This window comes from Bartonella sp. TP, from assembly GCF_030406085.1.
Taxonomy (GTDB): Bacteria; Pseudomonadota; Alphaproteobacteria; order Rhizobiales; family Rhizobiaceae; genus CALTWN01.
The window spans coordinates 1,039,990-1,097,660 of the sequence record NZ_CP129002.1 but is presented as its reverse complement, the minus strand read 5'-3'; the positions used below and the strand labels follow the sequence as shown (position 1 = coordinate 1,097,660).

Sequence of the window (57,671 nt, the reverse complement as noted above, 5' to 3'; positions counted from 1 at the left end):
CAAAAGATAATAAACGCTCCTATAAGTGGAAAAAAGATAAGGGTAGAAAGAACAGGCCAATCGGTCATTAAAAAAAACTCCCAACCATCATTAAAGTAAGCAAAGCAGCCATACCTATAATAATCATAAACGCATAGTGATAAATAAATCCGCTTTGCAAGCGAACAGCCTTATTAGTAATATCCAAAACTTTTGAGGCTATACCGTTTGGGCCAAAACGGTCAATAAAATTAATATCTCCGCTTTTCCAAAATAAGTTGCCCAATCTAAAAGCAGGATTTACGAAAATTACCTGATATAATTCATCTATATACCATTTATTCAATAAAAAGTCATAAATTTTTGGAAAACGAAAAGCGAGCTTTTTCGGTAAATTCGGAGCAATTATATAAAAAATAAAAGCTGTAAAAAAACCTATTAGCATAGCAATAAAGGCGGCTGATTTTACCCAAAAATCTACATGATGCATAGCATGTAGTACATGATTCGAAGAATTCGTAAACAAAGCACCCTTCCAAAAAGCATTATAGAACTCGCCGATAAAATAATCTTTAAATACTATACCTCCAAACAAAGCACCTAGCGACAAAACCAATAAAGGGATAAGCATAACGCTACCAGATTCATGGACATGATGCATAACATCCGTTGTAGCTCTAGGTTTGCCATGAAAAGTCATGAACACCACGCGCCAAGAATAAAAACTTGTAAATAAAGCAGCTATAACTAGCAACCAAAAAGCCAACATTGAAGCAATATTAGACGATGCATAAGCGGCTTCTATAATTGCGTCTTTTGAAAAAAAGCCAGCTGTACCGATTAATGTTTCTGGTACACCAAAGCCAGTAAGAGCAAGAGTGCCTATTAGCATAGTAACGTAAGTAACAGGTATATATTTATACAATCCACCCATTTTTCTCATATCCTGTTCATCCGATACCGCATGAATAACAGAACCAGCACCCAAAAACAGTAAAGCCTTAAAAAAAGCATGTGTAAATAAATGAAAAACCCCAGCACTATAAGCTCCTACACCTAAAGCAGTGAACATATAACCTAGCTGAGAGCATGTGGAATACGCTATAACACGCTTTATATCATTTTGAACTAAAGCAACTGTAGCAGCAAAAAATGCTGTCATCGAGCCTATTATTACTATAAAAATTGATATTAAAGGTGCTTGCTCGAACAAAGGCGAAAATCTGGCAACCATAAACACACCAGCCGTGACCATAGTTGCGGCATGTATTAATGCTGAAACTGGTGTAGGCCCTTCCATCGCGTCTGGCAACCAAACATGCAATAAAAACTGCGCAGATTTTCCCATAGCACCAATAAATAGCAATAAACAAATCACTGAAATAATACCATTAGCAGCAAAATTAAATCCTAAAAATTGCCAATTTTGTACAAAATTATGCGACGCTAATTTAACAAAAATAGTATCAAAATTCAGCGCATTAAAAATCATAAAAATGCTAAAGATACCCAAAAGAAAAGCAAAATCCCCTACACGATTTGTAACAAATGCTTTGATAGCAGCCTTATTTGCGGAGTGTTTTTCATACCAAAAGCCTATTAATAAATATGATGCGAGCCCCACGCCCTCCCATCCGAAAAACATTTGAACCAAATTATTAGATGTCACCAGCATTAACATCATAAAAGTAAATAAAGATAAATAGGCAAAAAATCTTGTACGGCTTTTATCATGATGCATATATCCTATAGAGTAAATATGAACCAAAGAAGAAACCGTATTTACTACAATAAGCATTACCGCAGTTAAGGAATCTATACGCAAAGCCCAATCAAAGCTAAAGTCGCCAATAGTTAACCAGGGCAAAATATGAATATAAACACTATGCCCATTTTTTATAGCCAACATAAAGAAAACTAACCAGGATAGACATGCCGCCAGCACCATAAATGCACTTGTTATAACTTCACAGGCTCTATCTCCTAAATCCTTGCCAAACAAACCAGCTATCAAAAATCCAGCTAAGGGAAGCGCGATTATTAATTCATATACCATTGGGCTAACCTTTCATAGAGTTAATATCGTCTACGGCTATAGACCCACGGTTGCGATAAAACACAACTAAAATAGCCAACCCAATGGCAGCTTCGGCTGCCGCCACCGTTAAAATAAACAATGCAAAAACCTGTCCTAATAAATCATGCAGCGCAGCAGAGAAAGCCACAAAATTTAAATTAACAGCCAGTAAAATAAGCTCTATAGACATCAACAGGATTATAACATTCTTACGGTTCAAAAAAATTCCTAAAACACCTATTGTAAATAAAAAAGCGGAAACCACTAAATAATGACTTACATCTACTAACATTTAAATTCCTTTGCCCGACTGAACTTTTTTGATTTCTATAGCATTTTCCCTAGAACGGGCTACTTGCTCTGCTATATTTTGCCTTTTAACGTTTGGCCTATGGTGCAATGTCAATACTATAGAGGCTATCATAGCTATTAACAATACCAAACCCGAAAGCTCAAAATAAAAAGCATATTTAGTATAAAGAATATCACCCAATAGCTGGGTATTTGATACGTTAGCATGGGAAATAGGATTAAAGCTATTAGGTCCAATATGCTTAGCAAAATTATAGCCTGTAAAACTTGCTAATAACTCAGCCAACATTATAGCCGTTACGACTAATCCTAAAGAAGAATAACGAGTTATTCTCGCACGCATTTCTGCAAAATCTATGTTCAACATCATCACAACAAATAAAAACAGCACTGCTACTGCGCCAACATACACTATCAGTAAAATGAAAGCCAAAAATTCTGCACCTGTTAGCAAAAACAAAGCAGCTGCATTAAAAAAAGCTAAAATAAGGAAAAGCACAGAATGAACAGGATTGCGTGCTAAAATTACTAAAAGCGCACTCAAGAGTAAAATTGAGGAAAATACCCAAAACAATATATTCACTATATTTACCAACATAAGCTTTTTCCTATCATAACTATTATTTTTACTCTATTATCGATAAGGCGCGTCTAAAGAAATATTACGGGCAATCTCTCTTTCCCACCTATCGCCATTAGCCAAGAGTTTTTCCTTATCATAATATAACTCCTGACGCGTCTCAGTAGAAAACTCAAAATTTGGCCCCTCTACAATTGCTTCTACAGGACAAGCTTCTTGACATAATCCGCAATAAATACATTTAACCATATCAATATCATAACGTGTAGTTTTACGAGTGCCATCAGCCAGTGCGGGGCCAGCTTCTATAGTTATTGCTTGCGCAGGGCAAATAGCCTCACATAATTTACATGCTATACAACGTTCTTCACCATTTGGATAGCGGCGCAATGCATGCTCACCACGAAAGCGTGGACTAACATAACCTTTTTCATAAGGATAATTTATCGTTGGTTTAGGAGCTACAAATTGCTTCATAGCTAGGCCAAAAGCACTTATAAACTCTAAGAGAAAAAAAGACTTAATCGTTTTCATTATTTTGGACATTAAAAACTCCTACAAGCCTCAGTTAAAGCGTAAGCTCAATAAAAATAGATGTAAGCACAAGCATAGCTAGTGATAATGGTAAAAAAACCTTCCACCCAAGCCGCATAAGCTGATCATAGCGATAGCGTGGAACAAAAGCTTTGACCATAGCAAACATAAAAAACAGCAAACAAACTTTTAGAATAAACCAAAAAACACCAGGAAGCCAATTTAGCCAAAAAACATCTAAAGGCGGCAACCAGCCCCCTAGGAATAAAACAGTCATCAAAGCGCATAATAAAACTATAGCTACATATTCACCTAGAAAAAATAACATATATGGCGTTGAAGAATACTCAACCATATGCCCAGCAACTAACTCTGACTCTGCCTCGACTAAATCAAATGGAGGTCTATTAGTTTCTGCTAAAGAAGAAATAAAAAATATTATAAATAGCGGAAATAAAGAAAGCCAATTCCAATCCAGAAATGAAGAAAGAGGCAAACCTAATTTAGCACCAAGGCCATGCGCTTGAGCCAACACAATAGTTGTAAGATTTAAGGAGTTAGAGAGAAGCAAAACAGTAACTATAACAAAACCTATAGCGACCTCATAAGAAATCATTTGCGCCGCTGAACGCACGGCACCTAAAAATGGATATTTAGAATTAGATGCCCATCCTCCCATTAAAACCCCATATACTTCTAACGAGGACATAGCAAAAATATACAATATACCAACATTTATATCAGCTATTGCCCATCCAGCGTTAACCGGAATTACTGCCCAACCAGCTAAAGCTAAGACAGCAGAAATGAACGGAGCCAGCAAAAACACACCTTTATTTGCGCCAGATGGAATTATAGGTTCCTTTAAAATAAATTTAAGAAGATCGGCAAAAGATTGCAACAAACCCCAAGGACCAACAACATTTGGACCACGCCGCAATTGAACAGCCGCCCAAATTTTACGATCGGCATATAATAAATATGCTATCAAAAATAATAAAATTAATATCAATAGCAAGGACTTACCTAGCAAAGTTAATAAAACAATTAAAGCAGAAAAAAAAGTTGAAAACATCGATCCCTATCCTATTTCTGCGTATATAAAATGCTAGCTAGTTGCTCTGTTTGACTATTAAAAAAAGCAGAACATTCTGACAATATTTTAGATGATCTTGCAATAGCATTGGTTAAATAAAAATCCTCAATAACGGTTGAAAAGTCACCTACCTCCAGCTTTTTGTATCGCAAAGCCAGGGCTTTCAATTCCTCTACATCGCTAGTTATAATTTTATTTGTCTTGGACAAATGCGGGTGTTTTTTATATAACAATGCACGCAATTGCTGTAGCGAATCAAAAGGTAATGGTACTTCAAGCTGCGCCGACAAAGCACGAATTATCGACCAATCTTCTTTTGCCTGTCCAGGAGCAAAAAGAGCTTTATTTGTAAGCTGCGGACGGCCCTCAGTATTTACAAAAATCGCCGATTTTTCTAAATACGTAGCGGCTGGCAAAATAACATCAGCGTTATTAGCTCCATAATCACCGTGAGTACCTATATATATAGTAAAAGCTTGTTTATCAGATAAATCAAATTCATCTGCTCCAAGTAAAAACAAAACTTTACTATTATGTATAATATCAGAAGCTGTTACATCAACAGAGGGCACAAATCCTATATCTAACCCCCCTACTGTAGATGCAGCCGTATGCAATACGCAAAAACCATTCCAGTCTGGTGTTAAAGCACCAACCATATCACTAAGTTTCAATGCAGCAAAAAGGTTAGCGACCCCATTTTTACCCGATAAAGCAGCTTGACCTATTATTATCAGCGGACGCTTCGCGTTTTTCAACTTTTCGACAAAATTGTTATCGCTGTTAAGCAAATCCTCTAAGCTATTAGTGCCCTCACCTAAAAATTCATACGGATAGCGTAGATTTACAGCTTTACCAACAACACCTATTGGAATATCGCCGTTACGCTGCCTTTTAAGTATCCGAGCATTTAAAACAGAAGCTTCAATGCGAGGATTTGCACCAACCAATAATATAGCATCAGCATTTTCTATGGCTTCAATTGAACTGTTAAATAAATAAGAACCGCGTCCATAAGAAGGATGTATTGCAGAATTATGCTGACGAGAATCGATATTGCTAGACCCTAAAGAAGCCAATAACTCTTTGAGAGCAAACATTTCTTCTACACCAGACAAAGGCCCGGCTATAGCACCGATAGCCTCCCTATTATTAGCCTTCACCGCATTAGCAATAGCTGCAAACGCTTCATCCCATGAAGTCTCAATGAATTTATTATTTGAATCCTTAATATATGGCCTATCTATACGATTCGAACGCAAACCATCAACAACAAATCTTGTTTTATCTGAAATCCATTCCTCATTTATTTCCTCATTAACACGAGGCAAAATACGCATAACTGCGTTCTCACGAATATCCACACGAATAGAGCTTCCCAAAGCGTCCATAACATCCAATGTCTCTACCTTATGCATTTCCCAAGGCCTAGCCTTAAATTCATATGGCTTAGCTGTTAAAGCCCCAACCGGGCAAAGATCAATAATATTTCCTTGTAGCTCGGAAGTTAAGGCGTGCTCTAAATAAGAGGTAATCTCTGCATCCTCACCACGCCCAACCAGACCGAGTTCTGAAATACCCGCTACCTCCGTAGTAAATCTTACGCAACGTGTACAATGAATACAACGTGTCATTACTGTTTTTACTAAAGGGCCAAGATATTTTTCCTCTACTGCCCTTTTTGCCTCATGATAACGGGAGGTGGCGCGACCAAAAGCCATAGCCTGATCCTGCAAATCGCATTCTCCACCCTGATCGCATATCGGACAATCGAGAGGATGATTTATTAATAAAAACTCTAAGACCCCTGCTCGGCCTTTTTTTACCATGGGCGAAGCAGTCAAAATTTCCGGCAACTCGCCATTCGGACCAGCACGTAAATCCTTCACACCAAGTGCACAGGAAGCCTGCGGTTTCGGAGGCCCGCCTTTTACTTCAACCAAACACATACGGCAATTACCAGCAATGGACAATCGCTCATGAAAGCAAAATCTAGGGACCTCTACGCCAGCAGCTTCTGCTGCTTGCAGCAAAGTAAAATGCTCTGGGACATCTAGCTCTTTTCCATCAACTTTGATTTTTATCATTGTTTTTCCAGATCTACGGCGTAACCGCTGTTACTTCTATTAATTAACAAATATTATATAATTGATTCAACTGCTTCATTATTCGTATAAATATCTATACGTTCTTCAATTGTTGATCTAAAATGACGAATTAGCCCTTGCACAGGCCAAGCAGCAGCATCTCCTAAAGCGCATATTGTGTGACCTTCTATTTGCTTTGAAATATCAAACAATAAATCAATCTCCTTTTTTTGTGCTTTGCCAGCCACCATGCGTTCTAATAAACGCATCATCCAACCCGTCCCTTCACGACAAGGAGTGCATTGCCCGCAGGATTCATGTTTAAAAAAGGCAGATATACGCCAAATAGCTTTAACAATATCTGTGGATTTATCCATTACTATTAAACCACCAGTACCAAAAGAAGACCCCACCGCGCGCATACCATCAAAGTCCAAAATAGCGTCCATCATATCCGCAGCTGGAACCACTGGGCAAGAAACACCACCAGGAATAACAGCTAAGAGATTTGCCCAACCACCGCGCACTCCACCTGCATGTTTTTCTATCAACTCTCTAAAGCTAATGCTCATAGATTCTTCTACAACACAAGGCGTATTTACATGCCCAGAAATCATAAATAGCTTTGTACCAGCATTATTTGGCCTACCAATAGAGGCAAACCACTCTGCTCCGCGCCGTAAAATAGTTGGCACTACCGCTATAGATTCAACATTATTTACTATGGTTGGACAGCCATATAAGCCTACATTGGCTGGAAAAGGCGGCTTTAAACGAGGCTGACCTTTTTTGCCCTCAAGACTTTCTAATAAAGCCGTTTCTTCGCCACAAATATATGCCCCAGCACCATGATGCACAATTATATCGCAATCATGGCCATGCTTAGTATTTTTTCCCAACAAACCAGCTTCGTAACATTCATCTACCGCATTTTGTAATGCTTCGCGCTCACGTATATACTCACCACGCAAATAGATATAAACAACATGAGCTCCGATGGCGAAACTAGCTAAAACACACCCCTCAATAAGACTATGAGGCTCATGACGTAAAATTTCTCTATCCTTACAAGTGCCTGGCTCAGATTCATCAGCGTTTATGACTAAATAATGAGCGCGCTCAGCTGCCTGCTTTGGCATAAATGACCATTTTAAACCAGTAGAAAAACCAGCCCCCCCACGACCACGCAGACCAGACTTCTTGACTTCTTCAACTATAAAATCCTTACCTTTTTCAAGCAATGATTTAGTGTTATCCCACCAACCTAGTTCACGCGCCTGACTTAAGGATGTACTATAAAAACCATAAATATTAGTGAATATACGATCTTTATCTTCTAGCATTTTACTTCTTCTTATTTCACTCGCTGTCAAGCTAACACTTTATTAAGCATTAGTCTAGTTATAGATATCAGCTTTAACAAAAAAATTAATCCACGGTTTTATTATTTAAGGAAGTCAATCCTGTTATAGGCTCAGAACATTTTCTATCGCTTTGCGGCCCCGGTAAAATCTTGTCGCCTTTACCTGCCTCAAAAGCATCTATAATTTTCTCTAACCGCTCTGGAGTTAAATCCTCATAAGTGTCTTTAAAAATCATAACCATTGGAGCATTTACACATGCCCCCAAGCACTCCACCTCTTCCCATGAAAGAGTACCAGTTGCATTTGTCTTAAACGGTTCGCTATTAATTTTATTTTTACACAACTTTATTAACTCTTCTGACCCACGCAGCATGCACGGAGTAGTACCACAAATCTGTATATGAGCTTTTGTACCAACAGGCTGCAGCTGAAATTGAGTATAAAAGGTAGCAATTTCTAAAACTCGAATATAAGGCATTTTTAGCATATCAGCGACGTATTCGATAGAAGCTTTACTAATCCAACCTTGCTGTTCTTGCGCGCGCATCAACAAGGGAATCACCGCTGATTGTTGGCGCCCAGAGGGATATTTTGAAATGGTTTTAACTGCCCATGCTTGATTGGCTACATTAAAAGAAAAACTATCTGGCTGCAAACTATCAGCCGCTAAACGACGCACAGACATTATCGGTCTATCTCCCCAAACACAATATCAAGCGAGCCCAAGATAGCTGTAGCATCGGCCAACATATGTCCTTTTGTTAAAAAATCCATAGCTTGTAAATGCGCAAAACCTGGAGCTCGAAGCTTAACCCGATATGGCTTGTTGGTGCCATCAGCTACTAAATACACACCAAACTCCCCTTTAGGAGCTTCTACAGCCGCATACACTTCACCAGAAGGCACATGAAAACCCTCCGAAAATAATTTAAAATGCTCTATTAAAGCCTCCATAGACTGCTTCATCTGCGCACGATTAGGAGGTGTAATTTTATGATTCGAGTTTAAAATCTCACCAAGTTTATCGCTACCCAATAACCGGTCAACGCATTGCCGCATTAAATAAGCAGACTGCCGCATTTCTTCCATTCGCAATAAATATCTATCATAACAATCACTATTTTTACCGACTGGGATATCAAATTCTAATTCATCATAACATTCATATGGCTGACTCTTGCGCAAATCCCAAGCAACACCAGTGCCGCGCAACATCACACCCGAAAAACCTCGCCCCCAAGCCTCGGCCTCACTAATCACACCTATATCAACATTACGCTGTTTAAAAATTCTGTTAGGCGTAACAAGAGCGTCTAACTTTGCCAAAGCATCTAAAAATGGATCTAAGAAATCGCCAATATCCTGCACAAGTTTCTCTGGTAGGTCTTGATGCACACCTCCTGGCCTAAAATAATTTGCATGCAAACGAGCCCCACATGCACGCTCATAAAAAATCATCAATTTTTCGCGTTGCTCAAAGCCCCACAAAGGAGGCGTCAAAGCGCCAACATCCATAGCTTGCGTAGTAACATTAAGCAAATGACTTAAAATACGCCCAATTTCTGAAAACAATACACGAATTAATTGCGCACGCTTTGGAACTTCCAGCTGCAGTAATTTTTCTACAGCTAACACAAAAGCATGCTCTTGATTCATTGGCGCAACATAATCAAGCCTATCTAAATAAGGCGCAGCCTGTAGATATGTTTTAGTTTCCATCAATTTTTCTGTACCGCGATGCAGCAAGCCGATATGCGGATCTACTCTTTCTACAACTTCACCATCTAGCTCTAATACGAGACGAAGAACCCCATGAGCAGCTGGATGTTGCGGGCCAAAATTAATATTAAAATTTCGCACATCAACTTCTGCCATTTTATGCCTCCGAATTTTTCTTTTCTTCTATAGGATAACCAGCCCAAGGCGAAATAAAATCAAAATCACGCATTTGTTGTTTAAGCAAAACAGGCTCATACACTATCTTTTTCAAATCACTGTCGTAGCGACATTCAGTAAACCCTGTAACCGGAAAATCCTTACGCAAGGGATGCCCCTCAAATCCATAATCCGTAAGGATTCTACGTAAATCAGGATTTCCTCGAAACAATACCCCGTACATATCATAAGCTTCCCGTTCATACCACTGAGCCCCTGGGTATACAGCACATATAGAGGGTACAGCGATAATTTTATCCGTAACCACTTTAACGCGGAGACGAAAATTTAATCTAGGAGATAAAAGATGATACACTAGATGAAAGCGCTTTTCTTGCTCTGGATAATCAACACCACTTAAATCAATAAAGCTGATAAATTGACATTTAGCATCATCACGCAAAAATAACATAACTTCTAATAATTGTTCAAGCTTAACCACAATGGCTAACTCGCCATAAGACAGAGAAGTATTTTCTAGCTTATCAGATAAAGCTTGTTCAAGATAAGATTGAAGATCAGCTAACATAGCGTATTATCTTTCTATAGTACCAGTTTTACGTATTTTTTTTTGCAATAGCAAAACGCCATATAATAATGCTTCTGCGGTAGGCGGACAACCCGGCACATAGATATCTACTGGCACAATACGGTCACATCCACGCACCACTGAATAAGAATAATGGTAATAACCGCCACCATTCGCACAGGATCCCATGGAAATAACATATCTTGGCTCAGGCATTTGATCATAAACTTTACGCAAGGCGGGAGCCATTTTATTAGTCAAAGTGCCAGCAACCATCATTACATCTGATTGGCGCGGCGAAGCTCTTGGCGCATAGCCAAATCTTTCATTATCATAATGCGGCATAGAACACTGCATCATCTCTACAGCACAGCAAGCCAAACCAAAGCTCATCCACATAAGTGAACCAGTGCGAGCCCAGGTTATTAGCGCATCAGTCGAAGTAACTAAAAAGCCTTTATCGGAAATCTCGTTGTTTATAGATTCTAAAAAAGCATCTGTCTTTGACATTGCAAGAGGAGCCAGCGGCTCTAACTGAGGAGCCTTCGCGATTAATCCCATTCTAAAGCTCCTTTTTGCCATTCATATATAAAACCGATGGTTAACACAGCCAGAAAAAGCATCATCGAAGAAAACCCTAAAACGCCAATTCTTCTAAACGAAACCGCCCATGGAAATAAATAAGCCACCTCTAAATCGAATATTATAAAAAGAATGGAAACTAGATAAAAGCGCACATTAAACTTCATCCTAGCATCACCAAAAGAATTAAAACCACATTCATAGGCAGAAAGTTTTTCGGCATCGGGAGATCGAAACGCAACTATATAAGGCGTAATAAGCAACACGCCTACTAACCCTAAGCAAACTATCATAAACACTAACACTGGAAGGTATGAGATTAAAAAATTATTCATATTTAGCTAAATCTTTCTAGAGCGTGAGATTATATTCTAACATAGCTAATAATCATTGCGATAGTCAATATAATTTTAAAAACCCTGAGGAAAATAATGGCGCGAGTGACGGGGATCGAACCCGCGACCTCCGGCGTGACAGGCCGGCACTCTAACCAGCTGAGCTACACCCGCGCAAAATAGTGCTGCTATTGTTAAGCTCTAATTTTAACGATGTCAAGCTATAAAAAATATTTTTCAAAAATAAATTTTTTGCTTGCGCTTTGTTTAATATTGCATTAGATTGCGAAAAGGTTTTCGAGGGCGATTAGCTCAGTTGGTAGAGCGTCTCGTTTACACCGAGGATGTCGGGAGTTCAAGTCTCTCATCGCCCACCACTTATTTCTAAAGCCTGGTTTTCCAGGCTTTTTTATTTTATAGTTTAAATTTTTTCAAAAAACTTATATATTATTACAGATGTAATTTTGAGAGAAGGAACGCCACATGGCAAAAATAAAAGTTGCAAATCCGGTTGTAGAGTTAGATGGCGATGAAATGACCAGAATCATCTGGCAATTCATCAAGGACAAGCTTATTTTACCTTATTTGGATATTGACTTAAAATATTATGATTTATCAATACAAAATCGTGATTTGACAGAAGATGCTGTAACAGTAGATGCGGCAAATGCAATAAAAAAATATGGCGTTGGTATTAAATGCGCCACTATAACAGCCGATGAAGCTAGAATGGCTGAGTTTGGGCTTAAGCAAATGTGGAAGTCGCCAAACGGAACCATTCGAAATATCTTAGGTGGCGTAATTTTTCGTGAACCAATAATATGTAAAAATGTCCCTCGTTTAGTGCCGGGCTGGACAAAGCCAATTATCATAGGCCGCCATGCTTTTGGGGATCAGTATAAGGCTACGGACTTTACCTTCCCAAGCAAGGGGAAATTATCAATAAAATTCGTGGGCGAAGATGGCAACACCATTGAGCATGAAGTTTTTGATGCACCAAGTGCTGGTGTGGCAATGGGCATGTATAATTTAGATTCCTCTATTATAGATTTTGCGAAAGCTACATTCAATTATGGCTTACAGCGCAACTTGCCTGTTTATTTATCGACCAAAAACACCATTTTAAAAGTATATGACGGCAAATTCAAAGATATTTTCCAAGAAATTTATGATAAGGAATTCAAAGCTGAATTTGAAAAACGCAAATTATGGTATGAACATCGCCTGATTGATGATATGGTTGCTTCAGCACTTAAATGGTCTGGCGGCTATGTTTGGGCATGTAAGAACTATGACGGCGATGTGCAATCAGATATTGTTGCCCAAGGCTTCGGCTCGCTGGGCTTAATGACATCTGTTTTATTGACACCAGATGGCAGCACAGTAGAAGCAGAGGCTGCACACGGCACCGTAACGCGGCATTATCGGCAATACCAAAGAGGTGAAGAAACCTCTACAAACTCTATCGCTTCAATATTTGCTTGGGCGCGTGGTTTGGCTCATCGTGCAAAATTGGACAATAATGACGATCTTAAAAATTTCGCTGAAAATTTAGAAAAAACATGCATAGAAACAGTAGAATCTGGATTTATGACAAAAGATTTGGCTTTATTGATTGGGCCAGAGCAAAAATGGCTTTCTACTACTGGATTTTTAGACAAGATTGATGAAAATCTAAAAAAACATATGGCATAGCAGAATATAAAGAAATAAGTTAAAATGGCTAGGCAGTGCTTAATGTCTGGCCTTTTTTTATAAAATTTCTTTTACTCGCACTGCCAATTGCTTTAATGAAAATGGCTTAGATATAAAATGAAAATCCGTTCCTAATTCTTGATATTTTTGCTGAAAAATTTCTTTTGTGAAGCCAGAAACGAAAAGGAATTTAATTGTTGGATTTAATCTTTTTAAATGTAGATATAACGTTGGCCCGTCCATTTCTGGCATTAATACATCACAAATAACTAAATCTATATCTTCGCTAAACACCTCCAAAGCGTGCGCTCCATTATCCGCTTCCTTTACTTTATACCCCCTAGTAATGAGTGATCGAACCAAGCCAGACCGTATAGCATCTTCATCATCTACTATTAATAAATTTCCACTACCAGAAAGATCAACGGGGTCGGTTTTTGATTCTTCTACTGTTACATTAGAATTATTAGCTAAAACTTCAGCACGGGTAGCCGGAAGAAAAATGTAAAAATTGGTGCCCTTGCCCAGCTCTGATTGACAAGCGATAACACCATGACTTTGCTTAACGATACCATATGCCATGGCAAGCCCTAGCCCGGTTCCCTTGCCGATATCCTTTGTGGTAAAAAACGGCTCGAATATTTTTGCTTGTACATCCGCAGCCATTCCGCTACCATTATCGCTTATAGAAACCAATAAATAATTCTCATGCGCTAACTCAACGAATTTATATTGCTCTACTTCATTTGCTGGCACATTTTGAACTGCAATCTCAATATTTCCGCCATTTTTGCCAAGCGCATCCTGAGCATTTATAAGCAAATTCATCATAACACGCTGAAAAGAAACGTAGTCTATAGATACTGGCCACAATGCCGCGCCATAATTTATCTCTAAATTGGTAGTATCGCGCAAAATACGCGCTAACATACTATTTGTGTCAGCAATTAAATCTGGCATATGCACTATCACTGGCCGTAAATTTTGCCGGCGAGAAAACGCAAGTAACTGATGCACTAAAACAGCAGCACGCTCAGCATTCTGCTTTATAGAAACCAAATCTGGATACGCTGGATCGGAGCTACGGTGATTATTTAGCAAAAAATCGCAAGACATAATTATAGCAGTTAAAATATTATTAAAGTCATGAGCAACTCCCCCGGCCAATTGCCCAACTACTTGCAGCTTATGATTCTCTCCACTTGTTTGCCCTAAAAATTCATTTTCTGTAGTTTCAAGCAGCAGCAGTAAAATTGTGTCGCTGCTTATTTCTTTTCTGGCAAAAAGTTTAATATGTCTATTATCACGCAAAGTAGAATCTATAGCTAACTCCGCCACGTGCTGCCTATTAAACAATTGCAAAAGTTTTTTAGCATCTAAGGGGTTTATAAGATCTTGTAGCTTTGATTCTAGCTTATCTAGTTCAAAAAAAATATAAAAATTACTATTATGCTTTACTAGAGCACCTTTTTTATCAATTAAACAAGCCGCTAAAGGAAGATTATCAATATTAACATTAACTTCATTATTAATTTTTAAAGGCTTAGAATCTGTATTCTCTTGCGTTAGCACTTCTAATGAGCATAGCAAATTTCCAGCATTGTCTAGCAACTGTGCTTGCAAATGTAGCATCGAATCATCATTAAGAGGCAAAATTGCATCAGCCATATGCCCCTTTATTGCCTCTGCTTTAAGTCCATAAAATAATCTGATAACCGCTTTATTCGAATTAAATAGCGCATTAATACTCAATTTTCCTTTATGTACAGCCAGGGCTTTATAAGCTCTATTTGCATAACAAATTTCATCTTGTGCGTTTAAAATAAAAATTGGTTTTACAGCATATTCAAATAAATTATAAGGCCGAGCAAGTTTACGATAATATAAATAAACTACAGCTATCAGTACTGCGCAAGCTGCCAAAAGTAAAAACATAATTTAAATTAATTTCCTATATAGTATAAATATCTTACTATATAAAACTTAGGTTAAAAAAATGCTATATAATTTCGACATGTTTAATCATATCTCTGCAATGCGGACCTTTTTTATATTCACGGTGCTGTTTATAATTTTGGGCGCTATTTACCTAATTTTTCTTCTATTAACGCATTTTACAAAAAATAGACCAACAAAAAATAGACTTGCCTTAATAGAGGCAATTAGTTTAGATAGCAAAAAAAAACTAGTGTTAGTAAAATGTGACGAAAAAGAATATTTAATTCTATTAGCACCAAGTGGCGATATATTACTAAAATCTATACAAAAAGATTAAATAATATTATAGGTTTTTTCATGATAAACTAAAGGACGTGGCTTACAGCTATCATCAAAGCTCTGCACCGCCATCACTTCGCCTATAAGCGCATAATGCGTGACATGCTCGTAATATGTAGATAAACGGCAATCAAAAGAAATATAAGAATTCTTCAATACAGGCGCTCCAGTAACCAAACTAGCCCATTCTGCTGCAGCAAACCTTTCTTCCTGTGAGCGCGTTCCAAAAATAGTTGCTAACTCTTTGTCATTTTCGCATAAAGTATTTACACAAAACACCTTATTTTCCAAGAAAATTTTATTCCCCTGCTTAGCTTTGGAAAGGCAAATCAACAAGGTAGGTGGAGCGTAAGATAAAGAACAGCAAGCAGAAATGGTCAATCCACGCTTGCCAGCAGCCCCTTGCGTTGTAACTATATGCAAAGCACTAGGAAAATAGCGCATTGCTTGACCATATTCTTCTCTAAGATTGGGGGAGCTATTCATAATAAATCTACTTAAGGCTTGTAACTTATACATATATATAGCAAATTACTCTTTAATAGCAATGTAATTTTTGTTATTATATATATAAATTAAAGGGTTTAAAATGAATAAATCACGCTATATCGCCCCGTCCATTCTGGCCGCTGATTTTACCAGACTCGGGCAAGAAGTCGCTGATATTGAAACGGCCGGAGCAGATTGGCTACATATAGATATTATGGATGGACATTTTGTACCAAATATCAGTTTTGGTGCTGGTGTTGTACGTGCTTTACGACCTTTAACCGAATTAGTTTTTGACGCACATTTGATGATAGACAATTGCGATGCTTATATAGATGAATTTGCTAAAGCTGGTTGTGATATCATAAGCATACATGCTGAAAACAATCACCATATCCACCGAAGCTTAGCTAAAATAAAGCAATTGGGTAAAAAAGCTGGCCTGGCTATAAACCCCGGCACTCCTATACAAATTTTAGAGCCCTTATTATCGTCGATAGATTTAATTTTGGTAATGAGCGTAAACCCAGGATTTGGCGGACAAAGCTTTATAACAGAAACCTTAGATAAACTAATTAAAATAAAGTCTTTAGTAAAGAATCGCCCTATCGACATAGAAGTAGATGGCGGAGTAAGCGAGGAAAATGTCACAGAACTTTCAGCAAGTGGAGCAAATGTTTTTGTAGCTGGTTCTTATATATTTAGCGGTAAAAACGTTGAACAATATACCCACCGCATTCAAAAATTACGCCAAGGAAAAAACTGATGATACCACGCTATGCTAGAGCTGAAATGGTTGAGCTATGGTCGACCCAAACCAAATATCGAACGTGGTTTGAGATTGAAGCTAATATATGTGATGCTTTAGCCAAGATAGGAAAAATACCCCAAAGCGCCGCAATAAACATAAGAAAACGCGGCGAAGCAGCACAGTTTGATTTACAACGTATAGAAGAAATTGAAACTGTTGTTAAACATGATGTAATCGCATTTTTAACCCACCTAGGAGAGATTGTGGGTGAAGATGCGCGTTTCATACATCTAGGGCTAACATCTTCAGATTTACTAGACACTAGCTTTAACTTAACATTAATGCGCTCTACGGATATTTTATTAGCACAATTAGAAAAGTTGCTAACTTCTCTAAAAAACAGAGCGATGGAATATAAATACACCATGACAATCGGGCGCACTCATGGGGTACATGCAGAGCCTACAAGTTTTGGCGCAAAGCTTGCCTATTCTTATAGTGAATTTCTACGCTGCAAAAATAGGTTGAAAGCTGCTTATGAAGAAATAGCTGTTTGCGCCATTTCAGGCGCCGTAGGTAGTTTTGCAAATATTGACCCCGCAATAGAAGCATATGTAGCAGAAAAACTACATATGAAAATAGAGCCAATTTCTACACAAATAATTCCAAGAGACAGACATGCAATGTTTTTTGCTACTTTGGGCGTTATTGCTTCTTGCATTGAACGCTTTGCCACGGAAATTCGCCATTTACAACGTACAGAAATATTAGAGGTAGCAGAGGGTTTTTCAAATGGGCAAAAAGGTTCTTCTGCAATGCCCCACAAGCGTAACCCTATACTTAGCGAAAATTTAACAGGCCTTGCGCGCATAATACGTTCTTATACACAACCCGCATTAGAAAATATCGTGTTATGGCATGAACGCGATATTTCACACTCTTCGGTGGAGCGATTTATCGGGCCAGACGCTTGTATAACCCTAGATTTTGCTTTATCCAGACTTACTAATATTGTAGAAACCATGATAGTATATCCAGAAAATATGCTAAAAAACTTAGAGAAGCTGCAAGGCTTAATACACTCACAGCAAATACTATTGGCCCTTACGCAAAAAGGATTGAGCCGTGAAAAGGCTTATGAAATAGTACAAAATAATACTAAAAAAGTATGGGATAATGGGAATGATTTTTTTAACGAACTTGCAAAAGATCCATTGGTAAAAAAGCATTTACCGATGGCTGAGCTAAAAGCTTATTTTGATAATTCTTATCATTTAACTCATATAGATACTATTTTTCAACGTGTTTTTAAGGGCGGCTAATGAAAATAAATGAAGCTAATATATTAATAATTTCGGCACGTAATTTTACGCCACAGCAAACTAATGAACGTCATTGGCAAGAGCGTTGGAGCGAGCATATAAAAACCGCACGCCTTTTGGCCTGCCCGAACATCCATGCTGAGCCAGCTAAATTATTTCAACTATGGGTAGATCAAATAGCTACGGTTATAAGCACCAGCTCAGCACCAATAGTGCTAATTTGTCATAGCTTTGCAGTAGCAGCAACCTGCCAAGCAATACAGAAATTATCACAAGATAATATAGAAAAAATTAAAGGCGGCTTTTTTGTATCACCTGCTATATTCAGCTTTACGGAACAGAATAAGATATCATTCATAAATAACTTAGAGCTTAGTATGTATCCAGCAAAAAAACTATCTTTTCCTTCTTTTGTGCTAGCTAGCAATAATGACAATAAGCTTGACCAAAAAGCTGTGCGTGACTTAAGCCAAGCCCTAGGCGGCTTTTTTCTTGACGCTGGGGCTAATGGGCATATTGACGAAACTACCGGGCATGGGCCTTGGCCAGAGGGTCTAATGGTTTTTTCACAATTTATGCAAAAATTATAAAAGTTGAATTATATGAAACGTCGTAATCGCCTTTATGAAGGTAAATCAAAAATTTTATATAGCGGCCCTACCCCCAACACAAATATTTTGTTCTTTAAGGATGATGTTAGCACTATAAGCGCGGCAAATAGAGAAATATTAGATGGCAAGGGTGTTCTAAACAATAGAATAAGTGAGTATATATTTACTAAATTACAACTGTTGGGTATACCAACGCATTTTATACAAAGAATAAATATGCGTGAACAGCTTATACGAACGGCAGAGATTATCCCTCTACAGTTAGTAATACGCAATGCAGCCACGGGCTCGTTAGCTAAGCGCTTTCGCTTAGAAGAAGGATCCGCATTACCACAAACAATTATTGAATTTTATTATAAAGAACCATCACTTGGATGCCCCCTAGTTGCCGAAGAGCATATAGCAGCTTTTGGTTGGGCTACGTCACAAGAAATAGAAGATATAATTCAATATTGCATAAGAATAAACGATTTTCTGCTTGGTCTATTTACCGCAATAGATATAAATTTATTGGACTTTAAATTAGAATTTGGACGCGTTTACAATGATAATTTGATGCAGTTAATAGTAGCCGATGAAATATCTCCTGATACAGCAAAGCTTTATGATACAAGAACTGGCACAATACTTGGGCGCGAGCAAGCAGACGTTAATTATAAAGAGTTAATTAATGGCTATAAAGAAACGGCTAGCCGCTTAGGGCTTTTAAAAAAAACACATATAGGCAATAATGTTATTCCTTATTTAGTACAATAACTATGAAAATTGCTATTATACTTTTTCCTGGATTTAATCGCTATACAGAAATCAAAAAGTGTTTAGAACAATATTCGTCTCCAAGAATAGATTATATTTGGCACCAAGAAACACAAGATTTAAACTATGATCTAATTATTATACCTGGTGGATTTTCCTATGGCGATGAAGAAGGGGCTGGCACTATAGCTGCGCGCAGTCCAATAATAAACAGCATAGCACATAGTGCAAAACGCGGTGTAATGCTTCTAGGCATTTGTAATGGCTTCCAAATTCTTACAAAGGCAAAATTATTACCTGGCCAGTTACAAGAAAATGTAACAAAACGATTCATATGTAAAAAACTTGAGATAGAAATAACAAATAATAATACGCGCTTTACACAACATTATCGGGCTCATCAAAAAATAAGCCTACCCATTGCCCACGCTAATGGTCGCTATAGCGCAACCGACAATGAAATAAAAAGCCTAGTTGAGAATAATCAAATAATTATGCGTTATAGCGCTACAAATAATGTCAATGGTTCAACTGCAGCTATCGCTGGTATAATAAACAAAGCCGGAAATATTTGCGGTATAATGCCTCATCCAGAAAATTATTTTCTACCACACCAAGGTGGTACAGATGGCCTAGCCTTTTTTACCAGTATAATAGGCTAACAACATGGTCTTGAACTGCAATGAACATAAAAAAATAATCACAATACTAAAACGTGAACCAAACGAAATTGAAGAGCAGCTTTTTACAGCCCTCTGGAGCGAGCACTGCTCATATAAATCCAGTAAAATCTGGCTACAACGATTATACAGCAAGAATAAATTTGTTTTACAAGGTCCAGGAGAAAATGCTGGCGCAATAGATATTGGCAATGACGATGTCTTAGTATTTAAAATCGAAAGCCATAACCACCCGTCACAAATTGCTCCATATCATGGCGCAGCTACAGGAGTTGGTGGAATTTTACGAGATATCTTTACAATGGGCGCAAAACCTATTGCTTTAATGAATATACTATATTTTGGTAATACCGAAAAACCTTACATGAGAAATTTAATAAATGAAGTTGCCTCCGGCATTGGCGCTTATAGCAATAGTTTTGGCGTACCAAATATTGGCGGCAAAGTAATTTTTGACAATTGTTATAATCAAAATATTTTAGTTAATGTTTTTGCGGCAGGAGTTACAAAACGCGAAAAGTTAATCCGCGCCAAAACAACTTCACAAAAATTTTCAATATTCTACCTTGGCGCAAAAACTGGTCGTGACGGTACTGGAGGCGCCGCTACAGCTTCAGCAAGCTTTACTACAAAATCAAATATCCCCAGCAACAGCTCACAAATTGCAAACCCCTTTTTTGGGCGCTGTTTATTTGAAGCTTTTATGGAAATGCAAGCAAAGCAATGTATACAAGCTGCAACAGATATGGGCGCGGCTGGCATTGCAGGAGCCGTAAGTGAACTTGGAGCAAAAAATACATTAGGTATAGATTTATACTTAGATAATATACCAATACTGCAAAAAAACTTAACAGCAAAAGAATTATTACTAGCAGAAACGCAAGAGCGTTTGTTACTAGCGGTGTATGATAATTGTGAAAATACAGCTACAGCCATAGCGAAAAAATGGGGTTTAGCTTTTGCTAAAATAGGTACTACCAAAAAAAAGCCATATTTGTGTGTGTATTATAAAAAACAACAAATTGCAAATGTCCCAATATACGCCTTAACAACGCAAAGTCCAACTTACAAATTAGCAGCAAAAAAAGCAACCTATGCAAAAAAGCAAACACATAACCTAGTTTCAAACAATATAACCAATGATATTTTAAATTTACTAAGCAATTTTAACAAAGCATCCAAAAATTGGTTTTATGAACAATTTGACAGCTATATACAAGGCAATACAATTATACATCCAGGCAGCGATGCAGCCTTAATAAAACTTGAGCATAGCGAGAAAGCAATCGCCTTCAGCACACATGCTAATCCGCGATATTGTTCAGCCGACCCTCGTTTAGGAGCAATGCATTTAGTCGCACAATGCTGGCGTAACATCAGCGCCATAGGATGCAAAGCGTTAGCCGTAACGAATAATTTAAACTTTGCTGATCCGAATCAACCAGAAATAATGGGGCAATTTATCTCTACAATCAAAGGACTCAACAAGGCTTGCAAAAGCTTAAATTTACCAATAGTTTCTGGTAATGTTTCATTTTATAATCAAACAGATAAGAAAACAATAAAGCCTAGCCCAACTTTAGTTGCCGTGGGGCTAGCAACAAATTGGCAACAAACAAGCGCGAATAAAAAGTCTAATCCTGGCGATTATATTTTTTTACTCGGAAAACATGGACGGCACTTAGATTGCTCCTTATACAAAGCCATGCAAGAAATTAATTTTTTAGGCAAACCGCCCAAAGTGCTGCTAAAGCTTGAGCGAAAACACGGTATTTTTGTACAAAGCTTAATAAAAACAGGGCTAGCGAATAGCTGCCTCAGTCTGGGCAGCGGTGGGTTAATAGCCGCATTGGCTCGCTTTGCAATATCAGAAAAGTTGGGTTTAGATATTCATTTGCCAGTCGTGAAAGACCCATTGCCAATTTTATTTGCCGAAGATCAAGCCCGTTATATTTTCAGTGCCAAAAAAGATAACGTGACGGCGATTATGACAAAGGCAAAAACTAAAAAGATTAAACTACACACACTAGGCCAAGTAAAAGGAAATAAATTTAATATTGCAAAAATTTGTAATATTGATATAAAAGAGTTAGAACTAGCTTATTATAATCCACGAAAGTTTGAGCAATGGCACTGAAGGCAGAAGAAATCGAAAATTTCATACGCGAATCTATACCAGACGCTAAAATTACAATAAATGATCTTGCTGGCGATGGAAATCATTATGCTGCGGAAGTTATTTCAACAGCCTTTATAGGCCTTAGCAAACTTCAACAACATCGACTGGTTTATGACAGCCTCAAAGGTAATATGGGCGATGTTTTACATGCTTTAGCCTTAACAACTAAAACACCATAAAAAGTAAAAGCCTCTTGCAAAAATTATAATTATATGCATATTAGTATGGTTGTAATCACGGGGGAAAGAAAATGGATAATCTAAAACAACATATAGCCACTTTAATTGCCAATAATGATGTATTGCTATTCATGAAAGGCACTCCAGAATTACCACAATGCGGCTTTTCGGCTCAAGTAGTAAAAATCTTGGACCATTTAGAGGTTAAGTATAAAGCGGTTGACGTTTTAGACCCCCCTGAATTACGCCAAGCTGTTAAAGATTACACAAATTGGCCAACCCTACCCCAGCTTTATATAAAAGGTGAATTTATAGGCGGATGCGACATTGTGCGCGAAATGTTTCAAGATGGTGAATTACAAAAATTGCTTGAAGCGCAAGGGGTTAAGGCTTAGCCAAACTCAATAAAGTTTAAAATAAAATGCAAATTAGCAACAGCAAAGAGAATTATATTGCCGAAATAAAGGCAAAAATAGGCTACAAAGAATTTGTAATCATGATGGCAGCTTTAATGGCGTTAAACGCTTTAGCTATAGATGTTATGCTGCCAGCACTAGACAGAATCTGCACAGATTTACATGCTAGCCATATTAATGACCAACATTATATAATTTTTACCTATCTATTAGGATTCGGCCTCTCCCAGATAATTTATGGTCCATTAAGCGATAGATATGGAAGAAAAATACCCTTATTAGTCGGCCTAACAATCTATTGCCTAACGGCGTTTTTATGTACAAAAGTGCCAAGTTTCGGACTGCTTTTATTTTTACGAATGTTGCAGGGTGCTGGTGCAGCCACCACACGCATACTAACAATTGCCATGTTGCGGGACTTATATCACGGCAATCAAATGGCCTCTACAACTTCTATGATTTTTATGGTCTTTATTCTGGTGCCAGTAATTGCACCTGCAACTGGCCAGTTATTGATGTTATTTGGTGACTGGGAGATAATATTTTTGTTCATGTCTTTGTTAAGTTTTCTTATCGGTATATGGGTTTACTTACGATTACCAGAGACTTTATATAAAAAACGAGCATTAAATTATAAAACCCTAAAAGATAGCTTTTCCTTGATATTCTCAAATCATCTTTCTTTATATTATACTTTAGCTGTCTCGTGTCTATTCGGCGGACTATTTTCTGCTATAAACACAAGCAAGCAAATATATGTTGATGTATTTCATTTAGGAAAATTATTTCCCATTGCTTTTGCTAGTGTTGCTATTACTCAAGCCTGCGCTGCTTTTGCAAATGCTCGTTTAGTAAATAAACTTGGGATACGCCGAATTTCTCATACAGTACTATTGGCCTTTCTCGGTTCTTCTTTAGTGTGGTCGGCATGGACATTTATGCATCAAGGCACGATTCCTTTTGCTATATATATGCTTTTATTCATGATTATCATGTTTTCCTATGGATGCCTAGGTGCTAATTTTAATGCTCTGATAATGGAACCGTTAGGCGAGGTTGCTGGAACCGCCTCAGCCGTGCTTGGCTTTGCTCAAACTACAATAGCTTCAATACTAGGATTGCTAGTTGCACAACAATTTCAAGGTAATACACAGCCTATAGCTTTTGGTTTTTTCTCGCTTGGTATAGCCACACTGATTTTTGTGCTATTAGCTGAAAATGGTGAGCTATTTAATGAAAAGCTACAGCATACAGTTTCAAAACTGGTAGTGGACAAAAACTAATTTTACTTGCAAAAGTTAACAAAATATGTATTAACTACTCTTGTAGTATAAGCGTAAGCAAAATAACAAAAAATAATAGCGCACTATTTATTACTACTTAATTAGCAAACTATGGTTTTCGCTTACAAAACCATAGTTATTTTTTCTTTTGTAATAAAATAAAGGTTATTATGTTATGACTAAAAGTCCCGAGGAACTTAAGCATATAGCAAAGGTGCAATCTAAGATAGGTTATGTTGAGCTGGTAGTTTTACTGGCTTTTTTAATGGCTATTAATTGCTTTGCTAATGAATTATTGATGCCCTCTTATAGTGCTATAACACAGCATTTACAAATACATAATCCAAACGACCAACAATATATATTTTTTATGTATGTAGTTGGACTCGGTTATTTTCAAATTTTCTATGGCCCTATTAGTGATAGATTTGGTCGAAAAAAACCCTTGATATTTGGCGTTATGTGCTATTGCATATGCGCGTTACTTTGCACACTAACATCGAATTTTCTATTTTTTATAATTTTACGATTAATTCAAGGTGCTGGAGCAGCAGCAACGCGTGGTCTAATCTTTTCTGTGATTAGTGACCTTTTCGAAGGTACAAAAATGGCTACTACTATCTCATTATTTTTTACCATTTTCATTTTGATTTCTGCTGCAGACCCAGCAATTGGCCAATATTTAATACATCTCGGCTCATGGAAATACGCTTTTGCTTTTATGGCCATTTCTAGCCTTGCTATCGCATTGTGGGTAGCTATACGCTTGCCAGAAACCCTTTATGAAAAACGGCCATTAACCTTTAAAACAGTTAGGGAAAGCTTTCGTATAATTTTAACTAATCGCGTAGCATTGGGTTATACTTTTGCCGTTTCATTTTTATTTGGCGGGCTACTCGGTTGTTTAACCGCCTCAGCACAAATTTTCCTTGGTATATTTAATTTAGGCTCTGCATTACCAGTGGTCTTTGGATCAATTTATTTGGCTCAGGTTGTTGCTAGTTTTTTAAATGCTTTTTGGATAAAACGGTATGACATCAAGCGTTTATCTCATGGGTTTTTAATATTACATACATTAGCAACATTGGGATGGTTATGCTGGACCATGACTCATAACGGTCATATTCCAATAGCCCTATTTCTTACCTTTTTCTTGACAATAATATTTTCTTATGGAGCTATTAGCTGTAACTTTGACGCATTTGCAATGGAACCACTGCATAAAATAGCTGGTACTGCTTCCGCCTCGTTTGGTTTTTTACAAAATGTCATCGGCGGCGCCCTAGGCTTCTTAATTGCACAACACCTTAATGGTACTACTCAACCGATAGCCATGGGATACTTCTTAATGAGTGTTATTGCTATAGGATTTGTTTTGATTGCCGAAAAGGGAAAGCTTTTCGCACGCAATAAAGCGCAAATCAAGTCATATATAGTTGCAGAAGCAAAATAATTTATTACCTAATAAACCCGGTGGTATCCAAATACCCCCGGGTTTAACCTAATATGTTAAAACTGTTCTGTTAGACAGAAGTTGTAATTTCAGAAAAATTAAATAATTTTTTATCCAAAAGATGGCTAGGCCGTACATTAGACAATGCTTTGATCATCGTATCTTTACGTCCAGGCATAGCTTTTTCTATATCTAATAGCATCTGCTTTAGATAATTACGCTGTAACCCAGTTTGACTCCCACATAAGTTACACGGAATTATAGGAAATTGCATAGCTTTAGCAAAACGAGATAAATCTGCCTCTGCACAATAAATAAGAGGCCGCAATACGAGAATATCTTGTTCATCATTAAGTAATTTACCCGGCATCGTGGCTAGTCGCCCACCATGATATAGATTCATAAAAAAAGTTTCTAATGCATCTTCACGATGATGTCCTAAGACCAACGCGTTACAATTCTCTTCCCTAGCTATCCTATACAAGTGACCACGGCGTAACCGAGAGCATAAAGAGCAATAAGTTTGATTAGCTCGTAATTTCTCTTTAACTATTGAATAAGTATCCTGATATTCAATGCGAAATTTTATGCCTAATTTGGTTAAATAATCAGGTAAAATATTTTTAGGAAAATCTGGCTGCCCTTGGTCAAGATTGCATGCTAGCAGCTCAACCGGCAATAAGCCACGCCATTGTAGCTCTAACAAAATAGTAAGTAACCCATAAGAATCTTTGCCACCAGAAAGCGCTATAAGCCATTTTTGTGGTGTTGTACCATCTTGCATAGCAAAATCACTAAGCGCCTGCCGCACATTTCGCAACAGACGCTTTTGTAATTTACTAAACTCTAGGCTACCTTCTATATTTTCAAATATAGAGCCAGAAAGAACTGACATTTAACGAGAATAAAATTCCACAACTAAATTTGGCTCCATGGATACAGCGTAAGGCACATCGGCAAAGGCTGGTGTACGAACGAATTTTGCTACCATATTGCTATGATCAGCATCTATATATTCCGGTACATCGCGCTCAGCTAATCCAACTGATTCCAACACCATCGTCATTTGTTTAGACTTTTCACGCACTTCTATGATATCACCTGGCTTGCAGCAATAAGATTGGATATTTGTACGCCGTCCATTAACATTAACATGTCCATGATTTACAAATTGTCGTGCCGCAAAAATAGTTGGTACAAATTTTGCTCTATACACAATAGCATCCAATCGAGATTCCAACAGACCAATTAAGGTTTCACCTGTATCACCGCGACGGCGAGAAGCTTCTTCATAAATTTTATGAAACTGCTTCTCTGAAATATCTCCATAAAAACCTTTTAGTTTTTGCTTAGCACGTAGCTGCAACCCAAAGTCAGACAACTTACCCTTGCGGCGTTGCCCATGCTGACCTGGACCGTAGTCTCGTCTATTTACAGGAGATTTTGGGCGACCCCAAATATTTTCACCCATACGACGATCAATTTTATATTTTGTAGATTCGCGTTTGCTCATAGCATTTCCTTTTGTAGCTTAATTAAGGAAACGCACCCTCCTAAGCTTAGACAAAAGCCAAAACTGACAGGGCAACTTGCATACGCACTGCAACATCGCCCACGGGATACGTTAGTTATACTAATTTCTTAAAGCCATTTTAAACAAATGTCAAGGTATTATTAATGCAATCCAAAAGCTTGTAACAAACGCTTTGTACTAAAAGGTATATTATTAGAAGTAAAATACGCTGTATCTTGCCCTAGCTGATTAGCTATAGCATCCTCCCCAAGCGAAAAAAGGAGTGCTTTTGCATGAGCAGCAATAGATTCAGCCGGATCTAACCAATCTACTGGCCATGGCGCTAATTTACGTAACTTATTTATTAAAAATGGATAATGCGTGCAAGCCAAAACAACAATATCTGTACGCCGCCCATCTTTTTCTACAAAACAAGGCAATATTTGTTGTTTAATCTCGTTTTTGTCAACATTATCGCGAAGCAGATATTCCTCCGCTAGCATCGCCAAAGTTTTTGCGCCAACCAGAGTAACGCTACAATCTTTAGCATAAGAATGAATTAGTTGCTGGGTATATTCTCGCTCTACAGTACCAGGCGTAGCAAGCACTGAAATTAACTTAGAGTAGCTTTGCTCCGCTGCTGGTTTTATGGCAGGAACGGTTCCTACGAAATTATATGATGGAAACGCAGCACGTAAATCTTTAAGAGCAAGAGTCGAAGCAGTATTACAAGCTATAATAGACAAAATTGGATCATAGCGCTTTAGCAACTCAGCAAAAAGTTGAATTATATGTGTTTGCAATCTTTCTTTTGGCCAATCTCCATAGGGAAAAGCAGCATCGTCAGCTACATAAATAAATTGCCACTGCGGCATCTTCAAGCGTGCTTCGCGCAAAACAGTCAGGCCACCGATGCCGCTATCAAAAAACAATATAGGTCTAGCAGACATATTATAAAATCCTCTATTGCAACCCTTTTGGTTCAAAAAGCTCAAGGGAAGAAATTACACCACGTATCAACTTTAACTCTGATTCGTTGAAGTTAACCCTTGTGAGCAATGCTCTCAGATTATTCACCATTACCGCTTTTCGCTCTGGTGGACGAAAATACCCACGCTGCTCAAGTGCGTGCTCCAACTGCTCAAACAACGCATATAAGCTTTTTTTTTCCGCTGGCTGTAAGGACGCAGGCTCAAAGATAGGTATAGCATTATCCAACATCCCAGTTTGCATCCATTCATAAGACATAACCAACACAGCTTGCGCCAAATTTAATGAAGCACAAGCCGGATTTACTGGAAAAGTAACAATTTTATCAGCAAGACTGATTTCTTCATTAAGAAGCCCTGATTTTTCAGCCCCAAATAATATTCCACTTTTTTTGCCTTGCGCTTCAAGCTCGCGGCTAAATTGCATAGCCTGTACTGGTGTACAGACAGGCTTATACCCCTGCCTTTCTCGCGCTGTAGTGGCAAAAACATAAGACAAATCTGCCAACGCCTCGGGCAAGCTGTAAAATACCTGCGCAGTGTCAATAATAGCCCCAGCTTTAGTAGCTGCATTTATAGCTCGAACGGAAGGAAAACGCTCTCTTGGACTAACGATACGCAAGTCAGAAAGCCCAAAATTTGCCATAGCCCGAGCAGCCATACCAATATTTTCTTGCAATTGCGGGGAGACTAAAATAATAGCGGGGCCACCCTGAATATTCATTTTGGTTTTATCTGTGCCTGCCATAATTTTATCTTTTCTGCAAATTATTATGTTAAGATTGTTTAATTAATAAACCATACATGTTATATATGCAAGATGCAGCTGCATACGAATATTAGTAGAATTTGGTTATGTCACAGATTGAGTATATAGATTATAAACAACTGCCTAAGGATCATAGAGGCCAAATACGTATTTATGATCAAGAAGCCTTTAGTGCTATGCACCGAGCTGGGCAACTTGCTGCGCAATGTTTAGATGAACTTGCTGATAAAGTGCGGCCTGGCTTAACAACTTTAGAAATTGATAAATTCGTTTTTGAATTTGCCATAAAGAACTCTGCGCTACCAGCTACTTTAAATTATCGCGGTTATAAATATTCTTGCTGTACCTCGATAAACCATGTAATATGTCACGGAATGCCTGAAGAGCGTCGCTTAAAGCCCGGTGACATTATAAATATAGATGTAACTTTTATAGTAAATGGTTGGCACGGAGATTCTAGTAGAATGTATCCAGTTGGTGAAATAAAACCTGCGGCCCGCCGCTTGCTTAATATTACACATGAATGCTTAATGCATGCTATTGAAATTATTAAACCCGGAATAACCACTGGCGACATAGGGCATGTTATTCAGCGTCATGCTGAAGCAAATAGATGCTCCGTAGTACGCGATTTTTGTGGACATGGCATAGGCCAGCTTTTTCATGACTGGCCAAATATCATGCATTATGGTAGCCCAGCCAGCGGCATTGAATTGAAGGCAGGCATGATTTTTACTATTGAACCAATGATAAATTTAGGCGCTGCACCTGCAAAAATATTAGCAGATGGCTGGACCGCTGTAACAAGAGACAAATCACTAAGCGCACAATATGAACATATGATTGGTATAACAGCAACGGGATGTGAAATTTTTACCTTATCACCAAAAAAAATCTTTTATCTATAACATTATTTAAATAATAGCTAACAATGACAGAAAAGAAAAAAACGAGCCGCCGGGTTCGTCCAAAACAGAAAGTAGAACTAGAAGAAAACATAAGCTTTGCCTCACACCTGCCTTATGAATCAACAATACTTCCTGAAAGTGAGCCAAGACGACCAATAGTAAAAATTTCACTAAAAGAAGAAAAAGCTCATTATTTAGGCCATAGAGAACGGCTAAGAGAGCGCTTTATGAATTCAAACTCAACAATAGTAGATTATGAATTATTAGAGCTTATTTTATTTCGCTCAATTATACGCGCTGACGTCAAGCCATTGGCAAAAAGGCTAATCGGATATTTCGGCTCAATGTTCGATGTCTTTGGCGCAGAATATAAGGAATTATTAGCGATACCAGGCTGCGGACCAAGTACTGCAATAGATATAAAAATTATCCACCAGCTACTTAAAAGACTAACTCTTGCTCCACTTTCTAAAAAACAATCCATTTTTCCTTTGTGGGAGGCTTTATTAAATCACTGCCGCCTTAAATTATCTAGCGAAAAACGGGAGCATTTTTATATTTTATTTTTAGATAAGAAAAATGCTTTATTAAGCGAAGAGCTACAGCAAATTGGCACTATTGACCACACCCCTGTATACCCACGAGAAGTATTACGACGAATTTTAGATTTAGGTGCCACTTCAATAGTCTTGGTGCATAACCACCCATCTGGCGATCCAGAGCCCTCTAGTTCAGACATAGAGATAACCTTAAGATTGCAAGCAGCTGTTGAGCCGCTAGGCATCGCTGTTCAAGATCACTTGATTATCGGTAGAAACTCTTATTGTAGCTTAAAACAATCTGGCTTTTTGTAATTTATATATTATCAAGATCTAAATCTAAGATAGCCATAGAGAAATTATATGAAAGCTCACCATCTTCCTCATCTTTATAAATTATACCTATAAATTCCGAGCCACTATAAACTTCAGCAGAATCCGGGCTTTTTGGATAGGGTTTAAGCTTTAGAGCCGAATTGTTAAATCGCTTTTGCAGATAGCGTTCAATTTTTTGTATTTCTATTTCATTCATAATTTATTCGCCATCAAAAAATTTAATACAGCCTTCTTGTAGCACCTGTCACCTACAGCCAACATATGATTACGCCCTTTTAGCGTAACAGCTTGGCCATTGGGCAGAATTTCTGCTAGCTCCTGAGCGCTACCGGAGATTTCATCTTGGTCGCCAACGACTACTAAGGCCGGTTGCATAATATGCTGGACTTGCTCTTTAGTCAATTCTTTTTTTGAAGAAACAACACAGGCAGCTAAAGCTTGCTTATCGCTCTTTGTATTATCTGCAAATTTTCGAAACATCAAGCCACGTGGATCTGTAATATCGCTAATATCCGGAGCCAATAACGCTTCAGCTATCACCTCCCAAGAGCCTGCACCAGTTATCATTCCCATACCTAGTCCACCAAAAATTACGCTACGGATATATTCTGGATATAACAAAGAAAAATAAGCACTGATTCGCGCTCCCATGGAATAACCCATGAGATGCGTTTTTTCTATGTTTAAATGGCGCAACAAGGCCAAGGCGTCACCAGCCATGAGCTCTGGCGTGTAAGCAGAGCGGTCATAGATTTTTTCGGAATCGCCATGACCTCGATTATCTATAGCAACTACCCTATAATTTGCCTCTAGTAAAAGCTTGAACCACCCAGTATCAATCCAATTTATCTTCGCGTTTGAAGCAAAGCCATGAATCAATAAAATTGGATCGCCCTGCCCTTCGTCAAAAAAGCTAAGCTTAATATCATTGTGCAAAAATAATTTTTTTGTGCTTTCCATCATTTCCATACTCTAGCTTATAATATGATTCTTAATAATATCATATTTAAAACATTTGCACAGGTCACGAGATAAGTTAATGTGTTTGCATAAATTGTGGACTAACATCTGGCCGAATTTCTGTAGCAGTTAATCCTTTTTGTCCTATCCCATAGCGAACCAAAACTACATCTCCTGGCAATAATTGCATCACGCCATAGCGGCGCAGCGTTTCCATATGCACAAAAATGTCCTCTGTTCCCTCACCTCTAGTTAAAAAGCCAAAGCCACGGATAACATTAAACCACTTAACAATAGCCCGCTCATAACTACTAACGTCAACTACATTCTGTTGGCTTTTTACAGCACAAACGGAACTTGCAGTGGCACTAGACATATCCAAATTAATTATTTTAATGCAATACAAGCCATTATCGCCCTTACGAGCAATACAACTGATTCGTGCACCTGTTGCAATTTCTTGAAAACCTTCTTTCTTTAAAATGCTAGCATGTATCAAGACTTCGCCAACAGCATTATTATCAGCAATTATAAAACCGTATCCCTTAGAGGTATCAAACCATTTTACGGCCCCTACAATCTCTAATGTTGGCTCATAATCTACTACTGCTTGTGTATTTACTTCATTTATTAAATTTTTCATTGTCATATTCTACTATACCTTATCTAAAACTTTCACATTACCTGATTCTAAGGGTAGCATATTTATAAAGTTTAGCAACTATAGGTTGTGAATTTAGAAAAACTTTTCAACAATTTTAAAAATTATGGTTAACAATAGCTTTATTACACAGTATAAATAGCATAATAAGCTCTAAACTTATGGCATAGAATAAGTAAAATTTTAAAATTGAGAAGAATCACTGCTGTATTTTGGAATCACTATTAGATATCACACGAATCAACAAACGTTACATAAGCAACAATCTACCACCAACGATCAGGAGTAAAGCTACCTGCATTACTTTCTATTACCTGTGCAAGCTGAAATAAGGTGCTTTCTTCAAAAGGACGCCCGATTAATTGTAGACTCAATGGTAGATGATTCTCACTAAGACCTGCCGGAACAGAGATAGCTGGCAACCCAGCCATATTTACATTAACCGTAAAGATATCATTTAGATACATCGATACAAAATCTTTTGCTTTATTTTTTTCACCTATAGCAAATGGCAATGAGGGGGTAGTCGGCGTTAATATTGCATCTACTCCGGAAGCAAAAGCAACATCAAAATCATGTTTTATAAGGCTACGCACGCGCTGAGCCTTTAAAAAATACTGCTCATAATATCCAGAAGAAAGCACAAAAGTTCCAGTTAAAATACGGCGCTGAACTTCAGGGCCAAAGCCAGCACTTCTAGTTTTTTCATACATTTCATTAATATCTGTTGCAGGCATACGCAAACCAAAACGAGAACCATCATAACGTGCAAGGTTAGAGGAAGCTTCTGCCGAAGCAATAATATAATAAACCGCCAAGGCGTATTTAGAATATTCAAGAGAAACATTAACTATTTCGGCGCCTGCATCCGCTAAAAATTTAACTCCGTCATCCCAAATTTTTAGTATCTCTTTCGACATCATAGCGTCGCGGTATTCTAATGGAACACCAATTTTTTTGCCTTTTATAGAATCACCTATGCTGTCCTCATAATTAGGCACTGCTATATCTACACTTGTTGCATCTTTTTTGTCATAAGAAGCCATAGAGCGCAATAAAATTGCGCTATCACGTACATTGCGTGCTATTGGCCCAGCTTGATCTAAAGAAGAGGCAAAAGCAAAAATTCCCCAGCGTGAGCAGCGCCCATAAGTTGGTTTAATTCCCACTGTAGCAGTAAATGCTGCAGGCTGACGTATTGACCCACCAGTATCTGTAGCTGTAGCGCCAGCGCATAAAAAACTAGCCACAGCAGAAGAAGAACCACCAGAAGAACCACCAGCCACTAAAGCTACGTCACTATCATCCGCTCGCCATGGATTAACTGCTGGCCCATAATAAGAAGTTTCATTAGAAGAGCCCATGGCAAACTCGTCCATGTTTAGTTTGCCCAACATTACAGCCCCATCTGCCCATAAATTTGCTGTAACCGTTGATTCATAAGGCGGCTTAAAACCATCTAGAATATGCGAGCAAGCTTGGCTGTGCACATTTTTTGTGGCAAATAAATCTTTTATACCAAGGGGTATACCTTCTAGGTTTCGCATATGATTCTTTTGCAAATTTTCATCGCATTGCTTAGCCATATCTAAAGCTAGCTCTGCAGTTACAGCCACATAAGCATTTAGCTTTTCATTAGCATTTTCAATTTCATGCAAGTAAGCTCGCGTTAGCTCTGTAGCACTAATTTCTTTTTTTTGTAATTTCTCACGTGCTTGCCAAATGCTAAGCTTTGTTAAATCTGCCATGTTTATAATCCATTACCTCTTATTCTATAACTTTAGGCACCAGAAAAAAATTTTCAAACTTAGATGGTGCATTTTTTAATATATCTTCGGCTATATTGCCATCCGTTACAACATCAGGCCGCATCAACATGGATTGCTGATAGCTAGAAACAAAAGGCGCAACATTATCTACCTCAATCCTATCTAATTGGTCAACAAATTTAAACATAGCATTTATTTCTGCACACAAAGATTCCGCTTTTTCTGGGTGAATATGCAGGCGAGATAGCTTCGCCATTTTTTTCAATTCCGCTATATCAATAGCCATAGCATCTCCTTTAGAATTTATAATAAACGTAATAGCTATACAAAACCTTTAACATAATCGCAACATCTGCTTGCCTTTTTATATAAAATTTTATTACACTCATAGACATGACTTGTATTAAAATAGAAGAATTAGCCCCATATTTACAGAAAGATAGCACCTTAGCAGGCCTTGACTTAGGCTCTAAAACTATAGGCTTAGCGATTAGTGATATAGGTTATAACTTTGCTTATCCGCGCCCATTACTTAGACGTAAAAAATTTGTAACAGATGCAGCCTTGTTATTAGAACGCTTAAAAGCAGAGCGAGTAGCAGCTATAGTTATTGGGTTGCCAATAAATATGAATGGCAGCATGGGCCCAAGAGTGCAATCTACGCGCAGTTTTGTAAGCAATATGGCAAATTATACAGAATTACCATTTATTTTCTGGGATGAAAGACTTTCAACCGTAGCGGCAGAGCGAACACTTATAGAAATGGATATGTCGCGCAAAAAACGCGCTGATCACATTGATTCTAACGCTGCATGTTTTATTTTGCAAGGCGCTTTAGATCGTTGGCGAGCAATAACCACAAAATAACTAGAAAGCTGGATACAATATCTGCAAAATCTGCTCTGCATTATGGCGCATATTTAGAGTACCGTAGGAGCTACGCCAACCGCCACCAAGCCTACTTTCAGAAAAAGCAGCAATGATTTGTGGCTCCCCAAGCTGTTCTAAAGCCGAACAAGAAGCAGCATAGGCTATTTGTTCAATGAAAAAACGCCCAGCAGCTTCATCACTTAGAGCCAAACGCATAGCAGCGTTCAAAACCTCGTGTGTTTTTTCTCCTAAGGAAGATGATGAAGGTGCAATTTGCTGAAATATATTTTGCATTAAATTGGGAGCCTTATGCGCAGAATTCAACACATCTAAAACCAACTCATTTAAATTTTTTGAACTTAAGCTACGTACCGGAGCATCTTTTAAAAATCTTGGTAAAAAAGCCGTTTCATTATAAGCTTCAATACCCAAATGAGCAATAAGCTCTCCCAAAATTGGCATGGTTAGAGCATTAGCCCAATAGGCGACTATAGGCGTAAGAATCCTAGCAAAAGCGGCCTCTGCTTTATCAGAAACCGAGTTATCAAAAGCCCGAGCCAAACGAAAAACTAAACTTTGAGCAGCAGCTATATCCAAAGCAATATCGGCAAAGATCCGCGTTGTAAGCGCAGACAGAGTGGAGCCTTCATTTTTATGGCTCAAAGTCTCTATTGTAAATTGTAGGGCCGACCACATGCTGCTAATTGCTATGACTGTCTGATCAAACTGCAACATAATATCAATAGTATCAGCTATTTTATTTCCTTCGCCTACTTGGCCTATCATCCACCCCACACTATTAGCAAAGCTAACTTTGGCCAAAGGACGCGAACAATAACCAGCATTATCCATCAAATAATTTATTTTTATATTGTTAGCTTTACCATTCATGTCATATTTAGGTACCAAAAAGCAACAACGAGCACCGCCAAGTTCCGCGATAATATAAAAAGCATCCGCATTCGGATTAGCAACAACACAATTATTTGCGTTTACTGCGTAATTATTCATTACCAAGCCGGCATCTGAGCTCAACATTTTTGCAAAATTATGCCCGCTATCTTTTTTTGTAGCTAAGGCTAGCGAAATACTATTCTTTTTAAGTATCTCTTTATCGGCCGAATCATATTGGCGGTTTAACAAATATGGTTTGAGCATTTGGTACAATTCAGTTTCATTAAGCAAAGCGGCTATGCCAGCATTGGTTTGAATAATCTCATCTAAATGCCCATTTTCTAAACCAGCCATCAAAAATAATCTAATAGCCCGAGCTTGATAGCGCAAACCATTTTCCTCACTATCTTCTTCCCATAAGGAACTCACCAGCCCTATATGCTTAGAGCGACGCGATAAAGCATGGTAAGCAGGGTGGATCTCTATACGCGACTGTATGTTGCCAAATTCGTCACTCAAATATAATTTAGGTCTATATTGATTTGCTAAGCGCGCCAGATCTTGAGCATCCCGATTACTTACAAACTCCCCGACTTCTTCAAAAGAACCAAGCAAATTACCAGGCAACCCAGAAGCAATTTTAAATAATATGGTATCGCTTAAAAAAGCATTACTGCGACCAAAGCGATTATTTTCAAAATGTGGCACAATATTTTCCTTAAACAACTAGTGCGGCAAACAATATACAGAAAGTTTAAATATAAGTTTAATAAGGTGCTTGTGAAATAGGAATTATAGCTTTATAATAAGTCCAACCTATTTAGCCTGAGGGTTGTTCTACCTTGCTGCATAAACATTTATTGTCTATTAAAGATTTATCAAGACCAGATCTCGAATATTTACTACAAAGCGCCCTAAAAAAGCTAGAATCGCCAACGAAGTTACCAAACTTTACTGGCCACAGCCAAGTTAATATGTTTTTTGAAAACTCTACTCGCACTCGAATTTCTTTCGAAATCGCAGCAAAGCGATTAGGTTTAGAGGTAATTAATTTTGGGACTCAAGGCTCTTCTGTACAAAAAGGCGAAACTTTATTAGATACAGTACGAACGATAGCTGCTATGCAACCAGACATTTTGGTTATACGCCACCATGCAAGCGGCGCAGCAGAATTTATAGCCAAACATGCTAATTGTCATATTATAAATGCTGGCGACGGCACTCATGAACATCCGAGTCAAGCTCTTCTAGACGCACTTACAATCCAAAAAACAAAAGGAACGATTAGTGGCCTTATAATCGCTATTTGCGGTGATATTTTGCATTCTCGCGTAGCTAGGTCTAATATTTTGTCGTTAAGTCGACTTGGTGCAACGATACGACTTATAGCTCCTAGCACACTTATACCAGAATTTGCTTATCATTTAGGCATAGACATCTTTCATGACATAAGAGTCGGCATCAAAAATGCCGATGTCGTAATGATGCTTCGCTTGCAAAACGAGCGCATGGCTGGGGCTTTTGTACCTTCTATGCAAGAATATGCATATTTTTATGGATTAAACGAAGATAAATTGCAAAATGCCAAACCAAACTGCATGATACTGCACCCAGGTCCGCAAAATCGCGATGTAGAAATAAGCTCAGCATTAGTAGATAGCCCTAAAAGCTCCATAGCACAACAAGTGGAAATGGGAGTAATTATGCGTATGACAATTATTGAAGCCTTGCTAACTGGGACATAGCATGAACTTAGAATTATTAAAAAATCACTCACCAAAACAACTTTTAATATTTAAAAATGCTCACATTATCGATCCAGCGCAAGGGATAGATTCTATTGGCGCGCTATTGGTACAAGACAAAAAAATACTAGCTATAGAACTTGGGCAAAATTATGAATCTATGCAAAATGACGCCATCGTAATAGATGTAAGCAATAAACTTATCTGTCCCGGTATTGTGAATCTGCAAAATTATATACCAAAGCTAACTAAAGAATCTGTGAAAGAGCTTGGAAACGAAGCGGCCGCGGCTGGCATTACTAGCCTATTGATCATGCCAACCGCACCACAAATTATAGATAACGTAATATTGCTAGAATGGCTAAACTATACTGCCGAGCAATATTCTGCGGTAAATTTATTACCAGCTGCGGCTCTTACCAAAGAAGCAAAATCAGAACTTATGAATGATTACGGTTTACTGAAAAATGCTGGCGCAATAGCATTGAGCGATGGTCAAAATACAATTGGTAACAGCGCTATTATGCGTCAACTCATGTTGTACGCGCGCGATTTTAACCTGCCAATTTTGCATCAACCACAAGATAAAAATTTAGCCTTACACAATGGAGCTCCTTTCGAGGCAGCTGAAGGACAATTGGCTAGCTGGCTTGGCCTAACTACTTCGCCTAAAGAAGCCGAAATTATTGGACTCGAGCGTGATTTGCGCCTGGCTTCCATGACCCAAACTAGATATCATGCTATGAATATAAGCTGTAACGCGTCATGCAAAGCTTTAGAGCGCGCTAAATCTGACAATCAAAACATTTCAGCAGCAGCCTCTATAGCACATCTTTCTTTCAACCAAAATGATATTGGAAATTTTTCAACTAACTATAAGTATCATCCCCCGTTGCGTGCTGAGGAAGAACGCCAAGCCTTGGTAGCTTCACTTAACAATGGTACCATAGATGCTATTAGCTGCGCGCCCAATAAGCTTAGCAAGTATTCTAGCCCTGAGATATTTTCTCACGCTCCGTTTGCTTCTATGAACTTACAAAGCCTACTACCCCTTAGTCTAAGATTATACCATGCAGAAGCATTGCCACTTTCTACCATTATAGCCGCCCTTACTTGCAATCCTGCTAAAATATTAGGAATTAATGCTGGTACATTACGACGCGAACATAGCGCAGACTTTCTTATCGTAGATTTATACGAACCCTGGCAGATCGAAGGTAGAGCAGTACAGGGCAAAGTGCAAGCTAGTTTTGTAAATGGCAAACTAATATTCGCTTAAATCTGACACCATAGTCCAGCAATAATGCGAAATTAGTTTTTTAAGAAAGGTTTACCATTACGTGAAGTATGAGATTATATTTACTTTATCATTAGCCTATTTATTAGGCAGCATCCCCTTTGGCTATATTTTTACCAAGCTATATGGACTTGGCGATTTACGAACAAAAGGATCCGGCAATATAGGTGCAACTAATGCCCTAAGAGTAGGAGGTCGCAAATTAGCCATATTTACTCTATTGGCTGACGCAGCGAAAGGCCTTGCCGCGGTTTGGCTGGGCCGTATTGCTTACGCTCACGGAGTAATTTTGCCATGGCCAACAGAAGCTGCCTTTATTGTGATGTTGCACGGAGCTTTAGCAATAATAGGCCATATTTTTCCTATATTTTTAAAATTTCATGGAGGCAAAGGCGTATCTACCTTTATTGGAGCCCTAGCTGGATTTTCTCCAGGCTTAGCATTGATTTTCATCGGTTGCTGGGTAATAATAGCCTTTATATCACGATATTCTTCTCTGGCCGCGTTAATCTCTATTTGGATATGCTGCGACATTACAGCTATAAGATACACAAATCTGCCAATTTCTATATTATTTATGCTTATTGCAGTATTAATTAGCTACTGTCATCGTGAAAATATAAAACGCTTAATCACAGGGTGTGAAAATAAAATTGGCACAAAAAAGCATGATTCTCAATAAACAAAAATCAGTATTGCTTAGCTATGAAGAAAAATGTAGCTGGCTAAGGCTAATACGTAGTGAAAATGTTTCCGATGCGGTATTTTGGCAGTTATTAAAACGCTATGGTAGCCCACAAAATGCATTGCAAGTTTTGCCAATATTAGCAAAAAAAGGCGGCATGAAGGCTAAAATCAAAATAGCTGAATTAAATACTATTGAGCAAGAGCTAGAAGAGGCTACAGAAAATGGCATAGAATATATCTTTGCTGGTCAAGAAAATTATCCAGCTCTCTTGTATCAAATGCCCTACTCCCCACCTGTATTGGCCATATATGGCAATATAGCCCAATTGACAAAGCCAACTGTTGCGCTTGTTGGCTCGCGCCGCGCTACCAATGCAGGCTTACAATTGTCAGCTAGTTTCGCTGAGCACCTTGGCGAAGCAGGCTTTACCATAATTTCTGGATTCGCTTCTGGCATCGACACAGCGGCCCATAGAGCCGCAGTAAAAACAGGCACTGTAGTAGTTTTAGCTGGTGGCGCTGGCCACATTTATCCACAAGAAAATTATAAACTTTATCATGAAATCATCGACAATAATGGTCTTATCATTAGCGAACATAGCTTTAATTATACACCAACTGGAGCGGACTTTCCAAAGCGAAACCGTATTGTTGCTGGACTAAGCTTAGGCTTGGTCGTAATAGAAGCTACACGAAGATCTGGTACGCTAATAACAGCAAGACTCGCCGCACAATATAACCGTTTAGTATTCGCAACCCCACAAAATTTGTTACACCCACAAACACAGGGAAATAATGACTTATTAAAGTCTGGAGCTATGGTAGCTACATCACCACAAGACGTAATTGAATGTCTATTGCCATTATCGGCCAAACCCTTACCAGGACAATTATATTTACTAGAATCTGAAAGCACTAACTTAGTGCCAACAGAGCCAATCAAACACAAAGAAAATGACTTAGAGTGTGATGCCGCAATAATAGAAAAAGTTCTAAACAACTTAACCTATAGTGGCATAAATATAAAAACATTAGCTTTTTTAACGCAAACTACTATTGAAGAAGTTAAAGATGCGTTATTGATTTTAGAACTGGCAGGAAAAATCACGCGACGTAAAGACGGCAGCCCCGCTTTGCGAATTTTGCTTTGAGAAATTATTTTAAAAGACAAAATTGGTGATCCCGAGAGGATTCGAACCTCTGACCCACAGCTTAGAAGGCTGTTGCTCTATCCAACTGAGCTACGGGACCATATTTTCCTTTATTAATGCGTCCAAGGCTGTGTACGATCAAAAGCGAAATTATCGCCATAGGATTTTTTGCTAATTTTAGCGGCTGGTTTTTCTTCTACTGTATAATCTATATTTTCACGTTGAGCATACGCAACAGCTTCTTCTTTAGTAGCAAAAAAAAGCTTAATTTGTTGCAACATATCATCAGAAGAAGTATAACCCATCAAAGGCTCAATCATTTTAGGAGCATCGGGAATATATTCCAAGATCCATTTATTATTATTAGCCTTGCCGGCCTGCATAGCATTCTTTGCAGGGCTATAAATACGAGCCAACATCAAACTATCCTCCCAAAATATGGTCGGAGCGATAGGATTCGAACCTACGACCCCCTGATCCCAAATCAGGTGCGCTACCAAGCTGCGCTACGCTCCGAATTACTTATAATATCTAAAAGGTTTTTTAGTTTAGTGCAAGTAAAAAAACACTTTTTTAGAAAATTTCTTATTTTATTGATTTCTGCCAGCCTTCGTCATCAATTCAGTTAAAACTGCTTCGATTATCGTTTTCGTAATTTTACTTTTTTCAGCAAGAGCTTTAACGTTACAGCGATTAACAAAATCTACGGCAAATTCAATAGATCGCTCCATTCGACTAACCGCATAATCTATCAGCTTGCTATCTACTCTAACCTGCATATCGCTAAATAATTTACCCATAATTGCCGCTAATACCATGTCTTCAGGAGGGTTTATAGCTATTTTCGGTATAGCTCGAAAGCGTGATAATAAATCCTTTAGCTCCATGGGCCAATTTAGCGGGGAAGTTTGGGCTGTAATCAGTAAACTAACTTGCGGATAAACCACACGCGCCTGAACGACATTATTGAATAAATGGAAAAGCTCTTTCTCAATAAAATCACCATAGGTGAGATCCTCAAGTAAAATATTAGAGCCCGCAGTCAGTAAAGCAAAGCCCTCGCCAATGTTTTTTGCGCTAACCCTATAAGCTTGACTTTTGCTTTGCCAAATAGAAGCAAGGTGAGTTTTGCCTGCCCCCTTCGCGCCTATAATGCAAGCGCTAGCAAAGCCCCAATCTGGCCAATTATTTACCAAATGATAAGCGCTTATATTGCTTGGTGCAATTACAAAATCATCTCTATGATATAGTGGCTTATTTTCAAATGGTAAGGATAATTGTTCTGCACTGCCCACCATCTAATATATTTCTATCTAACTGGGTACTTATATATAGGCGAATTAACATAACGTGCTATGGCAAAACGAACCAGCACACCTAATGCTGCGGCGCATGGGACGGCGATAAGCATTCCTGTTAAACCAAACAAGGACCCAAAAGCAAATAATGCAAACATTAACCATACCGGGTGCAAGCCCACGGAGTTGCCGACCAATTTTGGCTGTAATATATAAGCCTCTAAGAACTGCCCACAAAAAAACACTGCCACAACTACCCCCATCCAGAACCACTCGCCTTGATAGTACTGCGCCCAAGCCACCACAAAAGAAAGCAAAAAACCACTAAAAGAACCAATATATGGAATAAAGCTTGCAAACCCTATATATAATCCAATTAATATTGCATAATTAAGCCCACATAAGCTCAACCCCACAATATAATAAATTGCCAATAACAAACAAACTGTTCCTTGACCACGGACAAACCCAGCAACAGCCCTATCTATATCATGCATTATCGTGCGTATTGTGGTTAAATAATATCTAGGAATCAGAGCGTCAACATTAGCTATCATACGATCCCAATCTAATAATAAATAAAAAGCAACAACCGGAGCTATAATAAATAAGCTAAAAGCACCAACAATCGATTTTCCCGAACTAACTAAGGAGGACATAAGAGATTTAGTCAGCTCACTACTAGAGCTAAATAAAGTTTGAATACTGTTTTCTACATGCTGTGGATCGCTACCAAAATATTTTTTTATCCAATAAAAATTATGCGTCTTCAATAAATCTCTTATATCCTCTAGATACATAGGAAGGCCTTTGGTAACAAATTGCTGAAGTTGCCACACAAGTACGGGAACAATAAAGGTTAATAAGACTGCTAAAAACAATAAAATGAAAATAGTTATCAATACAGTTCCCCAAAGTCTTGATATGCCAATTTTAGACAGCCAGCCGATAAGAGGATTCAAAAAATAAGCAATCAACAAGCCAATAAAGAAGGGAAATAATATAGAGCTAAATAATAATGGCAATAAAAGCAAAATCACTAATGCCAATTTCCAAAAATTATTTTGTGCTAAAGCTACGTTTTTATTAGCCTCTCTTTGCTTTGCATGCCCCTGTATAGTGGAGCCTAACCTCTTTTTTGCCGTATAACTTGCTAAGTTTTTAGTCGGCTTAATTTCTCGATCCATCAATAAATCCGTTCCACTTGCATGATAATTTTATTAAAATATGCTACTATAGTATATATGGTACAGAAGTCAAAAACAATTCTAAATAGACACGAAGCGCTAAAGCTATATGCTAAAGCAGGCGTAAATGAAGCAGCTGGCGGTAATTTCACCAGTTTTATTAAAAACTTAACTAGCTGTACAAATGGTGCAGCCGCTCAAGCAAATATCGGCGATTTCGCCGGGCTATTCGATTTGCAAAAAACAAACTTCAACAACCCGATCTTAGTAGCATGTAGTGACGGAGTGGGTAGTAAAATCAAACTAGCTACAGCCACAAATAAACATAGTGCTATTGGCATAGATCTAGTAGCAATGTGCGTTAATGATTTACTCGTAAAAGGCGCAACACCACTATTTTTCTTGGATTATTTTGGCGTTAATAAATTAGCGCCAGATAGAGACAAGCAAATCCTAAGCAGCATAGCTAAAGGATGCAAAATCGCTGGTTGTAGTTTATTAGGCGGGGAAACAGCGCAATTAAAAGATTTTTATAAAAAAGATAGTTATGAATTAGCCGGCTTTGCGCTAGGGGCTGTAGAAAAAGAGCAGTTGATGCCAAAAAATAACCTACAAGCTGGAGATATAATATTAGGGTTAGCTTCAAGCGGATTGCATGCAAACGGATTTTCTTTGCTACAGCCATTAATAAAATTAGAGCATAAAAATGATCTAAATCTAGCTGAGACTTTATTGACACCGACACGCATTTACGTCAAGTCAGTACTGGCAGCTTTAAAAAAATTTCCTGAAATAAAAGCCATCGCCCATATAACTGGCGGCGGAATAATTGGTAACTTACCACGAATTTTAACTCATGAGCTTAGTGCGCAGATCGATCTTGCCAATTTTCCTAAATTACCAATATTTAACTGGATAGCGCAAAAATTATCTTTAAGCGATGAGGCTATGCTTAGCATATTCAATTGTGGTATAGGTTTGGCTATTATTGTAAAAGCAGAGCTTGCAGAAAAAATAAAAGACTTTTTCAAAGATCAAAATGAAACAGTGCATATAATAGGCAAATTAGTCGAAACAGCCACCCCAGAGCAAGTAATTATAAAAAATTCCTTATGCAATATAATAAAAAGCGAGTAGCTATTTTAATATCAGGGCGGGGTAGCAATATGCAAGCCTTAATCTTGGCTGCCAAAAAGCCTAATTATCCAGCTAGCATAAATTTGATAATAAGTAATAATAGCCAAGCTAAGGGCATAGAAATTGCAAAAAAACACCAAATTCCTATAGCAATAATTGAAAAAGCAACATATACCAACAAAACCTTATACGAAAAAGCCATATTAGCTAAGTTACAGCAATATAACATAGAGCTAATATGCTTAGCTGGATATTTATCTATTTTAAGAGCTGAGATTTTAGCGCATTATGAAAATAAAATATTAAACATACATCCATCTTTATTGCCGAATTTTCCAGGCCTGAACGCTCCAGACCAAGCCTTAAAAGCTGCCGCTGCTATTACGGGATGCACCGTTCACTTGGTCACAGCGCAGCTTGACCGCGGCCCTATCTTAGCGCAAGCAAAAGTACCAATATTAAAAACCGACGATGTAAATTCGCTAAGCGCAAGGATTCTGCTACAAGAACATAAACTATATCCCCGCGCCTTAGACCAATTTATAGCGAATAATAGCATAGAGCAATTTACCTCAGCCGAGCCAACTCCAATTGTCAAAATGCTTGGCCAACATTGCTAATATTAATTCAGTTATACTGCCATATGTAAAAGTTTAAATAGCTCGCAAACAGAATCCACAACAAATAAGGAACCAGCAGCAGCGAAATTGTCTTCATTTTTTGACGAGCTAAGCAAATGAGCGCCAAGACCAAAATATCCATAGCGACTAAAACTACAAGTGCAAGCCCAGTTAAATGGTAATAGAAAAATAAAGGTGTCCAGCTCCAGTTTAAAATTAACTGCGTCAAATATAGGATTTTGATAATATTTAACTTAGGGATAGAATATATGCGCCAAATGAGCCAGCCACAAGCGCCAATAATGCCGTATAAAATAGTCCAAGCTACTGGAATAGATAATTTGGTGGAGTCAGCTGCGAACGGTTTAAGTGACTATACCAAGTGCCAATTTCTGGTCTAGTTAAAGAGCCTATCGCTACACCAATTACAATTAGCGCTACGATCCACATAATTAAGATAAGGTAATTTCTATTTTTTGTATTCATAAGCATAAACTCATCTTGGTTAGGAATGTGAACATATTGCCCCTGTTCATAGATTTTTTTATTAACCCTTAAAATTTGTTGTAAATTCAGCTTCCTTCCAATCTGCAGGCGCATCAGACCTAAAGCCATCCCACAAATAACCACCATAAGGCGCCAATATCTTTGTAATCACACATTCAATGCCGGAAGCATCCCCCGTTTGTATCAAGCTTTCAAAAGCCGCAATCCATTCCTTCGCAAGCTCTGGATTTTCTTGTTTAAAAAGTCGTATCAACGATTTGCCGCTAGCAGTCCATTTTTTCTGCGCTCTAAAATAAAATTGTAACAGGGGTTCAAACAAATTAACTATCGATATTATTTGCTCTTCTTTGTTTTTAGAAGATTTAATATCGTCCAAGATATCTGTGATGATAAAACGCTCTTTGGCAATTTGAGACTGCGTCCAACTATCCGGACCTTTTACTAAAGCTTCAGCAGCAATAGCCTTGGCTTTTATGCTTACCGAGTTTTGTGCTAATATTTCCTGGCCATGCGATATCATATTAATAAGCGCAGGCTTACCATCACTTGCCTCTACTCTACCACAGAAATATCGCAATGTATCTAGATCATGGACAAAGGCATCAATTGGCCAATCATCATAAATAAATGCCTCACGATAAGCATGTGGCAATGCTTCATACACAATTACAAGATCAAGGTCAGAGGTCTTTGTTCCATGATTCGCTGCAACTGATCCCGCCCAGAATACGGCTTTAGCACAACCATAGCGTTCTTTTATAAGCTTTTGAATGGTTGGTAAAGGAACAATTCTTGATGATAACTCCTTCAACATCCAAATATTAGATTCTATTTGAAATTGCTCTAATATTTTAAATCCGGCCTTTTTAAATGCTTTAAGTGCAACTAAATTATCTTTTGCTGGATCAATCAGGCAACAATCAAAATGCGGTGTTACTATTTGGTTTAAAAATTCATTTAAAATTCTTGTTCCCCATCCTTTATGTAAGAACGCTTGTTCTCCGATAAATAAATCTACGCCACATATAGAATCAGAAATTGTGCTTAAATCTAAGCCATTTTCATTAGAGAAATCACGAGCATTATAAACCTGTATATAACCTACCATTTCTTCGTGTACACAGATAATATAGGCATATGTTTTATGGCTTAAGTTTTTTGAAAAAGCAATGCCATGAATGTATTTGCCAAATTTTTCTTTCACCAATCCCATTGTATAAATCACATCCTGATCCCACCATTTTTTTACGTGTGGCGCCTTCAGCCACTTTAACAGCAACGGAAAATCTGATTCATGTAGTGCTTTAAAAGTGATTGTCATGGTCTATATCAAATATCGGAGATGTAGGCCAAAGCCAGAGCTCTCTTCAAAATCTGGCGGAGGGGGTGGGATTCGAACCCACGGTACAGTTCCCTGCACGCCGGTTTTCAAGACCGGTGCCTTAAACCGCTCGACCACCCCTCCAAAGGATTATTTATGCAAAATACACAGTTTAATGAGAAAAAGCAATTAAAAACTATAATAATTTCTCTATCATATTGTACAAATCTTTAAGATATACTATGAAAGTTATATTAACAGCTTAATGAAGGTAATAAAACTATAGCTAATCGACTACATTTTATAAATGCCAGCACTACCATTGCAAAGGCTGCGCGCAAAGAGCTGACAGCTCTATACCCCCACTACCCTATTGAAGAAGCCACGACTATAATAGTGCTTGGTGGCGACGGGACTATGCTGAAATTACTGCATGAAATCTTGGAAAATCCGATTTACAAAGGTAAATGTATTTTTGGGCTAAATCGGGGTTCTGTAGGCTTTTTGATGAATAACTACAATACAGAAAATTTATATTCACGCATAGAAAACGCCATATGCGAAAAAATCGCCCCACTAAAAATGGTCGCTACTACAAAGACCGGACACACAAAAACTGCTCTTGCAGTAAATGAAGTTTCATTATTCCGTCAATCGCATCAAGCAACAAAAATATGTATTTCTATAGATAATAAAATAAGGATGGAAGAACTAATATGCGATGGCATCATGCTTGCTACACCTGCTGGGTCTACCGCGTACAATCTTTCAGCTCATGGGCCTATTTTACCCTTGGAAGCCCCACTATTGGCGCTAACCCCGGTAAGCCCATTTCGCCCTAGAAGATGGAGTGGAGCCTTATTACATAATAATTCAAAAGTACAATTTGATATTTTAGAAGCGCAAAAAAGGCCTGTAAATGTATCTGCTGATATGGTAGAGATAAAGTCAGTCACATCGGTTGTTATCGAAACGGCAAAAAATTTAGAAGCAAAAATATTATTTGATGCAGATCATTCTTGGGATGAGCGTATATTAGCAGAGCAATTTAGCTCTTAATAACTACAGAATAAGGGGTCTTTTTTGACTAGCGAAAAATTAAACGCAAATGAGACAAAAATTATGTCATTTGCAGATATGGGCTTAACAGAAAAAATTGTAGCGGCTATAGCTGAAGCTGGCTATACGGCTCCTACCGAAATACAACAATTAGCTATACCCCAAATATTAAATCGTAAGGATATAATTGGGCTTTCACAAACAGGAACAGGAAAAACTGCTTCTTTTGTATTGCCTATGCTAAGTCTCTTAGAAAAAGGTAGAAGCAGAGCAAGAATGCCACGCGCGCTAGTTTTAGCGCCTACCCGAGAACTCGCGGCTCAGGTAGCAGACGATTTTAACAAATATAAAACAATATCTAAGTTAAACATAGCGCTGTTAATAGGTGGTGTCTCTTTTGAAAATCAGTCAAAAAAATTAGAAACTGGCGCCGATATTTTAATCGCTACGCCTGGACGGTTGCTAGACCATTTTAATCGTGGAAAAATTTTATTAACAGCTATAGAAATTTTAGTAATAGATGAAGCTGATCGCATGTTAGATATGGGTTTCATTCCTGACATAGAATCAATCTTAAAATTTTTGCCAAAGCGCAAGCAAACATTACTTTTTTCAGCAACTATGGACCCGCAAATAGAAAGCCTAGCGCATAATTACTTAAGAGACCCTATACATATACAAATTGCTGGCCTCTCGTCTAGCGCCCAAACAATAAAACAATATCTAATTCATGTTGAGCCAAATAAAAGTGCCAAGCGTCAAGCCCTACAGAAATTATTGGAACAGGAAAAAACCACTTTAGTAAACGCTATAGTTTTTTGTAATCGCAAAACTGATAGTAGTGATATTTATAAATGGTTAGTAGAAGAAGGCTATCAAGCTGGCGCTCTGCATGGAGACATACGCCAAAAACAACGCATGCATATCTTAGAAGAATTTAAAGCTGGCAATATTCAAATTTTAGTAGCCACTGATATTGCTGCACGTGGTCTCGATATAGCCGAAATTGGTCATGTATTTAATTTTGATATCCCAAATAATAAAGAAGATTATATACATCGGATAGGACGCACCGGAAGAGCAGGACGTTTAGGGAAGGCCTTTACGCTGGTAACACCAAAAGAAACTAAACAAATTGAAGCTATTCAAGAAATGAGCGGAGATCAGATACCGTGGCTATCACTAACCCCTGCAAAAAAGATTGTTCACCACCCTGCAACCCGGCATAAAGTACATAACCAGGAAAAATCTGTGGCTGGATTTGGCGAACATATCCCCGCTTTTATGCTGATAAAAACCTCATAAGCTTCGTCACCAGACCAGACGATTCTTAATAGTTGATATTTCTATAAAAGGTAAAAGCTTAGCCAACTCGGGGCCATGTGAGCGACCTGTTAAAGCTAAGCGCAATGGGGCAAAGAGAGCTTTACCTGCACGGCCAGTTTCATTTGCTATAATTTTAGTCCATTTTTTCCAACTATTTTCATCAATTTTCTCATGTGGCAGTAATTCAAAAGCAGTATTTAGGAACTCTTTATCACTATTCACCATGTCATGAAATGCAAGCCCTTTGTCCTCTATAACCGCCCACCAATATTCTATATCTGTTAATTTTTCTATATTGTGGCGTATAATTTGCCAAAACTGTTCTGCTTTCGGACCTGTAACACCTATTTTTTCTAATTTATCCTGTACTTCACTATAAGACTTTTCATGCATTATCGTACTATTTAAACGCGTCAATTCTTCAGGGTCAAATTTTGCTGCGGATTTAGAGGTACTAGTTAAACTAAAATGCTCACCCAATTGTTGCATATCGCTATAAGCCATAACATTTTCTGAACTACCTATAAGTACAGCTAAAGAAGCTATTGCCATGGGGTCAAACCCAGTTTCACGAAGCGAGCGCAAAGAAAGGTCACCTTTTCTTTTTGAAAGACCATCGCCATTAACCGTAGTTAATAAATTTATATGCCCAAAAATTGGCACCTCTGCATTCAAAGCATTAAAAATAGCAAGCTGTACAGCAGTATTTGTTACATGGTCATCACCACGAATAATATGGGTTATCTCCATATCAATATCATCTATAACGGAAGGTAATGTATACAAATAAGTGCCATCTTCTCTTACTAAAACCGGATCCGACAAAGATGAAAGGTCTATTAATTGCGCGCCTTTAACTTCATCTAACCAACTTACTGTTGTTGGTTTCATGCGAAAAGGATCGTCAAGAAAATTCGGCAACAAAAACCGCCAATGTGGGCTGCGCCCCATTTTTATATATTCTGCTTTTTGCTCTTCTGTTAACTTTAACGCGGCACGGTCATATATAGGCGGCAAGCCTTGGCCCAATTTTATTTTACGCCGTAGTTCAAGCTCTTGAGCTGTTTCAAAACACGGGTATAATAGCCCATCGGCTTTCAATTGCTCAGTAATCTGTCCGTAGCGCTCAAAGCGCTTAGATTGATAATATATTTCTTCTGGCTCAATTCCAAGCCATTGTAAATCTTCTGCTATAGAATCAATGTATTCTTGTCGAGAGCGCTCCGTATCAGTATCGTCATAACGCAATACAAAGATACCATTTTTCTTTTTTGCAAAAAGCCAGTTAAACAAGGCTATGCGCGCATTTCCTATATGAATATACCCAGTTGGCGACGGCGCGAAACGAACTCTTACCACAGTTCCCCCAAATTCTTAATATAACTTTTTATCAACTCTACACTATAATCAATTCAGAACAAAGAATTATTATCGCGAAATTTATTTGTTATTGGATACCTTCTATCCTTATTAAAATCTTTCAAGCTTAATTTAACACCAGGTGCCGCCTGACGCCTTTTATATTCAGAGTTATAAATTAAATTTTCTATTTTTTTTATCAACTCTACTTCAAAGCCAAATTTTAGCAACGTTGCTACAGAATCATCATTTTCTAATAATTCATACAATATTTTATCCAAAACATCATAAGGAGGCAAAGAATCTTCATCTTTTTGTCCAGGACGCAACTCCGCACTGGCTGGCTTATTTAAAATATTTTCGGCTATTACAATAGATGGCTTACCCTTAAACCAATTAATAAAGTTTTTATTACGCCATTTGGCGAGCTTATAAACTTCGGTTTTATATAAATCTTTTATAGGATTAAATCCACCATTTGTATCTCCATATAAAGTACAATAACCCACCGCCAACTCAGATTTATTACCAGTAGTAAGCAATAAATAATTAAGCTTATTTGATATAGCCATTAATATAGTGCCGCGCAGTCTACTTTGTAAATTTTCATGCCATAAGCCTTGTTCACGGTGATTAACCGCTTCGATTTTTCCAAAGCTTTGCAGTAAAATTGGCGATATAGCTTCCATAATTGTTGCAATAGGCAATTTATCGTAAAAGCAACCCAAAGCTTTAGCACAAGCAACTGCATCTCTTTGCGAAGCTTCACTAGTGTAATAATAAGGCAACATAAAACAATAAACATTTGAAGCCCCCAAAGCGTCGACAGCAATGGCCGCGCACAAAGCTGAATCAATCCCCCCAGACAAGCCCAACATGACAGAGGTAAAATTGTTTTTTCGCACATAGTCCTGTAGTCCAAGCACGCAAGCGGAATAATCTGTAGCCTCTTCACTGGCTAAAAGATCGACACTAACATCGGCGCTTTCTCCACGCCATTTATTTTCGATTTTTTGCCACTTTATATAGGACAAAGAAGCAGTAAATTGTGGCATTTGTAGAATGCTAGTTCCATCTGCGTTAAAGGCAAAAGAGCTGCCATCAAATATCAACCCATCCTGGCCACCAATTTGATTTGCATATACAACAGGGCAATGCAATCTATTAGTATAATTATTAACTACTTTTTTACGCAAGCTTAATTTATTTCTTTGATAGGGCGAAGCATTAGGCACCAATATAATATCCACACTCGCTTCCATAAATTCTTTGCATATGTCCATATCATTCCAGATATCTTCACAGATAGGTATGCCAAAACATATTCCTTTATAAAAAATTGTTTGTGGCTTTTTTATTGTAGAAAAAATACGCTTTTCATCAAACTCTCCATAATTTGGTAAATCTCTTTTATAACTTATGCCTAAAACCGTACCGCCAGCTATAAAAAAAGCTGCATTATATATCCGTTTGTCTTCAAACAAAGGAGCGCCAACTATAACAGCGATATCTAAAGAGCTCGTGAGCGCAACTATTTTAGTTATCGAATTCTTGCAAGCTTGTAAAAATACAGGTTTGCGTGCCAAATCTTCTAGCGGATACCCAGATAAAAATAATTCTGTGAATAATATTATATCGGCTTTTGCCTCGTGCGCAGATAAAATTTCTTTCTTGGCTAAGGCAAAGTTTCCCTCAATATCACCGACAGTAGGATTAGCTTGTGAAATAGCAAGTTTAAACTCATTCATAATAATCTCTATTGCTCTTTTATTATTTGACTTAAAAACCGAACATAATCCCTAGCTTGCAAATTATTTAGCCTAGGATCGCAATAACTTTTATAACCTATTCTTACGTCATTTATCGACTGCACAAAAGAATCATCTATACACTCAGCGACATTTTCATAAGTAGCTTCAAAATGCACTCCTCCAGCATAAACACCAAGCTCTTGGCATATCTCAAAAAAACTTTTTGTCTCCTGTTTTATGTCTGTCATATATCGTATTTTCTGATTTTCTATAGTAAAGTTATTACCATGCATAGGGTCACATAACCAAATAACATTTTTTGCTGACTGAGTTACCGCTTTTATAACTTGCGGTAAATATTTATCAATATAATTTGCGCCAAATCTAGCTATTAAAATTATTTTAGCTGTTTCATTAAAAGGATTAAGTCTTTCAATTAGATCCAATAACTCTGCTATATCTATATGTCTACTAAGCTTTATGCCTATAGGGTTTAGTAAACCTCGACAAAATTCTACATGCGCATGATCATATTGCCTTGTTCTTTCCCCTATCCACAGCATATGAGCTGATGAAGCATAATATATGTTGCTAGCAGATACCTGCCTAACTAGCGCCTCTTCATAAGGTAACAACAAAGCTTCATGACTAGTATAAACACTATGCCGGGTAATATTTTTAAGCTGTTGCAAATATTTTATAGCAGCAGCACTATAGCTATAGCCAAGCAACATTCGTTTTGCATCAACCTGGCGCGCATTGCTATTATAAGCTATATCATTAATTAAATCGCCACGATAAGACGGTAAATCATCAAAGCCATTTTCTAACTTAGAGCTACGCGGCTTAGAAAGCTGGCCTGCTATACGTCCTAAGCTTATAATTTTTTTACCAATCTTCTGCTCGATAGTTGTAGATAGCTCTTGGAAAAAAGCATGAAACGAAGCTATGTAAGCTTGTATTTCTGTTGGCAATCTTATAACTTCTGCACAGTCCCCGGCTTGCAACAATAAGGCTCTTCCACAGGCTACCTGTTGTAGATGTTTTTTAAACTCAACAATTTCACTATAGGGCAGTAATGCAGCAGAAGCTTTTAGCGTCTTTTCTACTGCTAATAATTCATCTAAATTTCTATAACAAGCAGCCTGCTTTATTGGTTTATTTCGCCAGGAAGCAGCAAACCAATCGTTATCCGCTGTTACAGCATGTTTATTGCTTGATGCCATTAAGATATGTATAAGTTGGAAGATATGCTAACACAAGCTCTTCTGATGCTGTTGGGTGCACAGCCATGGTTTTATTAAAATCCTGTTTAGTAGCACCAGCTTTTACCGCAATAGCAAGAAGCTGAATCAATTCAGCCGCCCCTGGCCCTAAAATATGAATTCCAACTATCACTTGCGTCTCTGCATTTACCAGTAATTTCATAAACATTTTTTCACTAGAGCCGCTAATAATATTACGCATAGGACGGAAAGAAATTTTATATACTTCTAAATTAGTATAAAGGCTAGCCGCATCTACCTCCGAAAGCCCTACCACACCGATCTCAGGCTGTGAAAATACAGCGCTAGCAACCATATTATAATCTGGCTTAGTTTGCTCTCCTTCAAAGATAGTCTTAATAACGCAAATAGCCTCATGTATAGCTACTGGAGCCAATTGCAACTCACTAGCAACATCGCCTACAGCATAAATATGCGGTTGGCTAGTAGCCAAATATTCATTAACCTCTATTCTACCGCTAGAAGAAAGCCGCACGCCAGCCAAAGATAAGCCCAACCCCTCCACATTCGGCTTACGTCCCAAGGCAAGCAATACATGCTGTGCATTTAAAGTTCGTGTATCCTTTAAATGTACCTCTTTCGTAGCCCCGTGATTTTTAATTTCTATAATTTCTGAATTATATATTAACTCTATACCCTTTTGTTGCATATAATCTGATAATTGTACTCGTAGATCATTATCAAAACCTCGGAGAATTAATGGTCTGCGGCACACAATGGTCGTCTTTACTCCTAGCGCGTGAAAAATATTAGCAAATTCTACAGCTATATATCCTCCACCATAAATAACTAGGTGATCAGGTTTAGTTTTTAACTCCAAAGCATCCCTAGAGGTAATACAATGTTCTATACCAATAATATCGTCAGGCAAGTTTGGCTTAGCACCAACGGCTATAATAATCTTATCTGCACTAAGCCTAGAACCATCATCAAGCTCTACAGTATGTTCATCCACGAAACTTGCTCGAGCACGAAACAAATTAACACCGCTTTTTTCTACACTAGATTGATATAAACCTTGCAAGCGAAGCAGCTCAGCCGCTTTAACCTGCATAAATTTAGCCCAGTCAAAGCTAGGAGCTTGCAAAATATTCCAACCAAAACCGCGGCTAGCAGAAAAACTCTCATTGTATTCACTAGCATACACCATAAGCTTTTTAGGCACACAGCCACGATTAACACAAGTGCCGCCGAGCACAGATTCTTCGATGAGGGCTGTTTTTTTTCCTAAATTTGCAGCTAAGCGCGCTGCGCGCACGCCACCAGATCCAGCACCAATTACAATTAAATCATAAGCATACATAACTCTCTCCCACCTACAGAATTTCTAATAATTAAAGCAGGATATAAACTTAAATAAGAGAAAAGTTTATTTATGACTCTTCGAAGATGTCTCTTTCGCTTCAAGCTCTTTATTAACATTCGCTGCTAAATCTCGAACCAAATCCATACTCCAACTTTTAAAAGTCGCCATCAACTCAGCTATTGTTTCTGGACCAGTTGATAATAATTTTTTGCCTACTGGGCCTGTATAAAAATCTATGATTGCTTGCAGCTCTTCAGTAGTAAAATTTTTCATATAAATCTTAGCCGCCGATTCTTCTAAATCTGCTCGGCGAGATACCAAAGCCATGGCTTGCTTATCAACTATTTTAGAAATAAGGCTAGCGCTGTTTGGATCTTTACTTACTAGTTGCGATTTAAGCTCACTAGCCGCACCAGGCAAAAAATTGTCAAATTGATCGGTAGCATGTATTGCGGCCACAGCTCTTTTTGCCAAAGACAAATCTTTGTCAGACGAAGCGCCTTGAGCAGCATATACATTAAAACTAATCAGCGTAACTAAAACACTAAGGGGGGCAAATACAAGCGAGCGTAAAAATAACATCTATCTTCCTCATAAATCGATTTTTTTATAATCATAATAAGTAGATATAACACTATTATCTACTCGCTTCAATAGCACTAAACCATCTTTTCTAGTTGCAACAAGCGCTAAATCAGCCATATTTAAAAACAAACCATGCTCAACAACACCAGCAATAGAAAGCAGTTTTTCATTCAACTCACCAAGCTTACCTATAGATTTTAACAAAACATCTAATATATAATGCCCTCCATCTGTTATAAAAAGCTCTCCTTGCTGATTTTTGCGCCAAGCAAGCTTTGGCTCTAGCCCATAGCCTTCAAACAGTTGCTGACACATCGACGCTGTTAGTTGCGCGCCGAATTGGTTAATTTCTATAGGTAAGGGAAAAGCCCCCAAATGCGAAACTAGTTTAGTTTCATCAGCTATTATAAGCAATTTATTACTAAATTGAGCTATGATTTTTTCTCGCAACAAGGCTCCCCCTCCGCCTTTTACTAATTGCAAATCTGCAGTAAGCTCATCAGCGCCGTCTATTACTAAATCCAAGCGCGGTATATCATTGACTTCATATAATTTGATACCTAAATCAGCGCATAAGTCCGAGGTAGCCTGTGACGTAGACACAGCTTGTACATTTAATCCGGCCTCAATACGCTTAGCTAAAAGTTTAATGAATTTATTAGCTGTAGATCCGGTACCTAGCCCTAGACACATACCATCATGCACATAATTTAACGCCGCTTTTGCGGCTTTAGCTTTTAAAAAATCTTGGTCCATATAAAGCCGCCTCTCCTTAATCCCTAGCTGAAGATATTCTATAAGCATTCCAAGATCGCACCGGATGATTTATTGCCCAAGCTAATTTATGATCAGCAAAAATCTCTAGCGCACCGCGTGCTGCCAAATTCTCTTTCTTAATAATTAGCATATGATAATTATTACTTATTTCTGTTTGTGGCATATCATAATTTTTATAATTTAAAAAGATAATTTTTGACGCAGCCTGCGCTTGTAACGCCAAATTTTTGCCACGCTCATTTGCGGCTACATATAACATCTCTCCATTCACCAAGCGATGAGAACAAACATCGGCATTACAAATAAATTGCAAGCGGCTATGCGATTCTGCATCGCTTACTGGCAAAAGAATATGCTCTATACCAAAAGCTTTTTGCCAATTTGTTAACGTAAAATTCGAAGGTCGTTTATAAGCCAAAGCAAGAGATCTATCTTTATTTATAGCCGCCACCATCTTACCATTTTCTGAAATCAACGCAATTGGTATAGGCTCCAAATAATACATCAAAGCTCCCAAAAGCATTATAAAAAACCCTATCAGCCGTAGCTTTGTACGCAAAATTATTAAGAGACAAAATCCAAGGGACAAAACAGCTAATGTCAAAGAAGAAATATACTTAACTTGTATATGAGGTGAAAAAGAAACCACCCAAAAAGCAATATACTTTAGCAAAACTATGCCTTTGCACATTATAAAAATGGGCCCAGCCTCCAAATGGAATAACATAGCCAAAACTGCAATCACAGCAAAAGGCATTATAATAAAAGTTATTACCGGAAATATCAAAGCATTGCTGATAACGCCAAACGGAGCCGTATTACCAAAATGATAGGCAGCAAAAATACCACTCGCAGCGCCAGCAACCAACGAAGATGTTGCGGCAGCAAACAAAGCCTGCCACATATTTTTTATATACATAAACCCAGCAAGCCAAACAGAGCCAATTTGGGGCCCTGGTATATGACCTAGACCTTCCTCGCTTTTCCAACGTGTATAAAATCCATAGGCAGCTATTAATGCGCCAGCGGCAGAAAATGACATTTGAAAGCTAGGGTCTAATATTTGATGCGGATAAATAAGCACTGCGACCCAAATAGCTAAACTTAAATTATGTAAAGTAATAGCGCGACGGTCTAAAATAATAGCCAAAAAGATAATCGACGCCATAATGAAACTGCGCTGAGCAGAAGGGCTGGAGCCAGAAAGTAAAAAATAACAACTAGCAGCTACTAAAGCAACACAAGCCGAAATTTTTTTAATAGAAAAATACGATGCAAAAGACATAAAAAGGGACAATATGCCGCGAATGGTAAAGAAAACAATTCCAGTAATCATAGACATATGTAACCCAGAAATAGCTAAAACATGCGCAAGCCCAGCAATACGCAAAGCATTATTAGTTTCCTGACTAATACCACCGTGCGTACCAGCAATTAATGCCGCGGCTATAGCCCCATTTTCGCTACCATCATGTTGTTTTATACGCTGCAATAATGCAAAGCGCAATCTAGAAATTTTTAAGGATATAGTTGTAATAATATCGAACTTATCATTTGTGGCAT

Annotated in this window: 60 protein-coding genes and 5 tRNA genes (2 of these 65 only partly in view); 24 read left to right on the top strand and 41 right to left on the bottom strand. The window is 38.0% G+C overall.

Annotation, left to right across the window (positions count from 1 at the left end):
* The 14 genes from QVL57_RS05405 to QVL57_RS05340 form a co-directional block, all read right to left on the bottom strand.
* Positions 1-68, bottom strand: the 5' portion of a protein-coding gene (locus tag QVL57_RS05405; RefSeq protein ID WP_290076344.1) for an NADH-quinone oxidoreductase subunit M. Its footprint begins 1,402 nt before the window's first position; only the first 68 of its 1,470 coding nucleotides appear in the window; its start codon is at positions 66-68; the stop codon falls past the left edge of the window.
* Entirely contained in the window at positions 68-2,035 is a 1,968-nt protein-coding gene (nuoL, locus tag QVL57_RS05400; RefSeq protein WP_290076343.1) for an NADH-quinone oxidoreductase subunit L, read from the bottom strand. Before nuoL ends, QVL57_RS05405 begins: the two co-directional genes overlap by 1 nt.
* Before the next feature lie 4 nt (positions 2,036-2,039).
* Positions 2,040-2,348: an NADH-quinone oxidoreductase subunit NuoK gene (nuoK, locus tag QVL57_RS05395; protein ID WP_290076341.1), complete on the bottom strand. Its 309-nt coding sequence runs from the start codon at positions 2,346-2,348 to the stop codon at positions 2,040-2,042.
* Positions 2,349-2,966, bottom strand: a complete 618-nt coding sequence (locus tag QVL57_RS05390) for an NADH-quinone oxidoreductase subunit J (protein WP_290076340.1) — start codon at positions 2,964-2,966, stop codon at positions 2,349-2,351.
* 36 nt (positions 2,967-3,002) lie between these two features.
* Positions 3,003-3,494, bottom strand: coding sequence for an NADH-quinone oxidoreductase subunit NuoI (gene nuoI / locus QVL57_RS05385; protein ID WP_290076338.1), 492 nt, complete (start codon positions 3,492-3,494; stop codon positions 3,003-3,005).
* A gap of 22 nt (positions 3,495-3,516) precedes the next feature.
* Positions 3,517-4,557: an NADH-quinone oxidoreductase subunit NuoH gene (gene nuoH, locus QVL57_RS05380; RefSeq protein WP_290076337.1), complete on the bottom strand. Its 1,041-nt coding sequence runs from the start codon at positions 4,555-4,557 to the stop codon at positions 3,517-3,519.
* A gap of 11 nt (positions 4,558-4,568) precedes the next feature.
* On the bottom strand, positions 4,569-6,665 hold the full coding sequence (gene nuoG / locus QVL57_RS05375) for an NADH-quinone oxidoreductase subunit NuoG (protein ID WP_290076335.1): 2,097 nt from the start codon (positions 6,663-6,665) through the stop codon (positions 4,569-4,571).
* Between the two features lie 53 nt (positions 6,666-6,718).
* Positions 6,719-8,008 (bottom strand): NADH-quinone oxidoreductase subunit NuoF, encoded by a 1,290-nt coding sequence (gene nuoF, locus QVL57_RS05370; RefSeq protein ID WP_290076333.1) that lies wholly within the window; start codon positions 8,006-8,008, stop codon positions 6,719-6,721.
* An 85-nt stretch (positions 8,009-8,093) separates the two neighbouring features.
* Positions 8,094-8,714: an NADH-quinone oxidoreductase subunit NuoE gene (gene nuoE, locus QVL57_RS05365; protein WP_290076331.1), complete on the bottom strand. Its 621-nt coding sequence runs from the start codon at positions 8,712-8,714 to the stop codon at positions 8,094-8,096.
* Positions 8,714-9,904, bottom strand: a complete 1,191-nt coding sequence (locus QVL57_RS05360; RefSeq protein WP_290076329.1) for an NADH-quinone oxidoreductase subunit D — start codon at positions 9,902-9,904, stop codon at positions 8,714-8,716. The genes nuoE and QVL57_RS05360 overlap by 1 nt, the downstream gene beginning before the upstream one ends.
* A 1-nt stretch (position 9,905) precedes the next feature.
* On the bottom strand, positions 9,906-10,493 hold the full coding sequence (locus QVL57_RS05355) for an NADH-quinone oxidoreductase subunit C (RefSeq protein WP_290076327.1): 588 nt from the start codon (positions 10,491-10,493) through the stop codon (positions 9,906-9,908).
* A gap of 6 nt (positions 10,494-10,499) precedes the next feature.
* Positions 10,500-11,054: an NADH-quinone oxidoreductase subunit B family protein gene (locus QVL57_RS05350; RefSeq protein ID WP_354669850.1), complete on the bottom strand. Its 555-nt coding sequence runs from the start codon at positions 11,052-11,054 to the stop codon at positions 10,500-10,502.
* Positions 11,045-11,410, bottom strand: coding sequence for an NADH-quinone oxidoreductase subunit A (locus QVL57_RS05345; RefSeq protein ID WP_290076325.1), 366 nt, complete (start codon positions 11,408-11,410; stop codon positions 11,045-11,047). The genes QVL57_RS05350 and QVL57_RS05345 overlap by 10 nt, the downstream gene beginning before the upstream one ends.
* 97 nt (positions 11,411-11,507) lie before the next feature.
* Positions 11,508-11,584 (bottom strand) — tRNA-Asp (locus tag QVL57_RS05340).
* Positions 11,585-11,711: 127 nt separating this feature from the next.
* Between QVL57_RS05340 and QVL57_RS05335 the strand changes: the two genes are divergently transcribed.
* Positions 11,712-11,787, top strand: a tRNA-Val gene (locus QVL57_RS05335).
* A 106-nt stretch (positions 11,788-11,893) separates the two neighbouring features.
* Positions 11,894-13,105, top strand: coding sequence for an NADP-dependent isocitrate dehydrogenase (locus QVL57_RS05330; RefSeq protein WP_290076323.1), 1,212 nt, complete (start codon positions 11,894-11,896; stop codon positions 13,103-13,105).
* 57 nt (positions 13,106-13,162) lie between these two features.
* Here QVL57_RS05330 and QVL57_RS05325 read toward each other — a convergent pair whose 3' ends face one another.
* Positions 13,163-15,040: a response regulator gene (locus QVL57_RS05325; protein ID WP_290076322.1), complete on the bottom strand. Its 1,878-nt coding sequence runs from the start codon at positions 15,038-15,040 to the stop codon at positions 13,163-13,165.
* Positions 15,041-15,101: 61 nt separating this feature from the next.
* On the opposite strand from QVL57_RS05325, the gene QVL57_RS05720 reads away from it, so the two are divergent.
* Positions 15,102-15,380, top strand: coding sequence for a flagellar biosynthetic protein FliO (locus QVL57_RS05720; protein WP_354669849.1), 279 nt, complete (start codon positions 15,102-15,104; stop codon positions 15,378-15,380).
* On the opposite strand, the gene QVL57_RS05320 is transcribed toward QVL57_RS05720, so the two are convergent.
* A complete protein-coding gene (locus tag QVL57_RS05320; RefSeq protein ID WP_290076320.1) occupies positions 15,377-15,868 on the bottom strand; it encodes a flavin reductase in 492 nt (163 codons plus the stop codon). The genes QVL57_RS05720 and QVL57_RS05320 overlap by 4 nt on opposite strands.
* A gap of 103 nt (positions 15,869-15,971) precedes the next feature.
* Between QVL57_RS05320 and rpe the strand changes: the two genes are divergently transcribed.
* From rpe to QVL57_RS05270, 10 genes are all read left to right on the top strand, one after another.
* Positions 15,972-16,637: a ribulose-phosphate 3-epimerase gene (gene rpe / locus QVL57_RS05315; protein ID WP_290076318.1), complete on the top strand. Its 666-nt coding sequence runs from the start codon at positions 15,972-15,974 to the stop codon at positions 16,635-16,637.
* Positions 16,637-17,944 carry an adenylosuccinate lyase gene (gene purB / locus QVL57_RS05310; RefSeq protein WP_290076317.1) on the top strand — a complete coding sequence of 436 codons (1,308 nt, stop codon included), beginning with the start codon at positions 16,637-16,639 and terminating at the stop codon, positions 17,942-17,944. Before rpe ends, purB begins: the two co-directional genes overlap by 1 nt.
* Positions 17,944-18,534 (top strand): alpha/beta hydrolase, encoded by a 591-nt coding sequence (locus QVL57_RS05305; protein ID WP_290076316.1) that lies wholly within the window; start codon positions 17,944-17,946, stop codon positions 18,532-18,534. Before purB ends, QVL57_RS05305 begins: the two co-directional genes overlap by 1 nt.
* Positions 18,535-18,546: 12 nt before the next feature.
* Complete coding sequence (locus tag QVL57_RS05300) at positions 18,547-19,311, top strand: phosphoribosylaminoimidazolesuccinocarboxamide synthase (protein ID WP_290076314.1); 765 nt, start codon at positions 18,547-18,549, stop codon at positions 19,309-19,311.
* Between the two features lie 2 nt (positions 19,312-19,313).
* Positions 19,314-19,973, top strand: a complete 660-nt coding sequence (purQ, locus tag QVL57_RS05295) for a phosphoribosylformylglycinamidine synthase subunit PurQ (protein ID WP_290076312.1) — start codon at positions 19,314-19,316, stop codon at positions 19,971-19,973.
* A gap of 4 nt (positions 19,974-19,977) precedes the next feature.
* Positions 19,978-22,128 carry a phosphoribosylformylglycinamidine synthase subunit PurL gene (gene purL, locus QVL57_RS05290; RefSeq protein ID WP_290076311.1) on the top strand — a complete coding sequence of 717 codons (2,151 nt, stop codon included), beginning with the start codon at positions 19,978-19,980 and terminating at the stop codon, positions 22,126-22,128.
* Positions 22,119-22,349, top strand: coding sequence for a BolA family transcriptional regulator (locus tag QVL57_RS05285; RefSeq protein ID WP_290076310.1), 231 nt, complete (start codon positions 22,119-22,121; stop codon positions 22,347-22,349). The genes purL and QVL57_RS05285 overlap by 10 nt, the downstream gene beginning before the upstream one ends.
* Before the next feature lie 71 nt (positions 22,350-22,420).
* Positions 22,421-22,744, top strand: a complete 324-nt coding sequence (grxD, locus tag QVL57_RS05280) for a Grx4 family monothiol glutaredoxin (protein WP_290076308.1) — start codon at positions 22,421-22,423, stop codon at positions 22,742-22,744.
* A gap of 26 nt (positions 22,745-22,770) precedes the next feature.
* Positions 22,771-24,048 carry a multidrug effflux MFS transporter gene (locus tag QVL57_RS05275; RefSeq protein WP_290076306.1) on the top strand — a complete coding sequence of 426 codons (1,278 nt, stop codon included), beginning with the start codon at positions 22,771-22,773 and terminating at the stop codon, positions 24,046-24,048.
* A 175-nt stretch (positions 24,049-24,223) separates the two neighbouring features.
* Positions 24,224-25,501: a multidrug effflux MFS transporter gene (locus QVL57_RS05270; protein WP_290076304.1), complete on the top strand. Its 1,278-nt coding sequence runs from the start codon at positions 24,224-24,226 to the stop codon at positions 25,499-25,501.
* Positions 25,502-25,571: 70 nt separating this feature from the next.
* Here QVL57_RS05270 and ttcA read toward each other — a convergent pair whose 3' ends face one another.
* The 4 genes from ttcA to QVL57_RS05250 form a co-directional block, all read right to left on the bottom strand.
* Complete coding sequence (ttcA, locus tag QVL57_RS05265) at positions 25,572-26,396, bottom strand: tRNA 2-thiocytidine(32) synthetase TtcA (RefSeq protein WP_290076302.1); 825 nt, start codon at positions 26,394-26,396, stop codon at positions 25,572-25,574.
* Positions 26,397-27,014 carry a 30S ribosomal protein S4 gene (gene rpsD / locus QVL57_RS05260; RefSeq protein WP_290076301.1) on the bottom strand — a complete coding sequence of 206 codons (618 nt, stop codon included), beginning with the start codon at positions 27,012-27,014 and terminating at the stop codon, positions 26,397-26,399.
* Between the two features lie 161 nt (positions 27,015-27,175).
* On the bottom strand, positions 27,176-27,964 hold the full coding sequence (murI, locus tag QVL57_RS05255; protein ID WP_290076289.1) for a glutamate racemase: 789 nt from the start codon (positions 27,962-27,964) through the stop codon (positions 27,176-27,178).
* A 13-nt stretch (positions 27,965-27,977) separates the two neighbouring features.
* Positions 27,978-28,751 carry an RNA methyltransferase gene (locus tag QVL57_RS05250; protein WP_290076287.1) on the bottom strand — a complete coding sequence of 258 codons (774 nt, stop codon included), beginning with the start codon at positions 28,749-28,751 and terminating at the stop codon, positions 27,978-27,980.
* Positions 28,752-28,858: 107 nt separating this feature from the next.
* Here QVL57_RS05250 and map point away from each other — a divergent pair, with 107 nt between their 5' ends.
* The gene (gene map / locus QVL57_RS05245; protein WP_290076285.1) at positions 28,859-29,680 is read left to right on the top strand and encodes a type I methionyl aminopeptidase; all 822 of its coding nucleotides are present in this window, start codon (positions 28,859-28,861) and stop codon (positions 29,678-29,680) included.
* A 23-nt stretch (positions 29,681-29,703) separates the two neighbouring features.
* Positions 29,704-30,534: a DNA repair protein RadC gene (gene radC, locus QVL57_RS05240; protein WP_290076284.1), complete on the top strand. Its 831-nt coding sequence runs from the start codon at positions 29,704-29,706 to the stop codon at positions 30,532-30,534.
* 1 nt (position 30,535) lies between these two features.
* On the opposite strand, the gene QVL57_RS05235 is transcribed toward radC, so the two are convergent.
* The 5 genes from QVL57_RS05235 to gatC all read right to left on the bottom strand — a co-directional run bounded on the left by QVL57_RS05235 (position 30,536) and on the right by gatC (position 34,231).
* Positions 30,536-30,751, bottom strand: coding sequence for a DUF3126 family protein (locus QVL57_RS05235; protein ID WP_290076282.1), 216 nt, complete (start codon positions 30,749-30,751; stop codon positions 30,536-30,538).
* Positions 30,748-31,518 (bottom strand): alpha/beta hydrolase, encoded by a 771-nt coding sequence (locus QVL57_RS05230; RefSeq protein WP_290077410.1) that lies wholly within the window; start codon positions 31,516-31,518, stop codon positions 30,748-30,750. Before QVL57_RS05230 ends, QVL57_RS05235 begins: the two co-directional genes overlap by 4 nt.
* A 73-nt stretch (positions 31,519-31,591) precedes the next feature.
* Positions 31,592-32,164: a cold-shock protein gene (locus tag QVL57_RS05225; protein WP_290076281.1), complete on the bottom strand. Its 573-nt coding sequence runs from the start codon at positions 32,162-32,164 to the stop codon at positions 31,592-31,594.
* A gap of 278 nt (positions 32,165-32,442) precedes the next feature.
* The gene (gene gatA / locus QVL57_RS05220) at positions 32,443-33,924 is read right to left on the bottom strand and encodes an Asp-tRNA(Asn)/Glu-tRNA(Gln) amidotransferase subunit GatA (RefSeq protein ID WP_290076279.1); all 1,482 of its coding nucleotides are present in this window, start codon (positions 33,922-33,924) and stop codon (positions 32,443-32,445) included.
* Positions 33,925-33,943: 19 nt separating this feature from the next.
* Positions 33,944-34,231: an Asp-tRNA(Asn)/Glu-tRNA(Gln) amidotransferase subunit GatC gene (gatC, locus tag QVL57_RS05215; RefSeq protein WP_290076277.1), complete on the bottom strand. Its 288-nt coding sequence runs from the start codon at positions 34,229-34,231 to the stop codon at positions 33,944-33,946.
* A gap of 107 nt (positions 34,232-34,338) precedes the next feature.
* On the opposite strand from gatC, the gene ruvX reads away from it, so the two are divergent.
* A complete protein-coding gene (gene ruvX / locus QVL57_RS05210; protein WP_290076275.1) occupies positions 34,339-34,812 on the top strand; it encodes a Holliday junction resolvase RuvX in 474 nt (157 codons plus the stop codon).
* On the opposite strand, the gene QVL57_RS05205 is transcribed toward ruvX, so the two are convergent.
* Complete coding sequence (locus QVL57_RS05205) at positions 34,813-36,417, bottom strand: acyl-CoA dehydrogenase family protein (RefSeq protein WP_290076274.1); 1,605 nt, start codon at positions 36,415-36,417, stop codon at positions 34,813-34,815.
* 134 nt (positions 36,418-36,551) lie between these two features.
* On the opposite strand from QVL57_RS05205, the gene QVL57_RS05200 reads away from it, so the two are divergent.
* The 4 genes from QVL57_RS05200 (at position 36,552) to dprA (ending at position 40,589) form a co-directional block, all read left to right on the top strand.
* Entirely contained in the window at positions 36,552-37,454 is a 903-nt protein-coding gene (locus QVL57_RS05200; RefSeq protein ID WP_290076272.1) for an aspartate carbamoyltransferase catalytic subunit, read from the top strand.
* Between the two features lies 1 nt (position 37,455).
* Positions 37,456-38,733 (top strand): amidohydrolase family protein, encoded by a 1,278-nt coding sequence (locus QVL57_RS05195; RefSeq protein WP_290076271.1) that lies wholly within the window; start codon positions 37,456-37,458, stop codon positions 38,731-38,733.
* A 61-nt stretch (positions 38,734-38,794) separates the two neighbouring features.
* Entirely contained in the window at positions 38,795-39,433 is a 639-nt protein-coding gene (gene plsY, locus QVL57_RS05190) for a glycerol-3-phosphate 1-O-acyltransferase PlsY (protein ID WP_290076270.1), read from the top strand.
* Positions 39,420-40,589, top strand: coding sequence for a DNA-processing protein DprA (dprA, locus tag QVL57_RS05185; RefSeq protein ID WP_290076268.1), 1,170 nt, complete (start codon positions 39,420-39,422; stop codon positions 40,587-40,589). Before plsY ends, dprA begins: the two co-directional genes overlap by 14 nt.
* A gap of 23 nt (positions 40,590-40,612) precedes the next feature.
* Here dprA and QVL57_RS05180 read toward each other — a convergent pair.
* The 5 genes from QVL57_RS05180 to QVL57_RS05160 form a co-directional block, all read right to left on the bottom strand.
* Positions 40,613-40,689 (bottom strand) — tRNA-Arg (locus QVL57_RS05180).
* 13 nt (positions 40,690-40,702) lie between these two features.
* A complete protein-coding gene (locus QVL57_RS05175) occupies positions 40,703-41,008 on the bottom strand; it encodes an ETC complex I subunit (protein ID WP_290076266.1) in 306 nt (101 codons plus the stop codon).
* Positions 41,009-41,028: 20 nt separating this feature from the next.
* Positions 41,029-41,105, bottom strand: a tRNA-Pro gene (locus QVL57_RS05170).
* A gap of 74 nt (positions 41,106-41,179) precedes the next feature.
* Positions 41,180-41,887: a hypothetical protein gene (locus QVL57_RS05165; RefSeq protein ID WP_290076264.1), complete on the bottom strand. Its 708-nt coding sequence runs from the start codon at positions 41,885-41,887 to the stop codon at positions 41,180-41,182.
* 11 nt (positions 41,888-41,898) lie between these two features.
* Positions 41,899-43,074, bottom strand: coding sequence for an AI-2E family transporter (locus QVL57_RS05160; protein WP_290076262.1), 1,176 nt, complete (start codon positions 43,072-43,074; stop codon positions 41,899-41,901).
* Between the two features lie 57 nt (positions 43,075-43,131).
* Here QVL57_RS05160 and purM point away from each other — a divergent pair, with 57 nt between their 5' ends.
* Positions 43,132-44,211, top strand: a complete 1,080-nt coding sequence (gene purM, locus QVL57_RS05155; protein WP_290076260.1) for a phosphoribosylformylglycinamidine cyclo-ligase — start codon at positions 43,132-43,134, stop codon at positions 44,209-44,211.
* A gap of 29 nt (positions 44,212-44,240) precedes the next feature.
* A complete protein-coding gene (gene purN, locus QVL57_RS05150) occupies positions 44,241-44,831 on the top strand; it encodes a phosphoribosylglycinamide formyltransferase (protein WP_290076258.1) in 591 nt (196 codons plus the stop codon).
* A gap of 7 nt (positions 44,832-44,838) precedes the next feature.
* On the opposite strand, the gene QVL57_RS05715 is transcribed toward purN, so the two are convergent.
* The 3 genes from QVL57_RS05715 to QVL57_RS05140 all read right to left on the bottom strand — a co-directional run bounded on the left by QVL57_RS05715 (position 44,839) and on the right by QVL57_RS05140 (position 46,803).
* A complete protein-coding gene (locus QVL57_RS05715; protein ID WP_354669860.1) occupies positions 44,839-45,165 on the bottom strand; it encodes a TspO/MBR family protein in 327 nt (108 codons plus the stop codon).
* Positions 45,166-45,378: 213 nt separating this feature from the next.
* Positions 45,379-46,659: a GNAT family N-acetyltransferase gene (locus tag QVL57_RS05145; RefSeq protein ID WP_290076257.1), complete on the bottom strand. Its 1,281-nt coding sequence runs from the start codon at positions 46,657-46,659 to the stop codon at positions 45,379-45,381.
* Positions 46,660-46,713: 54 nt separating this feature from the next.
* Positions 46,714-46,803: transfer RNA gene (locus QVL57_RS05140), tRNA-Ser, on the bottom strand.
* A 138-nt stretch (positions 46,804-46,941) separates the two neighbouring features.
* Between QVL57_RS05140 and QVL57_RS05135 the strand changes: the two genes are divergently transcribed.
* Entirely contained in the window at positions 46,942-47,718 is a 777-nt protein-coding gene (locus tag QVL57_RS05135) for an NAD kinase (protein ID WP_290077409.1), read from the top strand.
* A 60-nt stretch (positions 47,719-47,778) separates the two neighbouring features.
* The gene (locus QVL57_RS05130; protein WP_290077407.1) at positions 47,779-49,023 is read left to right on the top strand and encodes a DEAD/DEAH box helicase; all 1,245 of its coding nucleotides are present in this window, start codon (positions 47,779-47,781) and stop codon (positions 49,021-49,023) included.
* A gap of 6 nt (positions 49,024-49,029) precedes the next feature.
* On the opposite strand, the gene gltX is transcribed toward QVL57_RS05130, so the two are convergent.
* From gltX to QVL57_RS05095, 7 genes are all read right to left on the bottom strand, one after another.
* Positions 49,030-50,403, bottom strand: a complete 1,374-nt coding sequence (gene gltX / locus QVL57_RS05125; RefSeq protein WP_290076256.1) for a glutamate--tRNA ligase — start codon at positions 50,401-50,403, stop codon at positions 49,030-49,032.
* 53 nt (positions 50,404-50,456) lie between these two features.
* A complete protein-coding gene (locus tag QVL57_RS05120) occupies positions 50,457-52,151 on the bottom strand; it encodes an NAD+ synthase (protein ID WP_290076255.1) in 1,695 nt (564 codons plus the stop codon).
* Positions 52,152-52,159: 8 nt separating this feature from the next.
* Positions 52,160-53,380, bottom strand: coding sequence for a 3-deoxy-7-phosphoheptulonate synthase (locus QVL57_RS05115; protein WP_290076253.1), 1,221 nt, complete (start codon positions 53,378-53,380; stop codon positions 52,160-52,162).
* Positions 53,364-54,743: a glutathione-disulfide reductase gene (gene gorA, locus QVL57_RS05110; RefSeq protein WP_290076251.1), complete on the bottom strand. Its 1,380-nt coding sequence runs from the start codon at positions 54,741-54,743 to the stop codon at positions 53,364-53,366. The genes QVL57_RS05115 and gorA overlap by 17 nt, the downstream gene beginning before the upstream one ends.
* Before the next feature lie 66 nt (positions 54,744-54,809).
* Positions 54,810-55,328 (bottom strand): DUF2059 domain-containing protein, encoded by a 519-nt coding sequence (locus tag QVL57_RS05105; protein WP_290076249.1) that lies wholly within the window; start codon positions 55,326-55,328, stop codon positions 54,810-54,812.
* Positions 55,329-55,337: 9 nt separating this feature from the next.
* A complete protein-coding gene (rpiA, locus tag QVL57_RS05100; RefSeq protein ID WP_290076247.1) occupies positions 55,338-56,087 on the bottom strand; it encodes a ribose-5-phosphate isomerase RpiA in 750 nt (249 codons plus the stop codon).
* Between the two features lie 16 nt (positions 56,088-56,103).
* Positions 56,104-57,671, bottom strand: the 3' portion of a protein-coding gene (locus QVL57_RS05095) for a ComEC/Rec2 family competence protein (protein WP_290076245.1). Its footprint extends 802 nt past the window's final position; the window shows 1,568 of its 2,370 coding nt (coding positions 803-2,370); the start codon falls outside the window, past its right edge — the gene reads right to left on this strand; it ends in the stop codon at positions 56,104-56,106.

What these genes read in the sequence shown, in the direction of transcription:
- QVL57_RS05120 (WP_290076255.1), bottom strand. Translation starts at nt 52,151, where the DNA reads ATGAATGAGTTTAAACTTGCTATTTCACAAGCTAATCCTACTGTCGGT.
- QVL57_RS05285 (WP_290076310.1), top strand. Translation starts at nt 22,119, where the DNA reads ATGGCACTGAAGGCAGAAGAAATCGAAAATTTCATACGCGAATCTATA.
- murI (WP_290076289.1), bottom strand. Translation starts at nt 27,964, where the DNA reads ATGTCTGCTAGACCTATATTGTTTTTTGATAGCGGCATCGGTGGCCTG.
- radC (WP_290076284.1), top strand. Translation starts at nt 29,704, where the DNA reads ATGACAGAAAAGAAAAAAACGAGCCGCCGGGTTCGTCCAAAACAGAAA.
- QVL57_RS05275 (WP_290076306.1), top strand. Translation starts at nt 22,771, where the DNA reads ATGCAAATTAGCAACAGCAAAGAGAATTATATTGCCGAAATAAAGGCA.
- QVL57_RS05105 (WP_290076249.1), bottom strand. Translation starts at nt 55,328, where the DNA reads ATGTTATTTTTACGCTCGCTTGTATTTGCCCCCCTTAGTGTTTTAGTT.
- QVL57_RS05330 (WP_290076323.1), top strand. Translation starts at nt 11,894, where the DNA reads ATGGCAAAAATAAAAGTTGCAAATCCGGTTGTAGAGTTAGATGGCGAT.
- QVL57_RS05300 (WP_290076314.1), top strand. Translation starts at nt 18,547, where the DNA reads ATGAAACGTCGTAATCGCCTTTATGAAGGTAAATCAAAAATTTTATAT.
- nuoK (WP_290076341.1), bottom strand. Translation starts at nt 2,348, where the DNA reads ATGTTAGTAGATGTAAGTCATTATTTAGTGGTTTCCGCTTTTTTATTT.
- nuoG (WP_290076335.1), bottom strand. Translation starts at nt 6,665, where the DNA reads ATGATAAAAATCAAAGTTGATGGAAAAGAGCTAGATGTCCCAGAGCAT.
- QVL57_RS05355 (WP_290076327.1), bottom strand. Translation starts at nt 10,493, where the DNA reads ATGTTAGCTGATCTTCAATCTTATCTTGAACAAGCTTTATCTGATAAG.
- QVL57_RS05225 (WP_290076281.1), bottom strand. Translation starts at nt 32,164, where the DNA reads ATGACAATGAAAAATTTAATAAATGAAGTAAATACACAAGCAGTAGTA.
- QVL57_RS05195 (WP_290076271.1), top strand. Translation starts at nt 37,456, where the DNA reads ATGAACTTAGAATTATTAAAAAATCACTCACCAAAACAACTTTTAATA.
- nuoL (WP_290076343.1), bottom strand. Translation starts at nt 2,035, where the DNA reads ATGGTATATGAATTAATAATCGCGCTTCCCTTAGCTGGATTTTTGATA.
- map (WP_290076285.1), top strand. Translation starts at nt 28,859, where the DNA reads ATGTCACAGATTGAGTATATAGATTATAAACAACTGCCTAAGGATCAT.
- gatA (WP_290076279.1), bottom strand. Translation starts at nt 33,924, where the DNA reads ATGGCAGATTTAACAAAGCTTAGCATTTGGCAAGCACGTGAGAAATTA.
- gatC (WP_290076277.1), bottom strand. Translation starts at nt 34,231, where the DNA reads ATGGCTATTGATATAGCGGAATTGAAAAAAATGGCGAAGCTATCTCGC.
- QVL57_RS05390 (WP_290076340.1), bottom strand. Translation starts at nt 2,966, where the DNA reads ATGTTGGTAAATATAGTGAATATATTGTTTTGGGTATTTTCCTCAATT.
- purQ (WP_290076312.1), top strand. Translation starts at nt 19,314, where the DNA reads ATGAAAATTGCTATTATACTTTTTCCTGGATTTAATCGCTATACAGAA.
- rpiA (WP_290076247.1), bottom strand. Translation starts at nt 56,087, where the DNA reads ATGGACCAAGATTTTTTAAAAGCTAAAGCCGCAAAAGCGGCGTTAAAT.
- nuoE (WP_290076331.1), bottom strand. Translation starts at nt 8,714, where the DNA reads ATGTCTGTGCGTCGTTTAGCGGCTGATAGTTTGCAGCCAGATAGTTTT.
- rpsD (WP_290076301.1), bottom strand. Translation starts at nt 27,014, where the DNA reads ATGAGCAAACGCGAATCTACAAAATATAAAATTGATCGTCGTATGGGT.
- QVL57_RS05165 (WP_290076264.1), bottom strand. Translation starts at nt 41,887, where the DNA reads ATGGTGGGCAGTGCAGAACAATTATCCTTACCATTTGAAAATAAGCCA.
- QVL57_RS05145 (WP_290076257.1), bottom strand. Translation starts at nt 46,659, where the DNA reads ATGACAATCACTTTTAAAGCACTACATGAATCAGATTTTCCGTTGCTG.
- purL (WP_290076311.1), top strand. Translation starts at nt 19,978, where the DNA reads ATGGTCTTGAACTGCAATGAACATAAAAAAATAATCACAATACTAAAA.
- nuoH (WP_290076337.1), bottom strand. Translation starts at nt 4,557, where the DNA reads ATGTTTTCAACTTTTTTTTCTGCTTTAATTGTTTTATTAACTTTGCTA.
- grxD (WP_290076308.1), top strand. Translation starts at nt 22,421, where the DNA reads ATGGATAATCTAAAACAACATATAGCCACTTTAATTGCCAATAATGAT.
- ttcA (WP_290076302.1), bottom strand. Translation starts at nt 26,396, where the DNA reads ATGTCAGTTCTTTCTGGCTCTATATTTGAAAATATAGAAGGTAGCCTA.
- gorA (WP_290076251.1), bottom strand. Translation starts at nt 54,743, where the DNA reads ATGTATGCTTATGATTTAATTGTAATTGGTGCTGGATCTGGTGGCGTG.
- QVL57_RS05235 (WP_290076282.1), bottom strand. Translation starts at nt 30,751, where the DNA reads ATGAATGAAATAGAAATACAAAAAATTGAACGCTATCTGCAAAAGCGA.
- QVL57_RS05325 (WP_290076322.1), bottom strand. Translation starts at nt 15,040, where the DNA reads ATGTTTTTACTTTTGGCAGCTTGCGCAGTACTGATAGCTGTAGTTTAT.
- QVL57_RS05350 (WP_354669850.1), bottom strand. Translation starts at nt 11,054, where the DNA reads ATGGGATTAATCGCGAAGGCTCCTCAGTTAGAGCCGCTGGCTCCTCTT.
- QVL57_RS05360 (WP_290076329.1), bottom strand. Translation starts at nt 9,904, where the DNA reads ATGGCAGAAGTTGATGTGCGAAATTTTAATATTAATTTTGGCCCGCAA.
- dprA (WP_290076268.1), top strand. Translation starts at nt 39,420, where the DNA reads ATGATTCTCAATAAACAAAAATCAGTATTGCTTAGCTATGAAGAAAAA.
- purM (WP_290076260.1), top strand. Translation starts at nt 43,132, where the DNA reads ATGGTACAGAAGTCAAAAACAATTCTAAATAGACACGAAGCGCTAAAG.
- ruvX (WP_290076275.1), top strand. Translation starts at nt 34,339, where the DNA reads ATGACTTGTATTAAAATAGAAGAATTAGCCCCATATTTACAGAAAGAT.
- QVL57_RS05230 (WP_290077410.1), bottom strand. Translation starts at nt 31,518, where the DNA reads ATGATGGAAAGCACAAAAAAATTATTTTTGCACAATGATATTAAGCTT.
- QVL57_RS05720 (WP_354669849.1), top strand. Translation starts at nt 15,102, where the DNA reads ATGCTATATAATTTCGACATGTTTAATCATATCTCTGCAATGCGGACC.
- nuoF (WP_290076333.1), bottom strand. Translation starts at nt 8,008, where the DNA reads ATGCTAGAAGATAAAGATCGTATATTCACTAATATTTATGGTTTTTAT.
- QVL57_RS05305 (WP_290076316.1), top strand. Translation starts at nt 17,944, where the DNA reads ATGAAAATAAATGAAGCTAATATATTAATAATTTCGGCACGTAATTTT.
- QVL57_RS05320 (WP_290076320.1), bottom strand. Translation starts at nt 15,868, where the DNA reads ATGAATAGCTCCCCCAATCTTAGAGAAGAATATGGTCAAGCAATGCGC.
- QVL57_RS05250 (WP_290076287.1), bottom strand. Translation starts at nt 28,751, where the DNA reads ATGGCAGGCACAGATAAAACCAAAATGAATATTCAGGGTGGCCCCGCT.
- QVL57_RS05115 (WP_290076253.1), bottom strand. Translation starts at nt 53,380, where the DNA reads ATGGCATCAAGCAATAAACATGCTGTAACAGCGGATAACGATTGGTTT.
- QVL57_RS05270 (WP_290076304.1), top strand. Translation starts at nt 24,224, where the DNA reads ATGACTAAAAGTCCCGAGGAACTTAAGCATATAGCAAAGGTGCAATCT.
- QVL57_RS05175 (WP_290076266.1), bottom strand. Translation starts at nt 41,008, where the DNA reads ATGTTGGCTCGTATTTATAGCCCTGCAAAGAATGCTATGCAGGCCGGC.
- purN (WP_290076258.1), top strand. Translation starts at nt 44,241, where the DNA reads ATGCAAGCCTTAATCTTGGCTGCCAAAAAGCCTAATTATCCAGCTAGC.
- nuoI (WP_290076338.1), bottom strand. Translation starts at nt 3,494, where the DNA reads ATGTCCAAAATAATGAAAACGATTAAGTCTTTTTTTCTCTTAGAGTTT.
- rpe (WP_290076318.1), top strand. Translation starts at nt 15,972, where the DNA reads ATGAATAAATCACGCTATATCGCCCCGTCCATTCTGGCCGCTGATTTT.
- QVL57_RS05160 (WP_290076262.1), bottom strand. Translation starts at nt 43,074, where the DNA reads ATGGATCGAGAAATTAAGCCGACTAAAAACTTAGCAAGTTATACGGCA.
- purB (WP_290076317.1), top strand. Translation starts at nt 16,637, where the DNA reads ATGATACCACGCTATGCTAGAGCTGAAATGGTTGAGCTATGGTCGACC.
- QVL57_RS05345 (WP_290076325.1), bottom strand. Translation starts at nt 11,410, where the DNA reads ATGAATAATTTTTTAATCTCATACCTTCCAGTGTTAGTGTTTATGATA.